The organism is Achromobacter sp. 10T422, assembly GCF_056394065.1.
Window position 1 is genome coordinate 223,072 of record NZ_JBFTHD010000007.1, and the last position, 55,635, is coordinate 278,706.

Annotated in this window: 55 protein-coding genes (2 of these 55 cut by a window edge); 26 read left to right on the plus strand and 29 right to left on the minus strand. The window is 64.1% G+C overall.

Annotated features, from left to right (window positions below; all coding sequences use genetic code 11):
• A protein-coding gene (locus AC1DB0_RS20215; protein ID WP_054420696.1) for a LysE/ArgO family amino acid transporter crosses the window boundary here: on the minus strand, positions 1-256 show its 5' end (the start). The gene continues 377 nt to the left of window position 1, outside the view; 256 of the gene's 633 nt are visible here — the first part of the coding sequence; it begins with the start codon at positions 254-256; the stop codon falls past the left edge of the window.
• Positions 257-404: 148 nt separating this feature from the next.
• Here AC1DB0_RS20215 and AC1DB0_RS20220 point away from each other — a divergent pair, with 148 nt between their 5' ends.
• On the plus strand, positions 405-1,304 hold the full coding sequence (locus tag AC1DB0_RS20220; protein ID WP_054420695.1) for a LysR family transcriptional regulator ArgP: 900 nt from the start codon (positions 405-407) through the stop codon (positions 1,302-1,304).
• 19 nt (positions 1,305-1,323) lie between these two features.
• On the plus strand, positions 1,324-1,815 hold the full coding sequence (locus AC1DB0_RS20225) for a copper chaperone PCu(A)C (RefSeq protein WP_054420694.1): 492 nt from the start codon (positions 1,324-1,326) through the stop codon (positions 1,813-1,815).
• A 165-nt stretch (positions 1,816-1,980) separates the two neighbouring features.
• Here AC1DB0_RS20225 and gdhA read toward each other — a convergent pair whose 3' ends face one another.
• Positions 1,981-3,327 (minus strand): NADP-specific glutamate dehydrogenase, encoded by a 1,347-nt coding sequence (gene gdhA / locus AC1DB0_RS20230; RefSeq protein ID WP_054420693.1) that lies wholly within the window; start codon positions 3,325-3,327, stop codon positions 1,981-1,983.
• A gap of 422 nt (positions 3,328-3,749) precedes the next feature.
• Entirely contained in the window at positions 3,750-4,361 is a 612-nt protein-coding gene (locus AC1DB0_RS20235; RefSeq protein ID WP_175170312.1) for a LysE family translocator, read from the minus strand.
• 111 nt (positions 4,362-4,472) lie between these two features.
• Here AC1DB0_RS20235 and AC1DB0_RS20240 point away from each other — a divergent pair, with 111 nt between their 5' ends.
• Positions 4,473-5,444 carry a LysR substrate-binding domain-containing protein gene (locus tag AC1DB0_RS20240; RefSeq protein WP_476757520.1) on the plus strand — a complete coding sequence of 324 codons (972 nt, stop codon included), beginning with the start codon at positions 4,473-4,475 and terminating at the stop codon, positions 5,442-5,444.
• On the opposite strand, the gene AC1DB0_RS20245 is transcribed toward AC1DB0_RS20240, so the two are convergent.
• Positions 5,441-6,229 (minus strand): exodeoxyribonuclease III, encoded by a 789-nt coding sequence (locus AC1DB0_RS20245; RefSeq protein ID WP_054420691.1) that lies wholly within the window; start codon positions 6,227-6,229, stop codon positions 5,441-5,443. The genes AC1DB0_RS20240 and AC1DB0_RS20245 overlap by 4 nt on opposite strands.
• 99 nt (positions 6,230-6,328) lie before the next feature.
• On the opposite strand from AC1DB0_RS20245, the gene pyrE reads away from it, so the two are divergent.
• Positions 6,329-7,051, plus strand: coding sequence for an orotate phosphoribosyltransferase (pyrE, locus tag AC1DB0_RS20250; RefSeq protein WP_156336313.1), 723 nt, complete (start codon positions 6,329-6,331; stop codon positions 7,049-7,051).
• Positions 7,052-7,197: 146 nt separating this feature from the next.
• On the opposite strand, the gene gatB is transcribed toward pyrE, so the two are convergent.
• From gatB to gatC, 3 genes are all read right to left on the minus strand, one after another.
• Positions 7,198-8,655, minus strand: a complete 1,458-nt coding sequence (gene gatB, locus AC1DB0_RS20255; RefSeq protein ID WP_476757521.1) for an Asp-tRNA(Asn)/Glu-tRNA(Gln) amidotransferase subunit GatB — start codon at positions 8,653-8,655, stop codon at positions 7,198-7,200.
• Between the two features lie 106 nt (positions 8,656-8,761).
• Entirely contained in the window at positions 8,762-10,288 is a 1,527-nt protein-coding gene (gene gatA, locus AC1DB0_RS20260; protein ID WP_054420687.1) for an Asp-tRNA(Asn)/Glu-tRNA(Gln) amidotransferase subunit GatA, read from the minus strand.
• Between the two features lie 3 nt (positions 10,289-10,291).
• On the minus strand, positions 10,292-10,600 hold the full coding sequence (gatC, locus tag AC1DB0_RS20265; protein WP_054420686.1) for an Asp-tRNA(Asn)/Glu-tRNA(Gln) amidotransferase subunit GatC: 309 nt from the start codon (positions 10,598-10,600) through the stop codon (positions 10,292-10,294).
• 227 nt (positions 10,601-10,827) lie between these two features.
• Here gatC and AC1DB0_RS20270 point away from each other — a divergent pair, with 227 nt between their 5' ends.
• The 5 genes from AC1DB0_RS20270 to rodA all read left to right on the plus strand — a co-directional run bounded on the left by AC1DB0_RS20270 (position 10,828) and on the right by rodA (position 16,464).
• Complete coding sequence (locus AC1DB0_RS20270; protein ID WP_476758726.1) at positions 10,828-11,871, plus strand: rod shape-determining protein; 1,044 nt, start codon at positions 10,828-10,830, stop codon at positions 11,869-11,871.
• An 84-nt stretch (positions 11,872-11,955) separates the two neighbouring features.
• Positions 11,956-12,840, plus strand: a complete 885-nt coding sequence (gene mreC / locus AC1DB0_RS20275) for a rod shape-determining protein MreC (RefSeq protein ID WP_054420685.1) — start codon at positions 11,956-11,958, stop codon at positions 12,838-12,840.
• A complete protein-coding gene (gene mreD, locus AC1DB0_RS20280) occupies positions 12,827-13,387 on the plus strand; it encodes a rod shape-determining protein MreD (protein ID WP_054420684.1) in 561 nt (186 codons plus the stop codon). Before mreC ends, mreD begins: the two co-directional genes overlap by 14 nt.
• 15 nt (positions 13,388-13,402) lie before the next feature.
• Entirely contained in the window at positions 13,403-15,328 is a 1,926-nt protein-coding gene (gene mrdA, locus AC1DB0_RS20285) for a penicillin-binding protein 2 (RefSeq protein WP_054420683.1), read from the plus strand.
• A complete protein-coding gene (rodA, locus tag AC1DB0_RS20290) occupies positions 15,328-16,464 on the plus strand; it encodes a rod shape-determining protein RodA (protein ID WP_054420682.1) in 1,137 nt (378 codons plus the stop codon). The genes mrdA and rodA overlap by 1 nt, the downstream gene beginning before the upstream one ends.
• Before the next feature lie 1,271 nt (positions 16,465-17,735).
• On the opposite strand, the gene AC1DB0_RS20295 is transcribed toward rodA, so the two are convergent.
• The 5 genes from AC1DB0_RS20295 to argB form a co-directional block, all read right to left on the minus strand.
• Positions 17,736-18,785, minus strand: coding sequence for an Ldh family oxidoreductase (locus AC1DB0_RS20295; protein WP_175171721.1), 1,050 nt, complete (start codon positions 18,783-18,785; stop codon positions 17,736-17,738).
• Between the two features lie 12 nt (positions 18,786-18,797).
• On the minus strand, positions 18,798-20,291 hold the full coding sequence (locus AC1DB0_RS20300; protein ID WP_054420680.1) for a DASS family sodium-coupled anion symporter: 1,494 nt from the start codon (positions 20,289-20,291) through the stop codon (positions 18,798-18,800).
• Between the two features lie 305 nt (positions 20,292-20,596).
• Complete coding sequence (slmA, locus tag AC1DB0_RS20305; protein ID WP_054420679.1) at positions 20,597-21,172, minus strand: nucleoid occlusion factor SlmA; 576 nt, start codon at positions 21,170-21,172, stop codon at positions 20,597-20,599.
• Between the two features lie 56 nt (positions 21,173-21,228).
• On the minus strand, positions 21,229-21,975 hold the full coding sequence (locus AC1DB0_RS20310; protein WP_054420678.1) for a pyrimidine 5'-nucleotidase: 747 nt from the start codon (positions 21,973-21,975) through the stop codon (positions 21,229-21,231).
• On the minus strand, positions 21,975-22,877 hold the full coding sequence (gene argB, locus AC1DB0_RS20315; RefSeq protein WP_006224740.1) for an acetylglutamate kinase: 903 nt from the start codon (positions 22,875-22,877) through the stop codon (positions 21,975-21,977). Before argB ends, AC1DB0_RS20310 begins: the two co-directional genes overlap by 1 nt.
• A 264-nt stretch (positions 22,878-23,141) precedes the next feature.
• On the opposite strand from argB, the gene AC1DB0_RS20320 reads away from it, so the two are divergent.
• The gene (locus AC1DB0_RS20320; protein ID WP_054420677.1) at positions 23,142-23,930 is read left to right on the plus strand and encodes a MetQ/NlpA family ABC transporter substrate-binding protein; all 789 of its coding nucleotides are present in this window, start codon (positions 23,142-23,144) and stop codon (positions 23,928-23,930) included.
• 156 nt (positions 23,931-24,086) lie between these two features.
• Here the strand turns inward: AC1DB0_RS20320 and AC1DB0_RS20325 are convergent, their stop codons facing one another.
• From AC1DB0_RS20325 to AC1DB0_RS20340, 4 genes are all read right to left on the minus strand, one after another.
• The gene (locus tag AC1DB0_RS20325; protein ID WP_054420676.1) at positions 24,087-24,581 is read right to left on the minus strand and encodes a peroxiredoxin family protein; all 495 of its coding nucleotides are present in this window, start codon (positions 24,579-24,581) and stop codon (positions 24,087-24,089) included.
• On the minus strand, positions 24,578-25,321 hold the full coding sequence (locus AC1DB0_RS20330) for a BON domain-containing protein (protein ID WP_054420675.1): 744 nt from the start codon (positions 25,319-25,321) through the stop codon (positions 24,578-24,580). Before AC1DB0_RS20330 ends, AC1DB0_RS20325 begins: the two co-directional genes overlap by 4 nt.
• Positions 25,318-25,911 carry a phosphoheptose isomerase gene (locus AC1DB0_RS20335; protein WP_013396736.1) on the minus strand — a complete coding sequence of 198 codons (594 nt, stop codon included), beginning with the start codon at positions 25,909-25,911 and terminating at the stop codon, positions 25,318-25,320. The genes AC1DB0_RS20330 and AC1DB0_RS20335 overlap by 4 nt, the downstream gene beginning before the upstream one ends.
• 192 nt (positions 25,912-26,103) lie before the next feature.
• Positions 26,104-26,598, minus strand: coding sequence for a YraN family protein (locus AC1DB0_RS20340; protein ID WP_054420674.1), 495 nt, complete (start codon positions 26,596-26,598; stop codon positions 26,104-26,106).
• A gap of 81 nt (positions 26,599-26,679) precedes the next feature.
• Between AC1DB0_RS20340 and rsmI the strand changes: the two genes are divergently transcribed.
• Entirely contained in the window at positions 26,680-27,621 is a 942-nt protein-coding gene (rsmI, locus tag AC1DB0_RS20345) for a 16S rRNA (cytidine(1402)-2'-O)-methyltransferase (protein WP_054420673.1), read from the plus strand.
• Between the two features lie 3 nt (positions 27,622-27,624).
• On the plus strand, positions 27,625-28,209 hold the full coding sequence (locus AC1DB0_RS20350; RefSeq protein ID WP_054420672.1) for a methylated-DNA--[protein]-cysteine S-methyltransferase: 585 nt from the start codon (positions 27,625-27,627) through the stop codon (positions 28,207-28,209).
• Positions 28,210-28,358: 149 nt separating this feature from the next.
• Here the strand turns inward: AC1DB0_RS20350 and AC1DB0_RS20355 are convergent, their stop codons facing one another.
• Positions 28,359-29,336, minus strand: coding sequence for a septal ring lytic transglycosylase RlpA family protein (locus tag AC1DB0_RS20355; protein WP_346553447.1), 978 nt, complete (start codon positions 29,334-29,336; stop codon positions 28,359-28,361).
• Positions 29,333-30,205, minus strand: coding sequence for an RNase adapter RapZ (rapZ, locus tag AC1DB0_RS20360; protein ID WP_054421348.1), 873 nt, complete (start codon positions 30,203-30,205; stop codon positions 29,333-29,335). Before rapZ ends, AC1DB0_RS20355 begins: the two co-directional genes overlap by 4 nt.
• A gap of 184 nt (positions 30,206-30,389) precedes the next feature.
• On the opposite strand from rapZ, the gene AC1DB0_RS20365 reads away from it, so the two are divergent.
• Positions 30,390-31,148 (plus strand): c-type cytochrome, encoded by a 759-nt coding sequence (locus AC1DB0_RS20365; protein ID WP_342067192.1) that lies wholly within the window; start codon positions 30,390-30,392, stop codon positions 31,146-31,148.
• A 12-nt stretch (positions 31,149-31,160) separates the two neighbouring features.
• Positions 31,161-32,444, plus strand: a complete 1,284-nt coding sequence (locus tag AC1DB0_RS20370; RefSeq protein ID WP_054420670.1) for a cytochrome c — start codon at positions 31,161-31,163, stop codon at positions 32,442-32,444.
• A 7-nt stretch (positions 32,445-32,451) separates the two neighbouring features.
• Here the strand turns inward: AC1DB0_RS20370 and AC1DB0_RS20375 are convergent, their stop codons facing one another.
• From AC1DB0_RS20375 to AC1DB0_RS20415, 9 genes are all read right to left on the minus strand, one after another.
• Complete coding sequence (locus AC1DB0_RS20375; protein WP_054420669.1) at positions 32,452-33,888, minus strand: aminotransferase-like domain-containing protein; 1,437 nt, start codon at positions 33,886-33,888, stop codon at positions 32,452-32,454.
• A 22-nt stretch (positions 33,889-33,910) separates the two neighbouring features.
• The gene (gene hprK / locus AC1DB0_RS20380; protein ID WP_006216298.1) at positions 33,911-34,837 is read right to left on the minus strand and encodes an HPr(Ser) kinase/phosphatase; all 927 of its coding nucleotides are present in this window, start codon (positions 34,835-34,837) and stop codon (positions 33,911-33,913) included.
• A gap of 18 nt (positions 34,838-34,855) precedes the next feature.
• The gene (locus AC1DB0_RS20385) at positions 34,856-35,311 is read right to left on the minus strand and encodes a PTS sugar transporter subunit IIA (RefSeq protein ID WP_054420668.1); all 456 of its coding nucleotides are present in this window, start codon (positions 35,309-35,311) and stop codon (positions 34,856-34,858) included.
• 391 nt (positions 35,312-35,702) lie between these two features.
• A complete protein-coding gene (gene hpf / locus AC1DB0_RS20390) occupies positions 35,703-36,041 on the minus strand; it encodes a ribosome hibernation-promoting factor, HPF/YfiA family (RefSeq protein ID WP_054420667.1) in 339 nt (112 codons plus the stop codon).
• A gap of 221 nt (positions 36,042-36,262) precedes the next feature.
• A complete protein-coding gene (lptB, locus tag AC1DB0_RS20395) occupies positions 36,263-37,057 on the minus strand; it encodes an LPS export ABC transporter ATP-binding protein (protein WP_054420666.1) in 795 nt (264 codons plus the stop codon).
• 33 nt (positions 37,058-37,090) lie between these two features.
• A complete protein-coding gene (lptA, locus tag AC1DB0_RS20400; protein ID WP_054420665.1) occupies positions 37,091-37,738 on the minus strand; it encodes a lipopolysaccharide transport periplasmic protein LptA in 648 nt (215 codons plus the stop codon).
• A complete protein-coding gene (gene lptC, locus AC1DB0_RS20405) occupies positions 37,735-38,367 on the minus strand; it encodes an LPS export ABC transporter periplasmic protein LptC (protein WP_476757522.1) in 633 nt (210 codons plus the stop codon). Before lptC ends, lptA begins: the two co-directional genes overlap by 4 nt.
• A 37-nt stretch (positions 38,368-38,404) precedes the next feature.
• Positions 38,405-39,013 (minus strand): KdsC family phosphatase, encoded by a 609-nt coding sequence (locus tag AC1DB0_RS20410; protein ID WP_082386887.1) that lies wholly within the window; start codon positions 39,011-39,013, stop codon positions 38,405-38,407.
• A complete protein-coding gene (locus tag AC1DB0_RS20415; RefSeq protein WP_054420662.1) occupies positions 39,010-39,999 on the minus strand; it encodes a KpsF/GutQ family sugar-phosphate isomerase in 990 nt (329 codons plus the stop codon). Before AC1DB0_RS20415 ends, AC1DB0_RS20410 begins: the two co-directional genes overlap by 4 nt.
• A 104-nt stretch (positions 40,000-40,103) precedes the next feature.
• Between AC1DB0_RS20415 and purT the strand changes: the two genes are divergently transcribed.
• The 8 genes from purT to AC1DB0_RS20455 all read left to right on the plus strand — a co-directional run bounded on the left by purT (position 40,104) and on the right by AC1DB0_RS20455 (position 49,366).
• On the plus strand, positions 40,104-41,321 hold the full coding sequence (gene purT, locus AC1DB0_RS20420) for a formate-dependent phosphoribosylglycinamide formyltransferase (RefSeq protein WP_476758727.1): 1,218 nt from the start codon (positions 40,104-40,106) through the stop codon (positions 41,319-41,321).
• A gap of 446 nt (positions 41,322-41,767) precedes the next feature.
• Positions 41,768-42,313, plus strand: a complete 546-nt coding sequence (locus AC1DB0_RS20425) for a GbsR/MarR family transcriptional regulator (RefSeq protein ID WP_054420660.1) — start codon at positions 41,768-41,770, stop codon at positions 42,311-42,313.
• 127 nt (positions 42,314-42,440) lie between these two features.
• Positions 42,441-44,012 (plus strand): cytochrome ubiquinol oxidase subunit I, encoded by a 1,572-nt coding sequence (locus AC1DB0_RS20430; RefSeq protein ID WP_054420659.1) that lies wholly within the window; start codon positions 42,441-42,443, stop codon positions 44,010-44,012.
• A 14-nt stretch (positions 44,013-44,026) separates the two neighbouring features.
• Positions 44,027-45,181: a cytochrome d ubiquinol oxidase subunit II gene (gene cydB / locus AC1DB0_RS20435; RefSeq protein WP_054420658.1), complete on the plus strand. Its 1,155-nt coding sequence runs from the start codon at positions 44,027-44,029 to the stop codon at positions 45,179-45,181.
• Positions 45,182-45,195: 14 nt separating this feature from the next.
• A complete protein-coding gene (gene cydX, locus AC1DB0_RS20440; RefSeq protein WP_006216286.1) occupies positions 45,196-45,321 on the plus strand; it encodes a cytochrome bd-I oxidase subunit CydX in 126 nt (41 codons plus the stop codon).
• A 77-nt stretch (positions 45,322-45,398) separates the two neighbouring features.
• Positions 45,399-47,066, plus strand: a complete 1,668-nt coding sequence (gene cydD, locus AC1DB0_RS20445; RefSeq protein WP_447578910.1) for a thiol reductant ABC exporter subunit CydD — start codon at positions 45,399-45,401, stop codon at positions 47,064-47,066.
• The gene (gene cydC, locus AC1DB0_RS20450; RefSeq protein ID WP_054420656.1) at positions 47,063-48,760 is read left to right on the plus strand and encodes a thiol reductant ABC exporter subunit CydC; all 1,698 of its coding nucleotides are present in this window, start codon (positions 47,063-47,065) and stop codon (positions 48,758-48,760) included. The genes cydD and cydC overlap by 4 nt, the downstream gene beginning before the upstream one ends.
• 54 nt (positions 48,761-48,814) lie before the next feature.
• Entirely contained in the window at positions 48,815-49,366 is a 552-nt protein-coding gene (locus AC1DB0_RS20455; protein WP_054420655.1) for an adenine phosphoribosyltransferase, read from the plus strand.
• 111 nt (positions 49,367-49,477) lie between these two features.
• Here the strand turns inward: AC1DB0_RS20455 and AC1DB0_RS20460 are convergent, their stop codons facing one another.
• On the minus strand, positions 49,478-50,368 hold the full coding sequence (locus AC1DB0_RS20460) for a LysR family transcriptional regulator (RefSeq protein WP_054420654.1): 891 nt from the start codon (positions 50,366-50,368) through the stop codon (positions 49,478-49,480).
• A 383-nt stretch (positions 50,369-50,751) separates the two neighbouring features.
• Here AC1DB0_RS20460 and AC1DB0_RS20465 point away from each other — a divergent pair, with 383 nt between their 5' ends.
• A complete protein-coding gene (locus AC1DB0_RS20465; RefSeq protein ID WP_476757523.1) occupies positions 50,752-51,135 on the plus strand; it encodes a DUF4148 domain-containing protein in 384 nt (127 codons plus the stop codon).
• Positions 51,136-51,589: 454 nt separating this feature from the next.
• Entirely contained in the window at positions 51,590-52,702 is a 1,113-nt protein-coding gene (locus AC1DB0_RS20470) for a porin (RefSeq protein ID WP_054420652.1), read from the plus strand.
• Between the two features lie 189 nt (positions 52,703-52,891).
• Here the strand turns inward: AC1DB0_RS20470 and ilvA are convergent, their stop codons facing one another.
• Positions 52,892-54,400 carry a threonine ammonia-lyase, biosynthetic gene (gene ilvA / locus AC1DB0_RS20475; RefSeq protein WP_054420651.1) on the minus strand — a complete coding sequence of 503 codons (1,509 nt, stop codon included), beginning with the start codon at positions 54,398-54,400 and terminating at the stop codon, positions 52,892-52,894.
• 158 nt (positions 54,401-54,558) lie between these two features.
• On the opposite strand from ilvA, the gene AC1DB0_RS20480 reads away from it, so the two are divergent.
• Both AC1DB0_RS20480 and AC1DB0_RS20485 read left to right on the plus strand, forming a co-directional pair.
• Entirely contained in the window at positions 54,559-55,095 is a 537-nt protein-coding gene (locus tag AC1DB0_RS20480) for a YqaA family protein (protein WP_441372513.1), read from the plus strand.
• A 132-nt stretch (positions 55,096-55,227) separates the two neighbouring features.
• Positions 55,228-55,635 carry the start of a DUF3683 domain-containing protein gene (locus AC1DB0_RS20485; RefSeq protein ID WP_054420649.1) on the plus strand. It continues 3,552 nt past the right edge of the window, so only the first 408 of its 3,960 coding nucleotides appear in the window; its start codon is at positions 55,228-55,230; its stop codon lies beyond the right edge, outside the window.

The window sequence follows — 55,635 nt, forward strand, 5'->3', positions numbered from 1 at the left end:
CGCCGAACCACAGCACGGCAGTCGTCAGCCACGGGAACCAGGCGGTCAGCGCTTGCAGGCCGGACACGCTGGCAAAGATGAAGACGGCGTCGATCAGCGCGCAGATGGCGACCACGCTGAGAAGATGCGCGCGCATCAGGCCCTGGCGCAGGATGAAGGCGCTTTGCGCGCCGACGACGGCGAACAAGCCCAGGCCCGTGGCGGTGCCGCTGGCCCAGGCGGTCAGGAAGAGGGGGGACGAAAGGGTGGCGAACATGATGCGAATACCTGTAACTGCAACGCCTGTGGCGGCGCTTTGATGTTGGTGCCGGACGCATTGCGCGCTCCGGTGATAACGAATTGTCCCTTGCGCACCCTATGAAATACAGCTAATTTTCCTTCACTATATTAAGCAAAACTAATTTATGAAAATCGATCATGGCAACCTGCGGGCGCTGGCCGCCGTGGTGCGGGAAGGCAGTTTCGAGCGGGCCGCTTTGTCGCTTAGCGTGACGCCGTCGGCCGTGTCGCAGCGGATCAAGGCGCTGGAAGACCGCATGGGCCGCTTGCTGGTGCAGCGCACGGTGCCGGCGGCGGCCACGGCGGATGGGCGGGTGCTGGTGCAACTGGCCGAGCAGACGGCGCTGCTGGAGCACGACGCGCTGAACCGCTTGGGCGTGACGGACGACGATGTGCCCCACGCCAGCATCCCCATCGCGGTCAATCACGACAGCCTGGAAACCTGGTTCGTCGATGCGGCCCTGGCGTTCTCGGCCCGCACCCGCGCCACGCTGGACATGCTGTCCGAAGACCAGGACCACACCGCCGCGCTGCTGCGCAACGGTTCGGTGCTGGGGGCGGTGACGACGCTGGCGGACCCGGTGCAGGGCTGCCGCATCCACGCGCTGGGCAGCATGCGCTACGTGGCGACCTGCACGCCCGATTTCCACAAGCGCTATTTCGCAAGCGGTGTGAACGCGCAAACTCTGGCGCAGGCCCCGGTGCTGGTGTTCAACCGCAAGGACGCCTTGCAGGCGCGCTTTGCACACAAGATCTCGGACCCCGCGCCGTGGCAGCCGCCGGTCTGGTGGGTGCCGTCCACGCGCGCGTTCGTGCAGGCGACGCTGGGCGGGCTGGGCTGGACGATGAATCCGCTGCCGCTGGTACAGGAACACCTTGATGCCGGTCATCTGATGCTGCTTCGGGGGCGCGCCTGGGAGGATGTGCCCCTTTATTGGCAGCATTGGCGGGTAAACTCCGAGGCGATGGAAGCCTTGACCGATTCGGTTCTGTCAGCCGCCCGCAGCTTGGTCCGGCGGCGTTAACCCACTAGGAGGACACCCCATGAACATCCGCAAGTTCGCAGTCATTGCCGCATTGGGCCTGTGTACGGCCGGCTCGGCTTGGGCGAAGGACTATAAGGTCGGCCAGATCGAAGTTGACGACCTGTGGGTACGGGCGTCGGCGCCGGGGCAGTCGAACGGGGCGGGTTATATGGATATCGACAACGACGCCAAGACCGAAGACCGCTTGCTGTCGGTGTCGTCCGACGCCGCCGAGCGTGTCGAGCTGCACACGGTGCAGACCGAGAACGGCGTGTCGAAGATGCGCCAGGTTGAAGGCGGCATCGTCTTGCCCGCAGACAAAGAGGTCAAGCTCAGCCCGGGCGGCTATCACGTCATGTTCATCAAGCTGAAGGCGCCGTTCACCGATGGCGCAACCGTGCCCGCCACGCTGAAGTTCGAAAAGGCGGGTGAAGTGGCGGTGCAGTTCAAGGTCAAGCCGGCCTCGCACAACCCCGGCATGAGCCACGACCACGGCGCGATGAAGCACTGAATCTGATTCCGCCGTTGGCGGAGGAATAAAAAATGGCGGCCCACTGTTTCAGGGGCCGCCATTTTTTTGTGACGCGTTAGGGTTTTGTGACGCGTCAGGGCTTTGTGACCTGCTTTGAATTTGCGGAGCGCGAAGGGGCGCAATGCCCCGCGCGCATCGGCAGAATCAATACAGGCCTTGCTGGCGCATGGCGTCGGCAACCTTGACGAAGCCGGCGATGTTGGCGCCGTCCAGGTAGTTGACGTATTCGCGTTCGCTGTGGCCGTGGCGCACGCAGTTCTCGTGGATGTCGCGCATGATGGCGTGCAGGCGCGCGTCGACTTCTTCGCGCGTCCAGGCCAGGCGGGCCGAGTTCTGGGCCATTTCCAGGCCCGACACGGCCACGCCGCCGGCGTTGGTGGCCTTGCCCGGGGCGTACAGCACGCGGGCGGCGATGAATGCCTTGGCGGCATCCAGCGTGGCTGGCATGTTGGCGCCTTCCGCCACGCACAGCACGCCGTTCTTGATCAGCGTCTGGGCGTCGGCCAATTCCAGTTCGTTCTGGGTTGCGCACGGCAGCGCCACGTCAACCGGCACGTGCCACGGACGCTTGCCCGCTTCGTACTTCAAACCGAATTGCTGGGCATACGTGTCCAGACGGCCGCGCAGGTCGTTCTTGATGTGCATCAGCGCAACCAGCTTTTCATGCGTGAAGCCGGCTTCGTCAACGACCGTGCCGTTCGAATCCGACACCGTCACCACCTTGGCGCCCAGCGACATGGCTTTTTCGATGGCGTATTGCGCCACGTTGCCCGACCCCGAGACCGAGACACGCAGGCCGTCAAACGACTTGCCCACGCGCTTGAGCATTTCTTCCGCGAAGTAGACGGTGCCGTAGCCGGTGGCTTCGGGGCGGATCAGGCTGCCGCCGAACGTCAGGCCCTTGCCGGTGAAGACGCTGGCCGTGGAGTTCGACAGCTTTTTCATCATGCCGGCCATGAAGCCGACTTCGCGCGCGCCCACGCCGATATCGCCGGCGGGGACGTCGGTGTCCGGACCCAGGTGGCGATACAGCTCGATCATCAGCGCCTGGCAGAAGCGCATGACTTCGGCGTCGGACTTGCCCTTGGGGTCAAAGTCCGAACCACCCTTGCCGCCGCCCATCGGCAGCGTCGTCAGCGAGTTCTTCAGCGTTTGTTCGAACGCCAGGAACTTCAGGATGGACAGGTTCACCGACGGGTGAAAGCGCATGCCGCCCTTGAACGGGCCAATGGCCGAGCTGTGCTGAATGCGGAAAGCGCGGTTGACCTGGGCGCGGCCCTGGTCATCGGTCCAGCACACGCGGAACTGGATCACGCGTTCCGGCTCCACCAGGCGCTCAAGCAGGGCGTGCTCGGCGTAGTGGGGGTGCTTTTCGATGAACGGCCACAAGCTCAGCATCACCTCCTGGACGGCTTGCATGAATTCAGGCTGCTGCGGGTCGCGCGCGGCGACGCCACGCAGGAAGTCGTCCAGACTCTGCACTTTCAACATGATCTCCTCGGGGGTGCTTCGAATAGGTGCGGATTGCGCCATTGTGGGGCGCGAAATATTTATTCTGGTGCATGAACTGCACCGGCTTGGTGCGCAAGTGTAGGGAAAATTGCTGCCCTGCGCAAAGCTGGAAAATGCCGCCAGGCGCTTGATATCAAAAGACTTTTTTCTGATTATTAATGGGGACGCATTGCTGTGTGGCGGAGTTGAAAACAAGCTGAAATTTGGCGTGAAAAACACGCAGCGCTTGAATTTGCAGGGAAATTTAATATGTCCCCATTTTAATGGGTCTGGGATGTCGAGCAGAACGGGGGCGTGTACCCCGTAAACAAAGGCTGGTGCAGGGGGTGGTCTTCTTGGTGGCTGTCCAAATTTCTTTCTATGCGTCCCCAATATTTATTTGATCTAGGGCAGCTCGGGCATCACACCTGAACGACCGCCAATGCGGCGCCCAGCAGCATCAAGACGACGCCCACCACGCGGTCGACCCCCCGCTGGTGCCCCAGCAACAGGCGGCGCAAGCCGTCTGATGAGATCGACCACGCCACCACGCTGAACCACAGCCAATGTGCGAACGACATGAACAGCCCATAGCCGAACTGCTGCGCCAGCGGCGTGCCGGGCGACACCACCTGGGTATAGGTGCTGATCACGAATAGCGTGGTCTTGGGGTTGAGGGCATTCGTCAGAAAACCGCTGGCCACCGCTTGCCAGGCCGTGATCGCGGGCGGCGCAGACAGGTCCTGGCTGACCGGGGTGCGGTTGAAGAAGGTCTTCCACCCCATGTAGACGAGATAGCAGGCGCCAGCCAGTTTGATGCCCTGCAGCACCGGCTGCGCGTAATGGGCCAAGAGGCTGACCCCGAACATCGTATAGAACACATGGACCTGCACGCCCAGCCCGATGCCCAGCGCGCAGACCAGCCCGGTGCGCCGGCCGAACTGATAGCTGTAACGCGTCACCATGGCAAAGTCCGGACCCGGGCTGATGACCGCGAGCAGGGTGATGAGGGCGACGGCAATGAGTTCGGTCATGGCGGGCAGAGGCAGGGATATCGGGAAAGGGCGCCCATTGTGTGACCCTGGCGTGGCGGTGAAAAACGATTTTTAATGCCGGATATCCGTCAGAAAAACTCAACAATTGCCATGAAACTGCCCCCGCTCAATTCGCTGCGCGTCTTCGATGCCGCCGCCCGCCATGAAGCGTTTGGCCGTGCCGCTGAAGAGCTGCATGTCACCCATGGCGCAGTCAGCCGTCAAATCAAGCTGCTGGAAGAGGCGCTGGGATTGACGCTGTTCGAACGCCGGAATCGAGCTGTTTTTCTAACCGATGCAGGGCACCAGCTGCTTGCCGTGACGCAAGGTCTGTTCGAGCAGTTGAGGGCGGGGTTGGCGCAGTTGCAGCAGCCGGACACGGCCGCGCCTCTCGTTGTGTCCTGTGAACCCACGATCGCCATGATGTGGCTGATTCCCCGCCTGCCCGATTTTCAGCGCACCCATCCTGGCGTGCAGGTGCATCTTTACGCGGCGGGTGGCGCGGTCGATTTCGCGGCGCAGGGGGTGGATGTGGCGTTCAGACGCAATGATTTTGAATGGGACGCGGCGCTGCATGCGGAGCGGGTGTGCGATGAATGGACGGGGCCGGTGTGCCGGCCGGGCCGGGAGCGGGCAGCGGATTGGAACGACGGCGTGGCGTTGGGCAGCGCCACGCGCCCGCGCGCGTGGCGGCAATGGGCGCAGGCGGCAGGACGCAAGCCGCCGCGCCGCGCCGGCCTGGTCTATGAGCATTTCTATCTGAGCCTGCAAGCGGCTGCGGCGGGCCTGGGCGTCGCCATCGGTTCGGCGCTGATGGCGCGGGATGCGCTGCGGGATCACCGGTTGGAAGCGCCGTACGGCTTTGTCCGCGATGGGTCCGCGTACTTCCTGCTGTCGCCCCGGCCGTTCGTCAATGATCCACGCGCGGCGGCGTTTCTGGCATGGCTGCGGCAAGAGGCCGAACGGTCGCTGCGTGAGGCGGTGGGCGATACGTCGGCCGGTGCTGCGTCGGGCGTTGCTACGTCGAGCGTCGCTATGTCGGGCGTTGCCACGCCGGACGCAACCCCGCCCGGCGTGGCTTAGAGCGTGGTGTCGTAGTCGATCGTCAACGGCGCGTGGTCCGAGAAGCGCTCGTCCTTGTAGATGGCGACGTTGCGGGCGCGCGCGGCGATGCCGGGCGTGGCGATCTGGTAATCGATACGCCACCCCACGTTCTTCGCCCAGGCCTGGCCGCGGTTGCTCCACCACGTGTACTGGTCGGGCCGGTCGTCGATGGTGCGGAAAACGTCCACAAAGCCGCGCTTGTCGAACACGTCGGTCAGCCACGCGCGTTCTTCGGGCAAGAAGCCCGAATTCTTCAGGTTGCCCTTCCAGTTCTTCAGGTCGATTTCCTTGTGCGCGATGTTCCAATCGCCACAGATAACGAACTCGCGGCCGGTGGTTTTGTGTTCGTGCATCAAGGCGTCGATCCACGGGCCGAAGCGGTCCAGGAAGCGGTACTTGGCTTGCTGGCGTTCGTCGCCGCTGGAGCCCGAGGGCAGGTAGGCGCTGATCACCGAGAGGTTCTTCCAGTCGGCACGGATGATGCGGCCTTCGGGGTCGAATTCATCGCAGCCCAGGCCGATGTTCACGCGTTCGGCCGCGTCGCGCAGGTAGATGCCCACGCCGCTGTAGCCCTTCTTCACCGCGTGATGGAAGTGGCCGGTGTAGCCAGGCGGGTGACGCAGATCGTCAGTCAGATCGGCGTCGGCGATCTTGATTTCCTGAAGGCAAAGGACGTCTGCGGCATGCTTTTCCATCCAGGGTTGCAGGCCCTTGCGAAAGGCGGACCGGATGCCGTTGAGATTGATCGACGTGATGCGCAGCAAAGCGAAACTCCTGTAGAGCGGCCGCCAGGGGCCGGAACAATGCCAGGAATTTAACCGACTCGGCGCGACCGCTCGGGAATAGCCCTGACAACGGATAAAATGCGGGCGTTTGCCATCTTCTACCGGACCTCTCGCATGCCCGCCGCCACCTCTACTGCCACTTCCCTGGATTTTGTCCGCTTTGCCCTGAACGAAGGCGTGCTGCGCTTTGGCAGCTTCAAGGTCAAGTCGGGCCGGATCAGCCCCTATTTCTTCAACGCTGGCCTGTTCAACAGCGGCCGCTCGGTCGGCAAGCTGGCGCAGTTCTACGCCCAGGCGCTGCTGGATTCGGGTGTGGAATTCGACATGTTGTTCGGCCCGGCGTACAAGGGCATCCCGCTGGCCACCGCCACGGCTGTGGCACTGGCCGCGCACCCCGGTATGGACGGCCGTGGCGACGTGCCCTTTGCCTACAACCGCAAGGAAGCCAAGGACCACGGCGAAGGCGGCACGCTGGTCGGCGCACCGCTCAAGGGCAAGGTTGTCATCATTGACGACGTGATCACGGCAGGCACGTCGGTGCGTGAATCGGTGGAAATCATCCGCAACGCGGGTGCAGAACCGGCCGCCGTGCTGATCGCCATGGACCGCATGGAACGCGCCGGCCCCGACGACGCTCTGTCAGCGCACTCGGCCGTGCAGGACGTGGCCAAGACCTACGGCATTCCCGTGGTGGCCATTGCATCGCTGTCGGACATCATGGCGCTGCTGCAAGACGACACGTCGTTCGCGGAAAACCGCGATGCGGTGCAGGCGTACCGCACGAAGTACGGGGTGAAGTAAGGCCGTGAACGACCTGTAGCGGGAGCTTCGAGTAGTCAGACATCGGGGGGGCTCCGATCAAAAATTGGCCATCCCCATTCTTCGCAAAAGAAAAAGCCGCGGCAATGTGCCGCGGCCTTTTATCAGACTGATCCCCGTTGGGGCTGTCAGTTGTCGAGCTTCTGCTTGAGCAGGTCGTTCACTTGCTGCGGGTTGGCCTTGCCGCGAGCGGCCTTCATGATCTGGCCTACCAGCGAATTGAACGCCTTTTGCTTGCCGGCCCGGTACTCTTCCACGATCGCCGGGTTGGCGGCTAGCACCTCATCGATCATGGCGCCGATGGCGCCCGTGTCGCTGATCTGCTTCAAGCCGCGCGCGTCGATGATGGCGTCGGCATCCCCGCCGTTTTCACCCGCCCACATCGCACCGAAAACTTCGCGGGCGATCTTGTTGGAGATCGTGCCGTCGATGATGCGGCTGATCAGGGCAGCCAATGCCGGTGCTTGCACGGGCGAATCGGCGATGCTCTTTTCGTCCTTGTTTAAGGCGGCGGCGACTTCACCCATGACCCAGTTCGCGGCCAGCTTGGCTTGGCCCGCCGGCAGCGCGTGCGCCACGGCTTCGAAGTAAGCGGCCAGATCGCGGCTGACGGTCAGTTGCGCGGCGTCGTAGGCGGGCAGGCCGTATTGCGTTTCGAAGCGGGCGCGCTGGGCGGCCGGCAGTTCGGGCATCGCGGCGCGGACTTCGTCCACCCACGCGCTGGAAATCACCAGCGTGGGCAGGTCGGGGTCCGGGAAGTAGCGGTAGTCGTGCGCGTCTTCCTTGCTGCGCATGCTGCGCGTTTCGTCGCGGTCGGCGTCGTACAGGCGCGTTTCCTGCACAACCGTGCCGCCGTCTTCGATCAGCTCGATCTGGCGGCGCGCTTCGTAAACGATGGCGCGTTCCAGGAAGCGGAACGAGTTGACGTTCTTGATCTCGGTGCGGGTGCCGAATTCCTTCTGGCCCACCGGGCGCACGGAGACGTTGGCGTCACAGCGGAACGAGCCTTCCTGCATGTTGCCGTCGCAGATGCCCAGCCAGACCACCAGGCTGTGCAGCGCGCGGGCGTAGGACACGGCTTCGGCGGCCGAGCGCATTTCGGGCTCGGTCACGATTTCCAGCAGCGGGGTGCCGGCGCGGTTCAGGTCGATGCCGCTGGCAGGCGACCCGTTGGCCAGCGTGAAGTCGTCGTGCAGCGATTTGCCGGCGTCTTCTTCAAGGTGGGCGCGCGTCAGGTTGATGGTCTTTTCTTCTTCGCCGACGAAGAACGACAGCGTGCCGCCGACAACCACCGGCAGCTCGTATTGGCTGATCTGGTAGCCCTTGGGCAGGTCGGGGTAGAAGTAGTTCTTGCGCGCAAAGACCGAGCGCGGCGCGATGGTCGCGCCCACGGCCAGACCGAAGCGGATGGCGCGTTCCGCCGCACCGCGGTTCATGACCGGCAGGCTGCCCGGCAAGGCCAGGTCAACCACGTTGGCATGCGTGTTGGGCGCGGCGCCGAATTGCGTGCTGCTACCCGAAAAAATCTTGGAGTCGGTGGAAAGCTGGGTGTGCGTTTCCAGGCCGATGACGATTTCCCAGTTCATTATCTGTAGTTCCAATCAGTAGTGCCGCAGCGCTGCGGCGCCGGGCCGCCCCAAACGCAGGCAGCCCCCTTTGGGGGCAGCGAGCGAAGTGAGCGTGGGGGCATCATCAGAGCGGAGACCGCTTGTGCCAGTCGGTGACTTGTTGGTAGCGGTCGGCGATGGCCAACAGGCGGCCTTCGTCGAAGTAGTTGCCAATGATCTGCAAACCGACCGGGCGCTTGCCGTTGTCGCCGCCGAAGCCGCACGGGATCGACATCGCGGGCAGGCCGGCCAGGCTCACGCCCAGCGTGTAGATGTCGGCCAGCCAGTCGGCCGTGGGGTCGTCGCGGTTGTCGCCGATGTTCTTGGCGACCGTCGGCGTGACCGGGCCCATGATCACGTCGCACTGGCCGGCGTAGGCGCGCTGGAAGTCTTGCGCGATCAGGCGGCGCAGGCGTTGCGCTTGCAAATAGTAGGCGTCGTAGTAGCCGTGCGACAGCACGTAGGTGCCGATCAGGATGCGGCGCTTGACCTCGTCGCCGAAGCCTTCGGCGCGCGAGCGGCTGATCATCTCGTTCAGGTCGCCGTACTGCTCGGTGCGGTGGCCGTAGCGCACGCCGTCGTAGCGGGCCAGATTGCTGGACGCTTCGGCCGGGGCGATGACGTAGTAGGCCGGGATGGCGAGTTCCGTGCGCGGCAGCGACACGGGCACGCGCACGGCGCCCAGCGCTTCGAATTGGGCCAGCGCGGCTTCCACCGCGGCGGCCACATCGGCGGCCAGACCGGCGCCGAAATATTCTTCCGGCACGCCGATGCGCAGGCCCTTCAGGGGCTGGCTGCCAGCGGCGTCAAACGAGGCCTGAACCGAGTCGAAATCGCGGCGGACGCGGCCCGGTTCATTCACGGCGGCGTCGCACTTTTCCAGGCTGGTGGCATCACGCGGATCGAAGCCGCTGACGACGTCCAGCAGTTCGAGCAGGTCGCGGCTGCTTTGCGCCAGGGGGCCGGCCTGATCCAGGCTGGAACCGAAGGCGACCATGCCAAAGCGCGACACCGTGCCGTAAGTCGGTTTGATGCCACTGACGCCGCACAGGGCGGCGGGCTGGCGCACCGAGCCGCCGGTGTCGGTGCCGGTGGCGGCGGCGACCAGGCGGGCGGCCACGGCTGCTGCCGAACCACCCGACGATCCGCCCGGAACCGCGGCGTGATCCCAGGGGTTCTTCACGACGCCGTAGGCCGAATTCTCGTTGCCGGAACCCATGGCGAATTCGTCGCAGTTCAGCTTGCCGATGGACACGGCGCCGGCCGCGCTCAGGCGCTCGACGACGGTGGCGTCAAACGGGCTGACGTAGCCGTCCAGCATCTTGCTGCCAGCGGTGGTGCGCCAGCCGCGCGTCACGAACGCGTCTTTGTGGGCGATGGGCACACCGGCCAACGGGCCGGCCGAGCCATCGGCCAGCGCGGCGTCGGCGGCGCGGGCCTGGGCCAGCGTCAATTCAGCGTCAATATGTAAAAAGCAATTCAGGCCGCTGGCCGCATCGGCGGCCGCGAGCGCGCTTTGCGCAAGCTCGACGGCGCTGACCTGGCGTTGGGCGAGGGCCGCGCGCAAGGCGGCGATCCCCTCGAATTGGGTATGCAAGGCGGGTTTGGTCATGGCTTAATCCAGCACTTTCGGGACCAGGAACAAGCCTTCCTGGGCGTCGGGGGCGTTGGCCAGAAGTTCCTGGCGGCGGGCTTCCGAGCTGGTCTCGGTCACGGCGTCTTCACGCAGGCGCAGCACAATGTCCTCATGGGCGGACAGGGGGTGAGCCAGGGGTTCGACGCCTTGGGTGTCGACGGACTGAAGCCGTTCGATCAGGTGGAGGATGCCGTTAAGTTCGGCCTGCGCAAGCGTGCGCTGGTCGGGGGTCAGTTCGATTCTGGCCAGCCGGGCAATGCGGGCCACATCTGTGTCATTGAGCGCCATAGGGATTGCAAAATCGATAAGCGAAGGCCGAAGGGCGGGACTGGGCAGTATGTACGCACCAATACCGTTACAAAGCTTGAATAGCCTGCATTTATGCGCTATTTCCGGTGAAATTATAAGTTATGATTCACGGTTTAATCGCCGTGATGACAGGCGGACCCGACCTTTTTCGGGCCAAACGCCCCGCGGCATGAACCCAATTCCCCCCAGAATTTAGCTGAGCTCCCATGTTCGGATTCCTGCGCAGTTATTTTTCCAGCGATATGGCGATTGACCTCGGTACCGCCAATACGCTGATTTACGTCCGCGGCAAGGGCATCGTGCTCGATGAGCCCTCCGTGGTCGCAATCCGTCATGAAGGCGGGCCTCACGGCAAAAAGATCATCCAGGCCGTCGGCCACGAAGCCAAGCAAATGCTTGGCCGAGTTCCCGGCAATATCGAGGCCATTCGGCCCATGAAGGATGGCGTTATCGCCGACTTCACGGTCACCGAACAGATGCTCAAACAGTTCATTCGCATGGTGCACCCCCGCAACATGCTGGCACCCAGTCCGCGCATTATCGTCTGCGTGCCTTGCGGCTCGACCCAGGTCGAACGCCGCGCCATTCGCGAATCCGCGTTGGGCGCGGGCGCGTCCCACGTCTTCCTGATCGAAGAACCCATGGCCGCGGCCATCGGCGCCGGCCTGGCCGTGTCCGATGCCAGCGGCTCCATGGTCGTCGACATCGGCGGCGGCACCACGGAAGTGGCCGTCATCTCGCTGGGCGGCATGGTCTACAAGGGCTCGGTGCGCGTGGGCGGTGACAAGTTCRACGAGGCCATCGTCAACTACATCCGCCGCAACTACGGCATGCTGATCGGCGAACCCACCGCCGAACTGATCAAGAAGGAAATCGGTTCCGCATTCCCGGGTTCCGAAGTCMGCGAAATCGAAGTCAAGGGCCGCAATCTGGCCGAAGGCGTGCCGCGCAGCTTCACGGTCTCTTCCAATGAGATCCTGGAATCGCTGACCGATCCGCTGAACCAGATCGTATCCGCTGTGAAGATCGCCCTTGAGCAAACTCCGCCCGAACTCGGCGCCGACATCACCGACAAGGGCATCGCCCTGACCGGTGGCGGCGCGCTGCTGCGCGATCTCGATCGCCTGCTTCAGGAAGAAACCGGTCTGCCCGTCGTGGTGGCCGATGATCCCCTGACCTGCGTCGTGCGCGGTTGCGGCGAGGCGCTGGAACACCTTGAGAAACTGGGCGCCATCTTCATCAACGACTAATACCGCCCGCCAGCCCGGAGCCCCGCTTTTTTCCGGCTCCGGCCGCTGCGGTGGCTACGGACGCGGGCGTCCGGGCTGAGATTCATGCAACGACAAGGGACTCCTCCCCTATTCAGGCGCGGCCCACCTGCGGAGGTGCGGCTGGTCGTTCTGGTCGTCCTTGCTTTGGCCCTGATCATCATTGATTCGCAATTTCGCATGCTGGAACCAGCACGCCGTGCGATGTCCGTGGCGATTTACCCCTTCCAGCGCGCCGTCATGGCGCCGCGTGACCTTGTGCAACAGGTCAACGAATGGGTCAACGCGGCCAACCTTATCCGCAGTGAAAACGAAGCCTTGCAGCGCCAGCGTATCGAGCTGGCCCAGGTGGCGTCGCATGCTGCCCAATTGGCCGCCGAAAACGCGCAATTGCGCCGTCTGCTGGGTGTGACCGATACCGTGGCGCAATCGGCGGTGGTGGTCGAAGTGATGTACGAACCCACCAACGCGTTCACGCAGCGGCTGGTGTTCAACAAGGGCAGCAAAGCTGGCCTGGCGCCGGGCATGCCCGTCATCGACGAAGGCGGGGTGGTCGGCCAGATCGTTCGCGTGACGCCGATGACGGCCGAAGCCGCGCTGGTCACCGATGAGCAAGTGTCCATCCCTGTGCAACTGCTGCGCAACGGCCTGCGCCTGATTGCCTTTGGCGGCAACTCGCCCGGCAAGATGGAAGTCCGTTACCTTGCCGCCAATGCGGACATCAAGGAAGGGGATACTATCGTTACCAGCGGCGTCGGCGGTTTGTTCCCTGCCGGCCTGCCCGTGGCCAAAGTGACCTCGGTCGAACGCGATACCGCTTCTGGTTTCGCCCGCGCCGTGTGTGAACCGCTGGCCCATCCCGAACGCTATCGCCACTTCCTGGTGCTCCAGGTAGATGTGGCCCGCGCCGAGTCCAACCGTCAGGAGGTCGATTCCGGTGGATCGGACTAATCAATCGCAACCCAGGCGCCGCCTGGGTACGCCCAGCAATGTGCACCCCGACCGCCTGTCTGGTCCGGCGCACGGCGTGTTCGTCTGGGGCACGCTGCTGCTGGTGTGGCTGGTGTCGTTGCTGCCGTGGCGCTTGTGGCAAGGCGCGCCCGATGTGCTGCTGCTGATCATCGCCTTCTGGTGCGTGCACGAGCCGCGCCGCGTCGGCTTGTTCACTGCCTTCTTCTTCGGCTTGCTGATGGATGTGCACGATGCGGGCTTGCTCGGCGAGCACGCGTTGTCCTACACCCTGGTCGCCTATGGCGCCGTGGTGCTGCACCGCCGGCTGCAACGGTTCGACCTCTGGAGCCAGGCGATGCACATGTTGCCTGTCTTCTTCATCGCCCGTTTCCTGACCCAGATCATTCACGCCTGGCTGGCCGGCAAATGGCCGGGCTGGGACTGGACGATCAGCGTGGCCATCACCGCCGCCCTGTGGCCGTTGGCGGGTTGGGTCCTGCACTTGCCGCAGCGCGGTGCCGACGACGCCGAATCTTCCTCCGCCTGATGGCGGCGTCGCCTCATGTTTGAATTCAAGAAAACCGGCCAGCAGCAAAAGCAGCGCTTCCGCCTGCGTGCCTGGGTGGGCGGCGTGTTCGCCCTGGCGTGTTTCGGCGTGCTGGTGGGCCGGTTCTGGTACTTGCAGGTGGACCGCTACGAAGGCCTGTCTGAACGCGCCGACCGCAACCGCATCGCGGTGGTGCCAATTCCGCCGCGCCGCGGCGAGATCCTGGACCGCAATGGCGAAGTGCTGGCGCGCAACTACCGCACCTATACGCTGGAAGTGGTGCCCGCCCACGCCGGCAACATGAACGAGTTGTTCGAACGCCTGACCGAAGTGGTCTATATCAGCCCGTCCGATCAGCGGCGCTTCAAGCGGCGCGCGGCGGAGTCCAGCCGCTACGCCAGCCTGCAACTGCGCAACAACCTGAACGAGACCGAAGCCGCCTGGTTCGCCGCGCACGCGTTCCAGTTTCCGGGCGTTGAGCTGCGCGCGCGCTGGGTGCGCGAATATCCGCAGGGCGTATCTGCCGCGCACGTGGTGGGCTATATCGGCCGCATCGCCGAAGGCGACAACGAAGAGCTGGAACGCGCCGGCCAGCTGGGCAACTATCGCGGCACCGATGTCATCGGCAAGAAGGGCATCGAGAAAACCTGGGAAGAACAACTGCACGGCCGCACCGGCTTGGAAGAAGTCGAAGTCACCGCAGGCGGCCGCCCCATGCGCACGTTGCGCCGCATCGACCCGGTGCCCGGGTCGGACATCATGCTGTCCATCGACCTGGGCTTGCAGAAGGTGGCGGAAGAAGCCTTCGAAGGCCAGCGTGGCGCGCTTGTCGCCATCGACCCGGACACGGGTGAAGTGCTGGCCTTTGTGTCGCAACCGTCGTTTGACCCCAATCTGTTCGTGGACGGCATCGACGTGGACAACTGGCGCATGCTGAATGAATCGCCAGACCACCCGCTGATCAACCGTCCCCTGTACGGCACGTACCCCATCGGCTCCACTTACAAGCCCTTCGTCGGCCTGGCCGCCCTGGAACTGGGCAAGCGCCGCGCGACGGATCGCATTTCGGACCCGGGCTACTACGAATTTGGCGGACAGAAATTCCGCAACGCGGGTGGCGCGGCCTACGGCATGACCGACATGCACAAGGCCATCGTGGTGTCGTCCGACACGTATTTCTATTCGCTCGGCCCCGAGATCGGCGTGAACGCGCTGCACGATTTCACCAAGCAATTCGGCTTTGGCCAGATCACCGGCATCGACCTGGAAGGCGAGAAGCGTGGCGTGCTGCCGTCCACCGACTGGAAGCGTTCGGCCTACAAGGACAAGGACCGCCAGCGCTGGTATGCCGGCGAAACCATTTCGGTTGCCGTGGGCCAGGGCTACAACGCGTTCACGCTGTTGCAGCTGGCGCAAGGCACGTCGACGCTGGCCAACAACGGCCTGTTTCGCCGTCCGCATCTGGTGCACGCGGTGCGCGACCCGCGCTCCGGCGTGGCCAAGCCCACCGAGTCCACCCCTGATTACCGTATTCCGTTGAAGCAGGCGAACGTGGACGTCATCAAGAACGCGATGGCGGACGTGGTGCGTGCGGGCACGGCGCGCCGCGCCTTCGCCAACGCACCATACCAAGCCGCCGGCAAGACCGGCACCGCGCAGGTGTTCAGCCTGCGCGGCGGCCATTACCGCGCCAGCGCCATCGACGAACGCCTGCGCGACCACGCCTTGTTCATGGGCTTCGCACCGCTTGAGCACCCGCGCATCGCGGTGTCGTTGATTGTCGAAAACGCGGGCTGGGGCGCCAGCGTGGCGGCGCCTGTGGCGCGCAAGGTATTCGACTATTGGCTGGCCAAAGACCGGCAGGACAAGATCGTGCGCCCCGACCGCAGTGACCCCCTGGCGTCGGTCGAAACCATTACTTCCGACGTGGTGCGCCAATAATGAAGCGCTTGGGCCTTATCCTGTTACGCGTGTTCACGGCATTTGATTGGCCGCTGCTGGCCATCTTGCTGATGTTCGCCGCGCTGGGCCTGACCGTGATGCATTCCGCCGTGGGCGGCACGGACTGGCGTTTCGCCGAGCAGTCGCGCAATTTCATCATCGCGTTTTTCGCGATGTGGACGATGGCGCTGATCCCGCCAAAGTGGCTGATGAAGCTGGCCTTGCCGTTTTACGTGGTGGGCGTGGTGCTGCTGCTGGGCGTGGAGTTCTTTGGCGAAACCAGCAAGGGCGCGACCCGCTGGCTGAACCTGGGCGTAACGCGCATCCAGCCATCCGAGATGATGAAGATCGCCGTGCCGATGATGCTGGCCTGGTACTTCCAGCGCCACGAGGGCGCGGTGCGCATCCGCGACTTCCTGGCCGCCGCCGCGATGCTTGCCGCCCCATTCGGCCTGATCGTGCTTCAACCCGACCTGGGCACGGCGTTGCTGGTGTTCGGCGCCGGTTTCTTCGTGATCTACTTCGCCGGCCTGTCGTTCAAGCTGCTGGTGCCGGTGATGCTGGCCGGCATCATCGCGATTGGCACGCTGGTTTACTACGAAGACCAGTTGTGCGAACCGGACGTGAATTGGGTGGTGCTGCACGACTACCAAAAACACCGGGTCTGCACGCTGCTGAATCCTAGTTCTGACCCACTGGGTAAGGGCTTCCATACGATCCAATCAATGATCGCGGTGGGTTCGGGCGGCGTGTACGGCAAGGGCTACATGAAGGGCACGCAGACACACCTGGACTTCATCCCCGAGCGCACGACAGACTTCATTTTCGCGGTGTACGCCGAGGAATTCGGCCTGTACGGCGGCATTGCCATCCTGGTGCTGTACGGTCTGATGATGGCCCGCGGCCTGACCATCGCATCGCGCGCAGCGTCGCAGTTCGGACGGCTGTTGTCGGGGGCGCTGACGATGATGCTATTCATCTACGTCTTCGTAAACGTCGGCATGGTGACGGGGATTTTGCCTGTCGTCGGGGTGCCGTTGCCGTTCATGAGTTATGGGGGGACGGCGTTGTTTACGATGGGGATCGCGTTCGGAATCATGATGAGTATTAGCCGGCATCGGTCAGTTAAGGCTTGATTGTTTGGCGGCGGTCGTTGATCTTCGTGGGTCGGTTGTAGGCCTTTCGTAGATTGGCTGGAGAGCTTCGTGGGTCAGTCGTCGAGCTTCGTAGGTCAGTCGTAGAGCTTCGTAGGTCGCCCGTCGTCGCGGTGGCCCTGCCTGCGCGCCCACGATTGCGGTCCGGAGCCTTCGCTCCGGACGTCCCCCTCGTCATCTTCGTCCAGGCCTTTGGCCTTCCCTTCAGATTCCCTCGGGCGCATCGAGGTTGCGCGCAGTCAGGGCCACCGCGCCGACGGGCTGCCGCCGTCTTGGTTCGGGGCGCTGCTACGGTGTGCCTCAGTGACGAGTGCTGCGGGGCCCGCCGAGTGGCGGCCGCGCGGGCGGCCTTACTCGGCATACGCGGTGTTGGGCGTTTGCGCGGTGTTCGCTTTCGCGAATGCGGGGAGTCGTTTTCTAATGGTCCCGCCGCAGATTTTTGGGGGGTAAAGGGTGGCGCGCAGCGCACACCGTCTTGCGCGTGTTGACCCATTGCGCGCCACGCACCGGGGTTCAAGTGGGGGGCATCATTCTTAGGATGGGTGAAGCGCTGCATGTCGCGAATGCGGATTCAATCGCGCGTAACCCATCGGGCATCCGTTAGTAATCCGATACGCGTTACATGCGCTCGCATACACGCTATCCATCCCACGAAGACAATTAACATCGTCACGCCGTAGCACACCGCGATAGCGTCAAAAGGCCGCCTGCGCGGCCGGGTTGACGCAAGCCCCGCAAGGCCAGTGTCTGCAGGCGCGCAGCGGCATCATCAATTGCAAGACGCCGCCAAGTCCCCGAGGCCGCCTGCGCGGCCGACAAGGGACGACCCCGCAAAATCTTCCGAGCGACCAGCATCGCCAAAAAAGATCCCGAACAAAGCAGCCACACGCGAAGCGCAAAGAGCGGCGACGCCCCACCGCGCGTAAGCTCCAAAAGGCCGCCCGCGCGGCCTGGAGCGGGCCCCGCAAGATCTTCCACCACCCAAAACCCGTGGTGAGAACCCTAAGAAAACGACTCGCCCCAGCTGACGTCAGATTGCAACTACCCGAGCCCGTGGCGGCGGTGGCCTGCGGGGCGCGGGGCGTCGATAAGCCCGAGGGAATCTGAAGGGAGCCGAAGGCGGACGAAGATGACGAGGGGGAAGTCCGGAGCGAAGGCTCCGGACCGCAATCGTTGCCCCGCGCCCCGCAGGCCACCGCCGTCACGGGCGTCTTAAGAACCCAACCGACAGCCCATAAAAAAACCCCGATCCATCAAGGCAACGCCTCAGGCACCCCCAGTTCGACAGCCAACTTACTCAACCCATCCCAGATGCGGCTGTCGAACTCTACCGAGTCCGCATTCACCGCCCGGTTCCGAGCTTCGTACTCCCCCGGATACTGCACCGCTTCCACGCCGGGTTGCGGTTTGCACGCGTGCAGGTAGTCAATGAACGCACCCACTTCCATCGACCGCCAATCCGTATTGAAGTCCACTTGCGGGTCCAGCAGCAGCGCGAACATATTGTTCGTCGCCACGCCGATGCGCGGGTGCTCGGGTTGGATCGTGCCGCCGCCAGACAGCACGCCGGCCAGCAGTTCGGCCACCAAACCCAGTGCATAACCCTTGTGGCCACCGAACGGCAGCAACGCGCCGGGCGGGTCCGCGAACAGCGCGCCTGGGTCCGTCGTCGGATTGCCTTCGGCATCGATCAGCGATCCCGGCGGTGCTTGTTCGCCCTTGGCGGCCAACACGCGCGCCTTGTTCACGGCGATCGAACTCGTTGCCATGTCCACAATAAAGGGCGGACGGCCGCCGGGCAGGGGGCCGGCAAAGCACAGCGGGTTCGTGGTCAGGCACGCTTGCGCGCCGCCGAACGGCGCCACGGTGGGCGCGCGGTTGATCACGTTGGTGAAGGCCAGCAGGATCAGGCCCTTGGCCGCCACCATTTCGCCAAAGTGGCCCATGCGGCCCAGGTGATGGCTGTGGCGCAAAGTCAGGATGCACTGGCCATGTTCCTGCGTGCGCTCGATCGCTTTTTCGATCACGACCTTGCCCACGTATTGACCCAGACCGTGGTGGCCGTCATAGGCCAGCATCGCGCCACGGTCGTTCACCAGTTCGGGGCGGCCGTCGGGCTTGGCCAGCCCTTCGGACAGCACACGCCGATAGTTCGTCAGGATCGACAGCCCGTGGCTGGTGTAGCCCACCCGGTCGGACTCGACCAGGTGTTCAGCCACGTCGCGGGCGATGTCTTCTGGCACGCCTTGCGCCATCAGCACCAGGCGGCCGTATTCATTGGCTTGAGCTAAAGAGAGTTTCATGATGCGTGCTCCTTAGATCCAGCCGAGCCAGCGCCAGTAGGTCGCGCCCATCACCAGCATCAGCAGGTAGCCCACGATGGTGACGATGATGCCGACCTTTGCGAACTGCTTGGCGTTAAACGTTTCCGTACCCAGGCACACCATGTTCTGCGGCGCGTTGATCGGCAGGATGAAGCCGTAGCTGACCACGAAGCCCAGCAACATCGTCATGCCCAGGCGGCTGAAGTCGCCCGGCAGCGTGGCCAGCACCGAAATCAGAATGGGCAGCATGGCCGACGTCAGTGCCGTCGCGCTGGCGAAACCCAGGTGGATGACGATCAGGAAGGCGGCAAGAATGGCGAAGATGGCGAGCGGCCCCAGGTGATCCAGCCCGGTGTGCGCCACGACCTGGTTGCCCAGCCATTGGCCCGCTTGCGTCGTCAACAGGGCGGTGCCCAGGCTGATACCCACGCCGAACACAATCACCGTGCCCCATGGGATACGCGATTGCACGTCTTTCCACGTCATCACGCCAAAGCGCGGCAGCATCAGCAGGACCAGACCGAAGTAGGTGGTCGAGGTGGTGTCGAACTTGTGCAGCTTGCCTTCGGTCGACCAGAACAGCAGCAGCATGATCGACACGGCCATCAGGCGCTTTTGCGCGCCCGTCATCGGGCCCAGTTCAAGCAGCGACTTTTCGACCGCTTCCTTGCCCCCGGCGATGCTGTCGCTTTCCGGCGGCAGCAGCTTCAGAACGACGACAATCAGCACGGCCGACATGATCAGCGACCAGGGGGCGCCGGCAATCAGCCAGTCCGACCACGCCACGCGTTCGCCCAACATCTTTTCCATGAAGCCGACCGTCAGCAGGTTCTGCGCGGCGGCGGTTTGGATGCCCACGTTCCAGATGCTGGTGGCTTGCGCCACGATGATCATGATGCCGGCGGCGATATTCGAACGCTTGTCCACGCCGAAGGCCGCGATAACGCCCATCATGATTGGCACGACGGCGGCGCTGCGCGCAGTGGCGCTGGGCACAACCAGGCTCAGCACGATCGTCACGGCGATACATCCGATCAGGATGCGGCGCGTGCTGGTGCCCACCCGGGACAGCGTGACCAGCGCGATGCGACGGTCCAGCCCGGTGAAGGTCATGGCGGCCGCAATGAACAAGGCGCCGGTCACCAGCGCCAGCGCCGAGTTCGCAAAGCCTGTCAGCGCCATGCTGATGGCGGCCGACGTGCCGTACAGCACGTTGGGGTCTTTGATTGTCGGAGCCGTGCCCAACAGGAAAGCCATCAGCGTCGTGATCATGATCGCGCTGGCTTCGTAAGACACGGCTTCGGTAATCCAGACCACCACCGCAAAGGCCAGGATCGCCAACATGCGGTGTCCCGCGACCGGCAGGTCGGCGGGCAAGGGCATCATCAGCACCCCGATCATCACCACGATGCCGGCGACGAGTCCGATTGGAATTTTTGCTTTCTGGGGTGCCTGTGAGGCAGGGACAGCGGCTGGCGCGGTCATATCCATCTCCGGTTGAGGTCAAACTGACGACACACGCCCCGCGAGCACGGGTTTATCTAATTCGATGTGTCGACGCTACAGGACGATCGTGACGGCATTGAGGAAAACCCGCATTGATGTGGATCAAGCTGATGAAAATCTGGGCTTGAGCAAACCCATCCGGGGCATTATGCTCGTCCGCCCTTGATGGTCGCAAGCCGGGACTGTTGCATGAATGCACACGAATTGTGCCAGCGCCCTACGCAGTTGGCACCTGATTTCTACTTGAATTCGTTCGTGTTATGCCGCTAATGCGTGGGGCGTACTTAACCCAGCGCCAGGCGCAGTTGCTCATCCAGATGCAGCGTCGGCGCCACGCGCCAGCCGCTTTGCGCATAACGCAGCCAGCGGCCCAGCACCAGATGCGTCAGCAGGCTGGCGTGCGCGGCCACATTGGCGTCCGAGGGCAAGCCGCCATCCGTGATGGCGATGCGCAGCGATTGCTTCAACGACGTTTCGATGCGGTCGTTGATATGGTTGATGCGTTCTTGCAGCCGGTTGTCTTCCGTGACCAGCGCGTCGCCGGTCAGCACGCGCGTCATGCCCTTGTTGCGTTCGGAAAACGTCAACAGCATGGCCACGGTCTTGTGGGCTTGCGGCACGCCGTAGGGTTCGGCGGCGGCGATCTGGTTCACCAATGTGAAGATGCTGGTTTCGATGAATTCGATCAGCCCTTCGAACATCTGCGCCTTGCTGGCAAAGTGCCGGTACAGCGCGGCTTCGGACACTTCAAGGCGCGCGGCCAGCGCGGCCGTGGTGATGCGAGCCGCATGCGGCTGCTCCAGCATCTCGGCCAGGGTTTGCAGAATTTGGGTCTTGCGCTCGCCGGGTTTGCTCGCCATGGAAGGAACTGCTCTCGCGCAGGCTTGACGGTGTAGGGGGAGGGAGACGCGCGCCGTTATCCCCGCAGGGGACGCCGGCGTAACAACAAATCACTGACGGAGTTTACTCGCAAGTCGACGTAGCCCGGACGGTGGGATTGGCCGCGCGAAAAGGGGGTGCCAGGGTGATAAACGTGCACCGTGCGCACGCCGACGCGCCGCGCGCCGCGCAGGTTGGCCAGCGTGTCTTCCACCAGCACCGCGCGATGAGCCGGCACGCCTTCGCGGGCCAGCACGTAGCGCAGCAGCGCGGGCGACGGCTTGGGGCGGAACTCGCCGTGCAGGCGCATGTGTTCAATGGCCCACAGGCTGTCGAACTGGCGCAGGATGCCCAGCCGCGCCAGCACGGATCGCGCATAGTGCAGCGGCGCATTCGTCAGCAGTACCTTGCGGCCCGGCAGTTGCCGCAGCTTGTAGGCCAGCGCCTTTTCGGCGCGCACCAGCGGGTTGACGTCGAAGTCGTGGCTGCGATGCAGGAACTCGTGCGGGTTCACGCCGTGATGCCGCACCATGCCGATCATCGTGGCCCCGTAGCGCTGCCAGTATTGGCGGCGCAAGTCGTTGGCGGTATCGATATCGACATTCAACGCCTCGGCGACGGCCATGGTCATGCCGTGGTCGATCTTCGGAAAGATGGCGTGAGAGGTGTCGTGGAGCGTGTTGTCCAGGTCAAACAGCCACAGGCGTTCGGAAACGCCCGTGGCTTCGCGGCGCGAGCGGCGCATGCGCACCGCCGGCCGCAACAGCAGACGCTGTGCTCGCATCAATGCGAGCTGATCATCGTGCCAACGCCTTGATCGGTCAGGATTTCAAGCAGCAGGCAGTGCGGCACGCGGCCGTCGACGATGTGGACAGAGTTCACGCCGTTCTTGGCGGCGTCCAGCGCCGACGAGATCTTGGGCAGCATGCCGCCCGAGATGGTGCCATCAGCGAACAGTTCGTCGATGGTCTGCGCCGACAGGCTGCGCAGCAACTTGCCGGCCTTGTCCAGCACGCCCGGGGTGTTGGTCAGCATCAGCAGCTTTTCAGCGCCCAGCACTTCAGCCATCTTGCCGGCGACAACGTCGGCGTTGATGTTGTAGGCCGTGCCGTCTTCGCCGTAACCAATAGGCGAGATGACCGGGATGAACTGGTCGTCTTGCAAGGCCTTCACCACGGCCGGCTCAACCAGCGTGATGTCGCCCACGAAGCCGATGTCGATCGGTTCATTGGGGTTGTCCTTGTTGGCCATCAGCTTTTTCTGGGCCTGGATCAGACCACCGTCTTTGCCGGTCAGGCCAACGGCCTTGCCGCCGACTTCGTTGATCATCATGACGATGTCTTGCTGGACTTGGCCGCCCAGCACCCATTCGACCACTTCCATGGTCTCGGCATCGGTCACGCGCATGCCCTGGATGAAGGTGCCTTGCTTGCCGATGCGGCGCAGCGCGTCGTCGATCTGCGGACCGCCGCCGTGCACCACCACCGGGTTCAGACCCACCAGCTTGAGCAGCACGACATCGTGCGCGAAGCTACGCTGCAAGCGCTCTTCCGTCATGGCGTTGCCGCCGTACTTGACCACGATGGTCTTGCCGTGGAATCGTCGGATATACGGCAGTGCTTCAGACAGCACAGCGGCTTTGACAGCGGGGGACGAAACGGCAGCAGGGTCGGGGGTGTCGGTCATGGCAGCTAAGTCGGCAATATATGTGTAAGTGGTTAGAAAAAATGCCTGCACAAAAACGCGTTTGGCACGCGGTAGCGCAAGCATACGACGGATTGTAGTACCACACGTTTCATATACCCAAAACCCATGTTCATATGCCCGACAAATAACCGTCATTCAGGTAAATTGGGGGCGTTTTCGAGGACGCGGGGCCCCGCAAAAGGGGGCTGATCCGCACTGGTTGGGCATCGGCCCCCAATTTTTATCCTATAAAAGAGGCGACACATGCGTTTGAACTTCGTCCGCTCTGCCCTGATGGCATCGGCCTTCCTGGTGGCAGCCAATGCCGCTCATGCTGAAAAAGTCGTGGTGGGCGCAACCCAGGTGCCGCATGCCGAAATTCTGGAAGTGGTGAAGCCGCAGCTGGCCAAGCAAGGCGTCGAGCTCGACATCAAGGTGTTCAGCGATTACGTGCAGCCCAACCTGCAACTGGTCGACAAGCAGCTGGACGCCAACTTCTTCCAGCACAAGCCCTATCTGGATTCGTTCAACAAAGACCGCAAGGCCACGCTGGTGCCGGTGGCGCTGGTTCACGTCGAGCCGTTTGGCGGTTATTCCAAGAAGATCAAGAGCTTGTCCGAGCTCAAGGACGGCGCCACGGTCGCCATCCCGAACGACCCGTCCAACGGCGGCCGCGCGCTGGCGCTGCTGCAAAAGCAGGGCGTGATCAAGCTGAAGGACCCGTCCAACATCCTGGCTACCGCCGCTGATGTGGTCGAGAACCCCAAGAAGCTGAAGTTCCGCGAACTTGAAGCCGCGATGTTGCCGCGTTCGCTGGACGACGTGGACCTGGCGCTGATCAACACCAACTACGCGCTGGAAGCCGGCCTGGTGCCGACGAAAGACGCACTGTTCATCGAAGGCGCCGATTCGCCCTACGCCAACATCCTGGTCACCCGCACGGACAACAAAGACGCGCCGGGCATCAAGAAGCTGGTCGACGCGCTGCACTCGCCGGACGTGAAGAAATTCATCCAGGAAAAGTACAAGGGCGCCGTAGTTCCGGCGTTCTAAGTTTCAGCCCGCTGTGGTCTCCTGCATGAACCGCCCGCTTGCCGGGCGGTTTTACTTTGGGCGAAACAAAAGGCGGAAAAAGGGCGGAAAAAGGGCGGAAAAACAAAAAACCGCCCAAGCGGGCGGTCTTTGGAGGCGGTGGCGATGACCCGGGCATCAGCCCGCCGCCAGCGCCTTTTCCACGGTGGCGTGGAATTCGGCCACATCGTATTCGCCCAGATAGCGCTTGATGATGTGCCCCTGCTTGTCGATCAAAAAGGCCGTGGGCGTGAGCCGGATGTCGCCAAAGGCGCGGGCGATGTCGCCCTTGGTATCCAGCGCCACGGGGAACGGCAGCTTGCGCTGGTCGGCGAAGTTCAAGACGAAGTTGGGCGGATCGTAATTCATGGCGACCGCCACGGCCTCGTAACCCTTGCCGGCGTATTCCTTATAGGCGGCGATGGTTTCCGGCATCTGCTTCACGCACGTCACGCAGCTGGTTGCCCAGAATTTGACCAGCACGACCTTGCCGCGCAGATCCTGCATTGAGAAGGTTTTGCCTTCCAGGGTGGTGAAGGTGACGTCGGGTGCGGTCTGGGCGGGGCGCCAGACGAACCAGGCGCCGATACCAACCGCCACCAGGACGGCCAGGGCTACGATGGCTTTTTTCATTTGATGGGCATCGCTTCAACGCCATTGCTCGTGCCGGCCGCGTTGTTGTCGCTGGGTGCTGTGCCGGTGCCGCTTTGAATGGGCGCTTTGGTTTCGGTGGAGGCGTCTCGGGTGCTGCTGTTGGACAGCCGGATCGCTTCTTCGCGGCTGATGGTCTCGAACAGTTTAACCACCTTGGCCACGCCGCCCACGTCCGCGGTGGCGTTGGCGGCATACTCGCCTTCAGCCTGCGTGACCTTGCCCATCAGGTAGACGACGCTGTGATCGGTCGTCAGGGCGATGGTGCCGGACGGCACGTACTTGGTGTTGATCAGCGCGGTCTTGACCTTGGACGTGAGCCAGGTGTCGTTCGAACGCGTGCCGAACGAGGCGATGGGGCCCACGTTCAACTGGTTGATGACCTGTTTGACGTTCTCGATGCTTTGCGCGATGGCGGTCGCCTGGGACTTGGCTTCCTCGGTGGGCACGTCGCCCGTCAGCAGCAGGTGGCCGCCGTAAGCCATGGCGTTGACCCGGGCGGTGTCGCCCAGCTTTTGCGAAATCTGGCTTTGCGCCTTGAAGGCCATGTTCTGGTCTTCAAGCTGGATACCGGAGGTGCGGCGGTCGGTGACGACAACCGCCGTGGTGGCGGCGGCGCCGCCTACGATCAGCGGCGCGCAGGCCGACAGCGACAACGCGGCCGTGGACAAGGCCGCGGCAAGCATCAGCGGGCGGACGGCGGTTCTGACGTCAGACATCATTCGGTATCTCCAAGCAGAAGAGCGTCGATGCCGTCGCACAGTGCGTGCAGCAGCAGAATATGGACTTCCTGGATACGCATCGTGCGATCGCTGGGAACACATAGATGGACGTCCATGGGCGTAATGAGTTCCCCCATGACGCCGCCGCCTTTGCCCGTGAGGGCCAGTACGTGCATTTCGCGCGCGCTGGCGGCTTCCATGGCGCGGACCACGTTGGGCGAATTGCCGCTGGTGGAAATGGCCACCAGCACGTCGCCCGCCTGGCCAAATGCATTGACCTGGCGTTCGTAGATCTCGTCAAAGCCATAGTCGTTGCCGACGGCGGTGAGGATCGAGGTATCGGTATTGAGCGCGATGCCCGCCAGCGGTAGGCGCTCGCGTTCGAAGCGGCCCACCAGTTCGGCGATGAAATGCTGCGCATCGGCGGCCGAGCCACCGTTGCCGCAAGCCAGAATCTTGCCGTTGTTCGCCAGGGCGCCGAATAGCACGTCCACCGCCACTGCCAGCGGTTCGGCCAGGACGTTCATACTTTGTTCGCACGCAGCCATGGCGTCGCGAAAGTGCGACGTCATACGAGAGGTCATATCCATGGGCGCGATTATCTCACGGGGCCGCCTCGCTGTTCTGTCCATGCGTAACGACTGTGCGGATGGTCGTTACGGAGGGGCCGCGTGAGAGGCAACGGCGAGCCGGGCCGGCGCGTCGGGGCAGAGAGAGGTGGGCAGCGAGCTGGGCCGGCGCGTCGGGGCAGAGGGAGGCGGGCGGCGAGCCGGGCCGAAGCGTCATGGCAGCGAGAAGGCGTCGCGCAGCCATTGTGGCTGGCCGGCCTCGAAGACGACGGCGTCGAACCGGGCGGCGGGCTGGGAGCCCGCCCAGTGCCGCCGGGCCAGCTCCGGCAGCCATTGCGCCGCAGCGCGGGCCAGCCGGGCCTGCTTGTCGTGGCCGATGCTGGCCGCGGCACCCCCGAAGCGCGTGCGCGCGCGGGCGCGAACTTCGATGAAGACCAAGGTCTCGCCATCACGCATGACAAGGTCGATCTCGCCCATCCGGGTCCATAGATTGCGCGCCAGCAGCACCAGGCCCTGCGCTTCTAGCAGACGCAGCGCGGCGTCTTCGTGGCCATCGCCCCGGCGCTGCATGGGCGAGCGGTGCACTGGCGTGTCGTCGGGTATGGCGTCCGGCGCGATGCGCGGCCGGGCGCGCCGGCGGCGTTTGTTTGCGCGCACGCGTGCGGCCAGCGCCAGTTCGCAGGCCAGTCGCAAAGCGTCATCCGTCATGAAGGCTCCAAGGGGTTGCGGCCGGAAGGCGGCGGGCATTGGCGGCTACACTGACATGGTTTTCCGTGTCAGTAGGCTGCAATGAATCAAAATGTCTCACCCCCGCCTGCCGGCGATGCCTGGAGCCGCGTCGCTGAACGCGTTGCAGGGCAGCATTGGCCCGCGTCGACCTTGTACGTCGTGGCCACGCCGATCGGCAACCTGGGCGACTTGGGGCTGCGTGCCTGGCATGCCCTGCAACGCGCCGACGTGATCGCGGCTGAAGACACGCGCGCCAGCCGCACCTTGCTGGACGCCTGGGGGGTCAATACGCCGTTGATGGCGGCCCACCGCCATAACGAAGCGGCCGCCGCCCAAGCCATCTGTGAACGCCTGGCCCAAGGCCAGCGCGTGGCGCTGGTGTCAGACGCGGGCGCACCCGCCGTCAGCGACCCCGGCGCCCGTGTCGTGCGCGCGGTGCGCGACGCCGGTTTTGCGGTGGTGCCCATCCCCGGCCCCAGCGCCGTTATCGCCGCGTTGATGGGCAGCGGCGTCACCACCGACGAAAATCCCGCCTATGCGTTTGCCGGTTTCCCGCCGCCCAAGGCCGTGGCCCGCCAGCGTTGGCTGCGGTCGTGGTGCGCCTTGCCCGCGCCCGTGGTGATGTTCGAATCGCCGCATCGGCTGGCGGCAACGCTTGCCGATTTGCTGGAAGTCTGTGGCCCTGACCGCCAATTGACCGTGGCCCGCGAACTCACCAAGCGCTTCGAGGAAATCGCAACCATCACGATGGGCGAAGCTGCCGCGTGGCTGGCCGCGGACTCGCACCGCGAGCAGGGCGAATTTGTGCTGATCGCGCACGCCAAGGCCGAACAAGAGATTGACGAAGACGCCGACCCGCGCACAGACGTGCTGCTGGACGCGTTGCTGGAATCCATGTCCGTGCGCGACGCCGCGCGCGTCGCCGCCAAGGTCACGGGGCAGCCGCGTGACGTGTTGTACAACCGCGCGCTATCGCGCAAGAAGTCGGCGGAGTCGGAGTAAAGCATGGCGTACGCAACCCTCGTATCGAACAAGCCTGCCGATCCGCTGGAACCCATTACCTATCGCGACATGGCCACGCCCTTGGGCGAATTGCGCCTGGTCGCCAGCCCCAAGGGCCTGCGCGGCGCCTGGTTCACCGACCAGGAAGGGCTGCCGTCCACCGAGGGCTGGACGCTGTCGCAAACCGATCCCATCCTGGAGCAGGCGCGCCGCGAGCTCGACGATTGGTTCGCGGGCAAGCGCCGGCATTTCGACGTGGCGCTGGACCCTGTCGGCACCACGTTCCAGCACAAGGTCTGGCATGCGTTGTGCGATCTGGGTTTCGGCAAGCTGGCCAGTTATGGCGATCTGGCGCGCACCGTCGGGCGGCCCAAGGGCGCGCAGGCGGTAGGCGGCGCGGTGGGCCGCAATCCGATCATCATCATCATTCCGTGCCACCGCGTGATCGGCGCCGATACATCGTTGACGGGGTTTGGCGGCGGCTTGCCGCGCAAGCAGGCATTGCTGGCGCACGAAGGCAACCGCTACCTGAGCCGCAACGCCCGCGCGCGTCGGGTTTGTGACGGTCAGGCGGAATTGCCCTGGTAAAGGGGGGCGGCCCCGGGAAGACAGACCCGGGAAGACGGACCCGGGAAGACGGCCCCCGCGAAGTCGGGCTGAGCGAAAGCTGGCCGGGTTTGCGGAATCGCACTGATCAGGGCGCTGACCCGACAGGGTTTCCGAGGTGACTGCCGCGCTTATTGCGTGGCGATGCTTGGCAGAATGCCGATCTTGTCGGACACCAGCGGCACGGCGTTCAAGGCGCTTTGCCGGTCGGGGTAGGGCCCGATCTTCACGCGGTACAGGTTGTTCGACTGCTCAACCTGCGCGGGCGGCGCGCCCGCCGTACTCAATTGCGAGTTGATGCGGGCAACCAATGATTGCGCGTTGCCCGGCTGGCTGAACGCGCCCACCTGCAAATAGACATTGCCGATGCCACCCGCAGCAGGCGCCTGACGGACCGGTGCCGAGCCGGAAGCGGGCCCAGCGGCCGCACCCGAAAGCGGTTCGGCCGCCAATGCCACCGGCACGGCCGCAACCGGCGCCATGACTGGCAAGGAACCCGTGGCCGATGCGGGCTCGGGGGAGGGCGCGGCGGGGGCGCCTTGCGAAGCCAGCCGGCGGATCTCGTCTTGCGGAATGCTTTCCACCACGACTTGCCCGCTACCCGGCCCGATGATGCCAAGCTTGTACGCGGCCACGTAGGACAAGTCCATGATGCGGTCGCTATGGAACGGCCCGCGGTCGTTCACCCGCACGACGATCGTCTTGCCGTTGACCAGGCTGGTGACGCGCGCATAGCTGGGAATCGGCAAGGTCGTATGGGCGGCCGTCATGGCGTACATGTCGTAGGACTCGCCGATGGACGTGGAATTGCCATGGAATTTCTTGCCGTACCAGGACGCCGTGCCGCGCTGCTTGTACGGCTGGCCGGTCGTGTCGGGCACATAGCGCTGGCCGAACACCACGTAGGGCCGGTTGGCGCCGCTGGCGTAGGGCTCGATACGCGGCACCGCATCCGGCACTTGGTCCAGGTTTGATGGCGGGTTCGCGTCCGGGCCGTCGTCCTTGTAATACCCGCCGCCCTTCTTGCGACCCCCGGTGGAAGAACAGCCGGCCACGGCAATGGCCAGCAACAGCATCAGGATCAGGTGGAGCGGGCGGGACAGGGTCATGCGGATTCGGCGGGCAGTTGGTTTCGGTGGCGCACCAGCAAGGGGTCGTGGTCAGCGAAGCGCAGCGCCAGCTGTTCGACGACATAGACGGAACGGTGCTGGCCGCCCGTGCAGCCGATCGCCACGGTCAGGTAGTTGCGGGTGTCTTGCGTGTATTGCGGCAGCCAGCGGTTCAGGAAGCCGGCGATGTCGTCGATCATCTGGCCGACCTGTTCGTATCCGGCCAGCCAGGTTGCGACGGGCTCGTCGCGCCCGGTCAGCGGCCGCAGGTTGCGGTCGTAGTGCGGGTTGGGCAGGCAGCGCACATCGAACACCAAGTCGGCGTCGCCCGGTACGCCACGCTTGTAGGCGAAGGATTCGAAGGTCAGCACGAGCGGGGCACGGTCGGCTTTGATCAGGTCGCGAATCCAGGCGCGCAATTGACCCGGCGTCAGGTCAGAGGTGTCGATCACATGTTCTTGCTCGCGCAGCGGAGCCAGCAGTTCGCGCTCAAGCGCGATGCAGTCCGTGAGCGACGGCGTGGACCCGCCATGTTGCAGGCGGTCGGTCAGCGGATGACGGCGGCGGGATTCCGAATAGCGCTGCACCAGCGTGGCGGTGCTGGCGTCCAGGAAGACCACGCGCAGGCTTGTGCCCATGGCGCGCAACGCCGTGACGACATCCGGCAGCTCGGCCAGTTCGCCAGGGGAGCGGACGTCGATGGCCACCGCAACGCGCTCCATGCCGTCGTCGCGCGCGTTGGCGATGAACTCGGTCAGGAAGCGCACGGGCAGGTTGTCGACGCAGGTGTAGCTGGAATCTTCGAGCATGCGCAGGGCAACGGATTTGCCTGAGCCTGAGATGCCGGTGACAAGGACGACTTTCAACATGGTCATGATTGTGGCACGCTTTTCCAGGACGATGCCGGCGGGATAGCATCTGATATGGCCGTAAACTCAGAATCTGCGCCTGTACCCTGGTTCGTCCCGTGGCGTAAGCTGTGGGCCGGATACTCGATCGATTCACTTACGCGCCCCGCCGTCATGCGATTCGGGGGATTGGAATTCGACCTAGATGTTAGCCCTCATTTCCATTAGTAGTGTTTCACTGCCGCGGTTTGGGGCGATTTCTCGCGTGTTGGCGACGGCTGCTGTTGTCTTTATGACAAGTGCCGCGCACGCGCAACAGCCCTCCCAAGACACGCTGCGCCCAGACACCATGGCAGCGCGCGTTGCGGCCTGTACGGCCTGTCATGGCGCGCAGGGCCGGGCCGGCGCCGACGGCTACTACCCGCGCCTGGCCGGCAAGCCGCAGGAATACCTGTATCACCAACTGCTGAACTTCCGCGACGACCGCCGCCAGTACCGGCCCATGTCGCATCTGCTGGCTGGCCTGCCCGACGATTACCTGCGTGACATGGCGGCGTACTTTTCCGAGCAGCATGTGCCGTATCCGCCTCCGTTGCGCGCCGACGTGTCCAGCGCCACGCTGCAAGCCGGCCGCACGCTGGCCCTGCAGGGCGACGCGGCGCGCGGCTTGCCCGCCTGTGCGTCCTGTCATGGCGCCGCGCTTAGCGGCGTAATGCCGGCCATTCCCGGCTTGCTTGGCTTGCCGCGCGACTACATCGGTTCGCAGATCGGCAGCTGGAAAAACGGCCTGCGCCGCGCCGCCGAGCCTGACTGCATGGCGGACATCGCCAACAAACTCACCCCCACCGACATCGGCGCCCTGGCGGCGTGGCTGTCGTCTCAACCTGTCGTCGAGCCTTACGCGCCCGAAGCGGCGGGTTCGCTGAAACTGCCCGCAGAATGCGGCAGCCAGGCGCAACGCTGACCGGGGGCCACGATGACACTGCTCAAACGAATTCTGTCTGTGGTGCTGTTGGCCTTGGTCATTGCCGTGGGCGGCCTGTATTGGCTGGGCACGCGTGATGACGCCAGCACGGGGCCTGCCGCGGTGGCGGCCGACGCGTCCACGCTTGTCGAGCGCGGCCGCTACCTGGCGCTGGCCGGCAACTGCATGGCTTGCCACACCAGCCGGGGCGGCAAGGCCTTGGCGGGGGGCACGCCGATTCCCACGCCGTTCGGCACCGTGTACGGCCCGAACATCACGCCTGACGACAAGACCGGCATCGGCACCTGGAGCGCCGACGATTTCTGGCAGGCGCTGCACAACGGCAAATCCAAAGACGGTTCGCTGCTGTATCCGGCGTTCCCGTACACGGAGTACACGCGGGTTACGCGTGCCGACGCCGATGCCTTGTACGCCTACCTGCGCAGCGTGGCGCCGGTCAGCCAGCCCAACCGGCCGCCTGAGCTGGACTTCCCTTACGATCAGCGCCCCTTGCTGGCCGCGTGGCGCGCGCTGCATTTCAAGCCGGGCGTGCAAGAGGCTGACGCGAGTCAGTCCGTGCAATGGAACCGGGGGCGTTACCTGGTGGAAGGGCTGGGGCATTGCGCCGCTTGCCACACACCGCGCAACCGCCTGGGCGCGACGCGTTCGTCCGAGCCGCTGACAGGCGGCGTCATCCCGGTGCTGGACTGGTACGCGCCGCCGCTCACCAACGACATGCAGACGGGCATGGGCCGCTGGACGGCGGCCGACATCGCCGCGCTGCTCAAGACCGGCATCTCGGCGCATTCAAGCGCCAGCGGCCCAATGGCCGAAGTGGTGCTGGGCAGCACGCAGCACCTGACCGATGACGACGCGCTGGCGATTGGCGTCTACATCAAGTCGCTGCCCGCGACGCCGGCCTCGCTGCCTCGGCAGAGCGTGGCGGTGGCGCCCGCCGCAATGGAGTTGGGCAGCAAGATCTACAGCCAGCAATGCGCGCAATGCCATCAACCGAAGGGCGAGGGCAGCGGCACCGCGTGGCCTGCGTTGGCGGGCAACCCCACGGTGACGGCGCCGTCGCCGGTCAACGCGATCCGCATGGTGCTTGATGGCGGCTACGCGCCCGCCACGGCAGCGAACCCGCGGCCGCACGGCATGCCGCCGTTTGGGCAGATACTGAACGACAGCGATATCGCCATGCTGGTGTCCTACATCCGGAACAGCTGGGGCAACGAGGCCGGTGGCGTGACGGCGCTTGAGGTCAAACGTGCGCGGGCGGCGTCTACGTTGAATTGATGCGCCGCTAGCGCGCGGGCCTTACCGCGCGCGCGCATGCCTCGCGGGCCAGTTCGCCCAGCACGCGGATGGCGGCGTCGTGCGATGCGTCCCAGGGGTGGCCGTAGTTCAGGCGCAGCGCGCTTGCGAACTGGCCGCTGGCCGAGAAGATCGGGCCGGGCGCCACACTGATGCCGCGCGTCAGCGCCTCGCGATGCAAGGCCAACGCGTCCACGGCAGCGGGCAATTCCACCCACAGGAAGAAACCGCCTTGCGGACGCGTCACGCGTGTGCCGGCGGGAAATTCATGCGCAATCGCATCGGCCATGCGCTCTTGCTGCGTTTGCAGCGTGTCACGCAAACGGCGCAAATGACGGTCGTAGCCGCCTTGCTCCAGGTATTCCGCGATTGCGCCTTGCGCGGGGCCCGATGCCGACAGCGTGGACGACAGCTTCAGCCGTTGCACGCGCTGCGTGTACCGGCCGGCAGACGCCCAGCCGATGCGATAACCCGGCGCCAGACATTTCGAAAACGACGAGCAATGCAGCACCAGCCCCTGCTTGTCGTAGGCCTTGGCAGGCACCGGCCGCGCCGCGCCGAAATACAGTTCGCCGTAGACGTCGTCCTCGATCAGCGGGATGTCATGGCGGGCCAGCAATTCCACCAATTGCCGCTTTCTGTCGTCCGGCATCAGGCTGCCCAACGGGTTCTGGAATTGCGTCATCAGCCAGCACGCTTTGGGGGCATGCCGTTTGATGGCCGCTTCCATCGCCGCAAGGTCCATGCCGGTGCGCGGATGCGTCGGCACTTCCAGCGCTTTCAGCCCTTGTCGCTCCAACGCCTGCAATGCGCCGTAGAACGTGGGCGCTTCGACGATGACGGTGTCGCCCGGTTGGGTCACGGCTTGCAGGCACAGGTTCAGCGCTTCCAGCGCGCCATTCGTGATGACGATATCGTTCGCGGGCACGTTCATGCCGCCGATCAGATAGCGCAGCGCGATCTGCCGCCGCAAGTTCGGATTGCCGGGGCTCAGGTCTTCGACGGTGTCCAGCGGGTCCTGGCGTTTCAGATGCGCGGCCATGGCTTGCGCCAGACGGGGCAACGGAAACAGCAAGGGTGAAGGGAAGGCGGACCCCAACGGCGTCACGTCGCGATTGCGCACGGAGCCCAGGATGTCGAAGATGCGTTCGCTGATGGCGAGTTCGGTGGATTCGCCGTCAGGACAAGACGCGCCCGGTTCAGGCGGCAGGGATTCGGCGGGGGCGTGGACGTAATAGCCCGAGCGTGGCTGGGCGCGGATCAGGCCGCGCGCTTCAAGCAGGTAATAGGCCTGGAATACCGTCGACGGGCTGACCCCGCGCGCGGCGCAGGCGTCGCGCACCGAGGGCAGTTTGTCGCCCACGCGCATCACGCCGTCGCGGATCGACTTGGCGATCTCGTCGGCCAGGGTTTCGTAAAGGCTCACGGTGCCGCAAAGCGACGCGCGTTCATTTGCTGCTTTGCAGGATCGCCATGGCCTGGCGTTCCATGAACTCGCCCAGCGTATCGATGCCGCGCAACTTCAGTATCGTGTTGCGCACGGCGGCTTCCACCAGCACGGCCAAGTTGCGGCCAGCGGCTACTTGCAGCATCACCTTGCGCACGGGCAGGCCCAGCATGTCTTGCGTGATGTCTTGCAGCGGCAGGCGTTCGAACTTGTCCTGCGCGGTGGCGCGTACCAGATGCACGATGAGCTTCAAGCGCATCTTCCGGCGCACCGAGGTTTCGCCGAAGATGGTGCGGATGTCGAGCAAACCCAGGCCACGCACTTCCAGCAGATTTTGCAGCAGCTGGGGGCAGTGGCCTTCGATCATGTTGGGCGCGGTGCGCGAGAATTCCACGGCGTCATCGGCCACCAGACCGTGTCCGCGCGAAATCAGTTCGAGTGCCAGTTCGCTTTTGCCCAGGCCCGATTCACCGGTGATCAGCACGCCCAAACCCAGCACGTCCAGAAACACGCCGTGCACGGTGGTGGTGGGTGCGAGCTTCTTGCCCAGATAGATGCGCAGCAGATCAATCAGCTGCGCCGCAGCCACCGGGGTGGACAACAGCGGCACCTGATGCTGATCGCATTGATCCACCAGATCTTGCGGGGGCGTCAGGCCGTCGGCCAGCAAAATGGCGGGTACGCCGCCAATCAGCAGCTCGTCCATGTGGTGCATGCGGCGGCGCAGGTCGAAGCGCGTGTAATACGCCAGCTCTTCCTGCCCGAACACCTGGATGCGCGAGGGGTGGATCAGGTTCAAGTGGCCGACCAGGTCGGCGGCCGCCATGCCGTCATCGGGAATGGCGCGGTCTGCCGCGCCTTGGCCCGAAATCCAGTTAAAGGGGATTTTGTCGGCGTTGTCGTCGACGAGTTCCTGCACCGTGAGCATGGCAGCGTTTCCGCGTGGTCAGAGTTGGCCGGTCGTGAGCATCTTGTGGACGATGGCCGGATCGGCCTCCGTGGCCAGGGCTTCACGCAATGCCTTGTTCGACATGAGCTGCGCGAGTTCGGCCAGGATGTCCAAGTGCTGCTGCGTGGCCGTTTCCGGCACCAGCAGACAGAGCAGCATCGACACGGGTTGCCCGTCGGGCGCGTCAAAGGAAATGGGCTGCGCCAGGCGGATGAACGCCGCCAGCGCCTGCTCAAGTCCCTTTACTCGGCCGTGAGGAACGGCCACGCCCTGCCCAAGAGCAGTGGAGCCAAGACGTTCCCGGGCAAACAGGCTGTCGAACACGAGCGCTCGTGCCAAGCCATGGTTGTTTTCAAAAAGAAGGCCAGCTTGTTCGAACGCCCGTTTCTTGCTCGTTGCGAGCATATCGAGCACGACGTTGCCGGCGGGTAGGATGCGCGACAAATGATTCATCGGATCATTATATGGTTATATGACGCAGTGCAATAAATTGGCCTCGTGCGGCGCCCATTGCGTAGGCGGCCGACGGCATGGCAAGAGCGACAGCATAGACTGATCGCGATGGATTGTGGGCATTCCGGTGCGCGGATACCCCTCAAAACGCGGGATTTGGCCGGAATCAGCGCATAAGTGGGAAAACGAGGACGCAACGCGAATTCGCCGGCAAGACCGGGAATGGAGGGACACAGCTGGGGGGATGGGGTAATACAGGACGGGTAGTGCAGGAGGGGAGTCTTGCCGATGCCCCGGCTGGACTGACGTCTAGCGGGACACCGGGACTTAGGCAGGATTTTTCAATCGCTGTTTAACTCAATCGCTCAGGGCGAGTGATCATGAAGCGCGGTTACTGCTGGGGTGGCGAAAGAATCGCCGCTTGCCGCTTCACGGACTCCGCTGAGTGACTACGTACCTTGTCCTTGTGCTTGATGACCTGACGGTCGACTTTGTCAGCAAGAAGGTCTATGGCTGCATAGAGGTTTTCATCGGTTGCTTCACAATGAATGTCCTTACCGCTTAGACGCATGGTGATTTCGGCTCTATGCCGCAGGGGCTCTACTGAGAGCATGACCTGGGTATCGATGACGTGATCGAAATGCCGCAGCACTCGCGCCAATTTGTTCATGACATATTCCCGGATTGCCGGGGTGACGTCGAGGTGACGACCGCAGATGCTCAGGTTCATAGTGTGCTCTCCTTCTAAAAGAGAAAAAATGGTTGCGCAAAATGCGCGGTGATGTCTTTAGGCGTTCTCCTTGATTGGGTGGGTGCGTTTAGTACTAGTGTATAGACTCGGGCCGATAAAACAAGCTGACCTAGCGCAAGAACATGGCATTTTTATGGCGCAAGCCCTAGGGAGTATTCGCCTTGGCCCGAGAGGGGCCTAGGGGTCTTCCCCAGGGCCTGTTACATGCGGAAGTGCTCGCCCAGATAGACGCGGCGAACGGCCGGATCGCCCACGATTTCGTCGGGGTGGCCATCAGTCAGCACCTTGCCTTCGCTAATGATGTAGGCGCGGTCGCAGATGCCCAGCGTTTCGCGCACGTTGTGGTCGGTGATCAGCACGCCGATGCCGCGGCCCTTCAGGAACCGCACGATGCGCTGGATTTCAATCACGGCGATAGGGTCCACGCCGGCAAACGGTTCATCCAACAGAATGAAGCGCGGGCTGGTGGCCAACGCCCGCGCGATTTCCACGCGGCGGCGTTCACCGCCCGACAGCGAAATAGCGGCGTTGCTGCGGATGTGACCAATCTGAAGCTCTTCCAGCAGCGATTCCATCTGCTCGTTGATCTTCGGCGTGGACAGCGGCCGGCCATCAGGACCCAGCTGCAATTCGAGCACGGCGCGGATGTTCTGTTCGACCGTCAGGCGGCGGAACACGGACGCGTCCTGCGGCAGGTACGACAGGCCCATGCGCGCGCGCTTGTGAATCGGCATCGCGGTGATGACGGAACCGTCGATCTCGATGCGGCCGGCGTCTGCCGGCACCAGGCCCACGATCATGTAGAAGCTGGTGGTCTTGCCGGCGCCGTTGGGGCCCAACAGGCCGACGACTTCGCCGCTGACCACGGACAGGGACACATCCTGCACCACGGTCCGGCCGTTATAGGTCTTGCGCAAACCGGTTGCGCGCAGGCTGCCCTGCTTGACCCCCGAGGGGGAGGAGGTCACGGGTGTCGGCACAGAAGGTTGATTCATCGTGGGTGCGTATGGTGTTGCATGGGGGGCGCTTTAGCGCCCTTTCTTTGCGGCTTGCTGCTTGCGGCATTCAGCCACGGCGGCATCCGACTTGGCGCGCGGTTCGGCCACCGAGCGCACCCGGCCACCCGCCGCAGCGGAGTTGGGGCCGCCCTGAGCTTCGTAGGTGCCGGTTTTTTCGTTGTAGCGTACCCGTTCGCCGCGAATCGTGTCGAACGGTTTGCCACAGACGTAACGGATGACAACGGCCTGGCCGATCAGGTCGAACGTGCTCTTCGTGCCGTCGTATTCGGCGCGCAGGCCCTTGCCTTCGATGAGCTCGAAGGTGTCGGGGCGTTCCTGGCGGATCGTCACGACTTTGCCCTTGTTGGCGGTGGCGGTGCCGTACTGGCCGCCTTGCGCGTCTTCGTGCATTTCCAGCGTGTCGGACGTCAGCGTCATCAAGCCGCGCGTCATGTTCACGTTGCCAGTGAACACGCTTTGTTTCTTCACGTCGTCGTAGTGCAGCGTGTCCGACAGGATCAGCGTGCTGGGCTCTTCAGCGGGGGCCGCCTTGCTGGAGCCGGCGGCGGGCTTCGCAGCCGCGTCCTGCGCGTGCGCCGGCGCAAACACCGAAGCCGTCAGCAGAACGGCGCCAAGCAGGCGAGTCGTCGGGGCAAGGAGAGTCCGAAGGTCGGTCATGGTTTCTTCTGGTCAGAGTTGTTGGCGGGTATCTCGGTCCGGCGTTGTTGCTTGCCTTCGGAACCGGCAATTTCAACATCCGTCGACGCCGACACCTGCAATTGGCGTGTTTTGTTGTTGTAGTGCATGCCCTTGCCGTTCATCCGCGAACGGCCCTTGATCACCTCGGCGGGCAGGTCGGTAAAGACCACATCGTCGTCGGGCAGGATGACCAGTTGCTGGCTGCGCACGTCCAGCACATCATTGTTGGCGTCGGGCTGGCGGTGCACGTGGGCGTCGCCGTTCATGACGATGCGCTTGCCGCCTTGCTCCATCACCGCAGTCTTCGAAACACCTACCGTGATCGGGTTGGCTTCGCGTTGGCCCACCGCGCGCGGCGCGGTGATGTGATACGAGTCATCGTCCGGGAAATGTTCCGCGTAGTCGCCTTCCAGCCGGTTGATGGGGCGTCCGGTGGGGTCGGTGCGCAACATCACGAAGTTGCGCGACCAGGCGTCCATTTCATGCGTGATGCGGCGGGGCGGGTCCACCTGGATGGCGCGCTGCGCGTAATCGGCCGCCCACCACGAGCTGGTGACCAGCACCAGCAGCAGGAACAGCGCGATCAGGGAAGGAAAACGTTCTTTCATCGGGTTCGCCACAAGGGCGGTTGGGGGGTCAGAGCGGTCATTGGATGGCGCCAGGGCCGAGCAGGCCCGGCGCCGCCAGGAACGCGCCCAGGCGTCCCTGCGAAGCCAGCAGCAGATCGCAGCATTCGCGCACCGCGCCGCTGCCGCCCGGTTGCGTGGAAACCCAGTGCGCAGCCTGGCTGACATAGCCCGGCGCGTTTGGCACGCTGGCGGCAAAGCCCGCGCGCTGCATGGCCGGCAGGTCGATGATGTCATCGCCCATATAGCCGGTTTGGTTCAGTTGGACACCCGAGCGCTGCGCAAGTTCGGCCAGCGCCGCACCCTTGTCGCGCACACCCTGCATGACTTCCGCAATGCCCAGTTCGGCGGCGCGGCGCGCCACGATGGGGCCGGATCGGCCTGTCATCAGCGCCACCGTCAGCCCGCCTTCCATCAGCAGGCGCAGGCCGTGGCCGTCCAGGGCGTTGAAGCGCTTTTGCAGTTCGCCGTTTTCGCCGTAGTACAGGCTGCCGTCGGTCAGCACGCCGTCGACATCGAACACCATCAAGCGAACCGTCGCGGCGCGGTCGCGCACGGTGGCGGGAATACGGGCAAGCACCAGCGCTTCGGCCGGGTGAGTCACGGAAGCAGGAAGAGTCATTGTCATACCACTTTAGCGGCCATCAGATCATGCATATGCAAGGCGCCCAGCAGCGCGCCGTCGGAGTCCAGCACCAGCATCTGGTTGAGCCGCAGCTCGTCCATCTGTTGGGCGGCCTCGACGGCCAGCGCGTCGGGGTTGATGCTGCGTGGCGAACGGGTCATGCCCGCCTCCACGGTCAGACTGCGGATATCGCCGTGCCGGGCGATCAGACGGCGCAAGTCGCCGTCGGTGAAGATGCCCAGCGGGCGGTGCTGCGCGTCGGTCACCACCGTCATGCCCATGCCCTTGGCGGACATGACTTCCAGCGCTTGCGACACGGGGGTGCCGGCCAGCACGATCGGCAAGGCGTTGCCCTGGCGCATGACGTCGCGCACGTGCGTCAGCAGGCGGCGGCCGAGCGCGCCACCCGGATGCGACCGGGCGAAGTCCTGCGGGCCGAAGCCGCGCGCTTCCAGGCAGGCCACGGCCAGGGCGTCGCCCAAGGCCAGCGCGGCGGTGGTGCTGGCCGTGGGCGCCAGATTCAGCGGGCAGGCTTCCTGCGCCACGCTGCCGTCCAGGTGCACGTCGGCCAGCAGGGCCAGTTCGGATTGCGGGTTGCCGGTGATCGCCACCAGCTTGGCGCCCATGCGGCGGGCTACGGGCAGGATGGTCAGCAGCTCTTGCCCCGCGCCCGAGTACGACACGGCGATCACCACGTCGTCCTGCGTGATCATGCCCAGGTCGCCATGCACGGCTTCGGCGGCGTGCACGAAGAAGGCGGGCGTGCCGGTCGAGGCGAACGTCGCCGCGATCTTGCGGGCAATATGGCCGGTCTTGCCGATGCCCGTGACCACCACGCGGCCACGGCACGCGAGCAACAGCGCGACCACTTGGGTAAAGGAGTCGTCCAGTCGTGCGGACAGGTCCAACAGGCCCTGGCTTTCGATTTGCAGCGTGCGGCGAGCAGATGCCAGCGCGGTATCGGACGATGTAGAGGGATGATCAGTCATTCAGGGATTTTAATATCAGTGGGCGCGTTTGCCCCCGGCAGGGGGGTATGGCATTCTGGCGGCTCATTTCAACGGCTTTCAATCCTTCACTCCAGGCCCGCTCCATGTCCAGCATTTCCAGCCCCGTCCTTGGCACGCCCTTGTCCCCCTTGGCCACCCGAGTCATGTTGCTCGGATCGGGCGAATTGGGCAAAGAGGTCATCATTGCCCTGCAAAGGCTGGGCGTGGAAGTCATTGCCGTGGATCGGTATGCCGACGCCCCGGGCCATCAGGTGGCGCACCGGGCGCATGTGGTCTCCATGACCGACGCGGACGCCCTGAAGAAGATCATCGAGCAAGAGCGGCCGCACGTTATTGTCCCCGAAATCGAAGCCATTGCCACCAGTTTGCTGGTAGAGCTGGAAGCCGCCGGCGTGGCGCGCGTGACGCCGACCGCCCGCGCAGCCCAGCTGACCATGAACCGCGAGGGCATCCGCCGCCTGGCCGCCGAGACGCTTGGCCTGCCGACGTCCCCGTACCGCTTTGTCGACACCGAAGAAGAATTGYGCGCCGCCATCGACGGCGGCATCGGCTACCCCTGCGTCATCAAGCCCGTCATGTCCTCGTCGGGCAAGGGCCAATCGGTCATCAAGAGCGCCGACGACGTCGCGGCCTCCTGGCGCTATGCCCAGGAAGGCGGCCGGGTGGGCGGCGGCCGCGCCATTGTTGAAGGCTTTATCCGCTTCGACTACGAAATTACCTTGCTGACCGTGCGCGCCCGTGGCGCCGACGGCAAGGTCGAAACCCAGTACTGCGAGCCCATTGGCCACAAGCAGGTCGACGGCGATTACGTCGAAAGCTGGCAGCCGCACCCGATGTCGCCCGCCGCGCTTGAACGCGCACGGGAAATCGCACTGGCCGTCACGTCCGACCTGGGCGGGCTGGGCATCTTCGGCGTGGAACTCTTTGTGGCGGGCGACCAGGTGTGGTTTTCGGAAGTCAGCCCGCGTCCCCACGACACCGGCATGGTCACCATGATCACCCAGGCCCAGAACGAGTTCGAGCTGCACGCCCGCGCGCTGTTGGGCTTGCCGGTGGACACCAGCCTGCGCCAGCCGGGCGCCAGCAGCGTCATCTACGGCGGGGTGGATGCCGCCGCCGTGTCGTTCCACAACGTCGCCGAGGCCCTGACCGAGTCCGGCACCGACATCCGCCTGTTCGGCAAGCCTGAGTCCTTCGTCAAGCGCCGCATGGGCGTGGGCCTGGCCGTGGCCGACGACGTCGCCGCCGCCCGCGCCAAGGCCAAGCGCGTGTCCGCCGCCGTGTCCGTCAAGGCGGGCTGATTCCCCGGGGCAATCGCTGCCCCGTTTGTGGACCCCGCATTAGCCCCTGGCCCTGCTTAGCCACCGGCCCCCCATAGCCCCCGGGCCCTCACAGCCGTCGGCCCTGCATAGCCACCGGCCCCGCATAGCCACCGGCCCCGCATAGCCACCGGCCCCGCATAGCCCCTTGGCCCTCACAGCCACCGGCCCCTCGCAGCCACCCGCCTCACGGCCGGTGGCTGTTTACATGGCGCGCCCGCCACATCGTCCCCATTTGCGATGGCCTGTCACATTCTCAGGCTACGTTGACGCATTCCCATTCGCCCGCCAAGGCTTGCGGCAATACCCCTGCCGGCGATGTGGTTTGCGCTTTCGCACAGTTTGTTCGATAATTTCAGGAATTACTGAAAGCGGTGTAACGGTATCTAACAGCCAAACCGCACTCTTGACCCTGGCGCTGAACACTCATGGAACTCACCCCTCAAAACGAACGTTTCGTCCTGCACTTTGGCGAAATGGGCAGCCGCTGGGGGGTCAACCGCACCGTCGGGCAAATCTACGCCCTGCTGTTTCTTCACCCCGAACCCCTGAACGCTGACGACATCGCCGAGACCCTCGGCTTTTCCCGTTCGAACGTCAGCCTGGGGTTGAAAGAGCTGCAATCGTGGCGCCTGGTCAAGCTGATCCACCAAGTGGGCGACCGCCGCGACTATTTCGAGACGCCCAAAGACGTCTGGGAAATCTTCCGCATCCTGATGGAAGAAAAGCGCAAGCGCGAAATCGAACCCACGCTCACCCTGCTGCGCGACACGCTTCTTGAAGGGCCGTCAGGTCCCGAAGACGCCTACGCCCAGCAGCGCATGACCGAAATGCTGGAGCTCATCGAACTGTCCACGGGATGGTTCGATGAGGTTCAACGCCTGCCGCCAGAGACCCTTCAAACCCTGATGAAAATGGGTTCGAAAGTGCAAAAAGTACTGGGCTTCGCCGGCAAATTGCGGGGCAAGGGCTGAGTCCCATCCGCCCCAATTTTTCAGGAAACCTCTATGAAGTTGTATCCAACGCTCGTAACATGGCGCGAGAGACGGCCTGGGAACCATGCCGGTTGCCGCGGCACCTCAACAGCTTGGGAGCGCCCCAATGATTGATCTCGACGTCGTAAATCTGTCGCGATTCCAGTTTGCCGCGACCGCGCTTTACCACTTCCTGTTTGTCCCCCTCACGCTTGGCCTGTCGTTCATCCTGGCCATTATGGAAAGCGTGTACGTCATGACCGGCCGCCCCATCTGGAAGCGGATGACCATGTTCTGGGGCACGCTCTTCGGCATCAACTTTGCACTCGGCGTCGCCACCGGCGTGGTGATGGAATTCCAGTTCGGGATGAACTGGTCCTACTACAGCCACTATGTAGGCGACATCTTCGGCGCCCCGCTCGCGCTTGAAGGGCTGATGGCCTTCTTCCTGGAAGCCACCTTCGTCGGCCTGTTCTTCTTCGGCTGGAACCGCATGTCGAAGGTCAGTCACCTGATCGTGACCTGGCTGGTGGCGTTCGGCACGAACTTCTCGGCGCTGTGGATTCTGATCGCCAACGGCTGGATGCAGAACCCGGTGGGCGCGATCTTCAACCCCGACACCATGCGCATGGAGATGACCGACTTTGCCGCGGTGATCTTCAACCCTGTCGCGCAAGCCAAGTTCGTGCACACGGTCAGCGCCGGTTATGTGGCGGGCGCGATGTTCGTGATGTCGATCAGCGCCTGGTATCTGCTGAAGGGCCGGCACACCGATCTGGCCAAGCGTTCGATGGCGGTGGCCGCAAGCTTCGGCTTGGCGGGCGCCTTGTCCGTCGTGGTGCTGGGCGATGAAAGCGGCTACCTGACCACCGAACATCAGAAGATGAAGATCGCGGCCATGGAATCCATGTGGCACACGGAACCCGCGCCCGCGTCCTTCAACCTGATCGCGATTCCCAACCAGGCCGAACGCAAGAACGACTTCGCCATCGAGATTCCCTACGTCATGGGCATCATCGGCACGCGTTCGTTGACCACGCCGCTGCTGGGTATCGATGACCTGATCCTGCGCGCCGAAAACCGCATCCGCGATGGCATGGTGGCGTACGACGCCTTGCAGAAGATCCGCGCCAATCCCAAGGATGTGGATGCGCGCATGGTCTTCGACAAGACCTGGCCGGACCTGGGCTACGCCTTGCTGGTCAAGCGCTATCAGGAAGACATGACCAAGGTCACCGAGGCCGACATCAAGCAGGCCGCGATCGACACCGTGCCCAACGTGGCGCCGCTGTTCTGGGCGTTCCGCATCATGGTGGCGGTGGGCATGTACCTGATCCTGTTCTTCGGCGTGGCCTTCTGGCTGGCGTCGCGCGGCCGTCTGGACAGCCGCCGTGGCCTGCTCAAGGTGGCGCTGTGGAGCTTGCCGCTGCCGTGGGTCGCCATTGAAAGCGGCTGGTTCGTGGCCGAATACGGCCGCCAGCCCTGGGTGATTGAAGGCGTGCTGCCGACGTACTACGCCGCATCCGGCCTGACGATCGCCGACCTGGCCATCAGTCTTGCCATCTTCCTGGTGCTGTACACGGTTCTGCTGATCATCGGCGTGAAGGTCATGCTGCACGCGATCAAGGCGGGTCCGAAATCCGATGGGCCGGTGGCGGGCGCCGCCGCCGATCCTGTGCGCGCCGCCGTGCGCGCCTAAGGGGAGAGAAGCAGATGGATACCCTTATTCCTTTTGACTATGGCACCTTGCGCGTGATCTGGTGGGTGCTGCTGGGCGCCTTGCTGATCGGCTTTGCCGTCATGGACGGCTTTGACCTGGGCGTGGCGGCGCTGCTGCCCGTGGTGGCCAAGACCGACGCCGAACGCCGCGTGGTGATCAACGTGGTGGGTCCCGTGTGGGAAGGCAACCAGGTCTGGCTGATCACGGCGGGCGGCGCCATCTTTGCCGCCTGGCCGCTGTTGTATGCCGCGTCGTTCTCCGGCTTCTACCTGGCGATGATGCTGGTGCTGATCGCGCTGATCCTGCGTCCCGTGGGCTTCAAATACCGCAGCAAGATGGAAGGCACGCGCTGGCGCAACAGCTGGGACGGCGTGCTGTGCTTCTCGGGCGTGGTGGCTTCCCTGGTGTTTGGCGTGGCGATGGGCAACATCGTCCTGGGCGTGCCGTTCACGTTCGACGCCGTGACGCTGCGGCCCATCTACGAAGGCCACTTCTATCAGCTGTTTGCGCCCTTCGCCTTGCTGGCCGGCGTGCTCAGCGTGGTGATGCTGGCCATGCACGGCGCGGTGTTGCTGGCGTGGCGCACGGAAGATCCGATTGCTTCGCGGGCTCGCAACTGGGGCCGGCTCGCCGCCTTGCTGACGGCGGCGCTGTTTGCGGCCGGCGGCTTCTGGGTGGCAGGCGGCATCGGCGGCCACACCATCACCAGCGCGGTCAACATGGCGGGTCCATCCGATCCGATGCTGAAGACCGTTTCCGTACAGACCGGCGCGTGGATGGCCAACTATGCCAAGTGGCCGTTGATGTGGATCGCGCCCGTGCTGGGTGTGGCTGGGGCCTTGTTGGTGGTGCTGCTGCTGACCGTACGCGCCAACGTGCTGGCGTTCCTGGCGTCTGCGGTGTCGATCGCCGGTGTGATCCTGACGGTGGGCTTTTCGCTCTTCCCGTTCATCATGCCGTCCTCGACCAAGCCGCAGGCCGGCCTGACCATCTGGGACGGCTCGTCCAGCCATCTGACGCTGTGGATCATGGTGATCGCCGTGGCCGTATTCCTGCCCATCGTCACGCTCTACACCGCCTGGGTGTATCGCGTAATGCGCGGCAAGGTCACCCATGAATCTGTGGGCGACACGCCCAACTCATACTAAAAGGAGCCTCCACCATGTGGTATTTCTCGTGGATACTCGGTCTGGGTTTGGCGTGCGCGTTCGCCATTCTCAATGCAATGTGGTTCGAGCTGCGCGAAGGTCATTCGCATGACCCGCGCGCCAGCCGCGACGACGAGTGAGCGGCGGCGCTAGCAGCCTCGAGCACGACCCTTCGGCCAGTTTGCAGAAACCGCCGCGCGAGCAGTCGCGGTGGTTGATGGCGCTTGCCAAGGCGGCCAGGCTTCCGTTGATGTTGGCAGGCGCCGCACCGCTCGTAAGCGGCGCCTTGCTGGTGGTGCAGGCCTGGCTGTTGGCCAGCGTGCTGGACGCGGCCATCATGCGCGATGTGCCGCGCCAGGAATTGCTGGCCCCCATTCTGGGCATTGCCGCGCTGATGCTGGTGCGTGCCTGTATTACATGGGCCGGCGAGCGTGCGGGCGCGGATGCCGCCGAACGCATCAAGCGTCACGTGCGCCAAGCGCTGTTTTCGCGGATGGTTGCCAAGGGGCCGTACTGGAGCCGTGGCAAGGCGTCCGGCGAATTGGCCAGCGCGGTGGTGGACCAGGTCGAGGCGCTGGATGGTTTCTTCGCCAAGTACCTGCCCGCCATGGCGGCGGCCGCGATGTTGCCGGTGGCGTTTTCGGTCTTGCTGTTGCCGGTGGATGTGGTCGCCGGCCTGGTGCTGCTGATCACCGCGCCGCTCATTCCCTTGTTCATGGCCTTGGTGGGGTGGGGCGCACAAGGCGCCAGCCGCCGCCATCTGCGCGCGTTTGCCCGCTTGTCTGGCTTCTTCGCCGACCGGTTGCGCGGCTTGTCGACGCTGAAACTGTATGGCCGCGCGGACGCCGAAGCGGCGTCGGTTGTGGCCGCCAGCGATGCCCTGCGCCAGCGCACGATGTCGGTGTTGCGCATTGCATTCCTGTCGTCAGCCGTGCTGGAATTTTTTGCCGCTCTTGGCGTGGCGGGCGTGGCCGTTTACATCGGCCTGACGTATCTGGGCTTTCTGGATGTGCGCTGGTCGCCGCTGACGTTGCAGGCGGGCTTGTTCTGCCTGCTGATGGCGCCGGAGGTCTATGCGCCGCTGCGCCAGTTCGCCGCGCATTATCACGACCGCGCCACGGCACTTGCCGCCGTGACGCAAATTGCCGTGTTGTTCGATGGCCTGCCGCAAGATGAAGCCGTGGCGCAAACGCGTATCGGCCGCGCGGCGGCATCGGCATCATCGGGCGCCGCGTTGGCGCTTACCGGGCTGACGGTAACGGCGCCCGGCCGGGGGCTGGCGGTGCTGTCAGACGCCGCGCTGACCCTTGCGCCCGGTGAACATGCGGCGTTGATGGGGCCCAGCGGCATCGGAAAATCTACCCTGATCGAAGCCATTGCGCGGCTGCGCCCCAGCCAGGGTGATATCCGCATCGATGGCATACCGCTGGCCGATTGGGATGAAGCCGACCTGCGCGGCCGCGTGGCGCTGATCGGACAGAAGCCGCAATTGCTGGCCGGTTCCATCGCCGACAACATCCGCCTGGGTTGCCCGGACGCCGCCGATAGCGATGTGCACGAAGCTGCCCGCCGCGCCTGCGTGCTGGAGTTTGCACAAGCGTTGCCGGAAGGGCTGAACACGCCGTTGGGTAGCCGAGGCCACGGCCTGTCGGGCGGGCAGGCGCAGCGCGTGGCGCTGGCCCGTTTGTTCCTGCGCGACCCCGGGCTGATCCTGCTGGACGAACCCACCGCGCATCTGGACGACGCCACGCAGTCGCGCGTGCTGGATGAAATTCTTGCGTTCGCAGCCGGGCGCACCTTGCTGCTGGCAACGCACTCGCCCGCCGTGGCGGCCCGCTTTGGCCGGGTGCTGCGGGTGGCGGACGGAAACGTGGAAGACGCATGAAGAATCTGTTGTTGCTGTTGCCGTTATATGCGCGTCGAAAAGGCGGGCTTTTACTCGCATTGTTCTGTGCGCTGGCCACCGTTGCGGCGGGCGTGGGCTTGCTGGGCGTCTCTGGCTGGTTTTTGACGGGTGCTGCGCTGGCGGGCGCAGGCGGCATGTTCAACCTGTTTGCGCCGTCGGCGCTGGTGCGCGGTTTGTCTTTCCTGCGCATCGTGTCGCGTTACGCCGACCGGGTGGTGGGGCATTCCGCCACCTTGCGCCTGCTGGCCGATTTGCGCGCCACCGTGTTCGGCGCCTTGATCCGGCTGACGCCGCGCCAGTTGGCGCGCTATCGCAGCGGCGATCTGGTGGCGCGCATGACGGGCGACGTCGATGCGCTGGATACCGTCTTTCTATTTGTGCTGGCGCCGTTGGCCACGGCCATCCTGGGTGGCGCCGTGCTCACCGCAGTGCTGGGCATGTGGGTGCCGGCCGCCGCACTGGCGTTTGCGCTGGCGCTCATGACCGCCTGCGTGCTGGTGCCGTGGTGGTTGCTGCGAGCAGCGCGCAAGCCGGGTGTGGCTGCGCAGGAAAGCGCCGCCGGCTTGCGTGCGGCCGCGTTGGATGCGGTGGACGGCCATGCGGACATGGTGGCGCTGCACGCGCAGGCGCAGACCGCGGCGCATTTTGAACGCCTGTGCGAAGCCAGTGCGCAAGCGCGCCGTACCCAGGCGCGCGTAGCGGCGCGCGGGCAGTGGTTTCTGCAAGCCGCAGCGGGCATTTCGGTATTGGCGCTGCTGTGGTTCGGGCTGGCCACGCACGAAGCGGGCGGCATTGAAGGGCCGGTGCTGGTGGGCCTGTTGCTGGCAGTCATCGGTATTTTTGAAGTCGCGGGCCCAATCATGCGCGGGGCGTCCCGCATGGGCTCGGCGATGTCGGCGGCGGCGCGTATCCGCGATGTGACGCAAAGCCAACCCGACATGCAAGACCCCGTCGCGCCGCTCGCCTTGCCGCTCCATGGCGCACTGGAACTGAACGATGTCAGTTTTCGCTACCCGGCGCGTGGGGCGGAACGGGCTGCGGCGGTATTGGATGGCATCGGCTTGCGCGTGGAACCCGGCGAGCGCATCGCGATTGTTGGCGCCAGCGGCGCGGGCAAGTCCACGCTGCTGCACCTGATCCTGCGCCTGGAAGACCCGCTAGCCGGGCAAGTGCGATTCGGCGGTTGCGATGCGCGCGACGCGGCGCAAGCCGATTGGCACCGGCGCATCGCGTTGCTATCGCAAGATGCGCCGGTATTCCTGGGCACCTTGCGCACGAATCTGCTGATCGGCGACCCCGATGCCGACGACGCCACCTTGTGGCGCGCGCTGGACGCCGCCCGGCTGGGGGATTTTGTGCGCGGTTTGCCAGACGGGCTGGACACCTGGGCGGGAGAAACCGGCTCGCAATTGTCGGCAGGGCAGGCGCGGCGCTTGTGTCTGGCGCGGGCATTGTTGTCGCCTGCGGCGGTCATCGTGCTGGACGAGCCCACCGCCGGGCTGGATGCAGCAGCCCAAGCCGACTTCTTCAACGACCTGGAAGGTGCGGTGCGGGGACGCACCGTCATCTTGGCCACGCACGCCGATTTGCCCCCGGGCGCCGTCCACCGTTGCCTGGAACTGCGCAACGGACAATTACATGACTTGTCACAGCAGGCGGCAATCCTGGCTTAAGCGCGGTGGCAAGGTTATAGTTCGCCTTGCTTCAATTCTTCAGGGCCGCCTTCCATGCAGACCGACAACGCCGAGTACATCCGGCGCACCATCCGAAGCGTTCCGGACTGGCCCCAACCCGGCGTCATCTTCCGCGATATCACGCCGGTATTGCAGGACCCGCGTGCCTTCCGGGTGCTGATCGATCTCTTCGTCTACCGCTATATGCGCCAGCGCCTGGATTTGGTGGCGGGCGTGGATGCGCGCGGCTTCATCGTGGGCAGCGTATTGGCCTATGAACTCAACCTTGGGTTCGTGCCCGTGCGCAAGAAGGGCAAGCTGCCGTTTCGCACGGTGGCCGAGGAATATTCGCTGGAATACGGCAATGCCGCGGTCGAGATGCACACGGATTCCGTGCGCACCGGTCAACGCGTACTGCTAGTGGATGACCTGATCGCAACCGGCGGCACCATGCTGGCCGCCATCAAGCTGCTGCAACGCCTGGGCGCCAATGTGGTCGAGGCCGCGGCGATTATCGATCTGCCCGATCTGGGCGGGTCGGCCAAGGTGGCCGAGACGGGCACGCCGCTCTACACGGTCTGTCAGTACGACGCGGGCACGCCGTAATTCACGCCGTTGTTCACGCCGTCGTACACACGTTAGGTCGCGCCTGAATTCACGCCTTAAGTCACGCGGTCGGGCGGGCCGTAAATTCCGACCCGCCTCGCGCTTCGCTGTTCAAGAATCCGACAGCCTGGGCTGAATGAAGTCCAGGAAAGCCTTGGTTTTTGCGGGCAGCATGCGCGAGGGCAGCAGGGCAAAGAGGGGCAGGGGCGTCAAGCTCCAGTCCGGCAGCACGCGCACCAGGCCCGATTGCTCGATGGCGCGTTCCATCGCATCGAACACCAGCAAGGGCGTAATGCCCAGGCCCTGGCTCGCCAGCCGGCCCAGCATGCCCACGTTGTTCGCTGACAGGCGCCCCGACACCTGCACGCGTTCCACCTTATCGCCCGAATGCAGCATCCAGAACGAGGACTCCTCACGCATCGTGGGGCGCAGGCATTCGTGGTGCGTCAGGTCGGCAGGCACGCGCGGTTCGCCATGGCGCGCCAGATAATCGGGTGACGCGTACAACTGATGCGCCATCAGCACGATCTTGCGCGAGATCAGGCTGGAATCCGGCTGCTGGCCGAAGCGCAGAATCAGGTCGAACGGGTTGCTGATGGGGTCGATCGGACGCATGCTCAGATCGAAATCGCATTCGATATCGGGATGCTGTTCGCGGAATTCGCTGATGACGGCGGGCAGAAACAGCTGCGCCAGACTGGTGGGCAGCGAGATGCGCAGGCGGCCTTTAGGCTGCACCGCCATGTCCAGCAACTGGTCGTGCGCAATGCGCGCTTCTTCCACAATGTGCCGGCAACGTTCGAAGTAGATGGCGCCGGCTTCGGTCAGGTCGATCTTGCGCGTGCTGCGGTTCAAGAGCCGCATGCCAACGCTGCGTTCCAATTCACTGACGCGGCGCGAGAGCGTGGATGTTGGAATATTCAAGGCTTCCGCAGCGTGGCTGAAGTTCTTGCGCTTGGCGACTTCGACAAAGAGCGCGATGTCGTTAAGCTGGATATCCATGGGGCCCTCGAGACTCAAAATTCCATTTCTGGCAGGTTTGTATGATAAATGGATTTATTGTCCCGCCAGCAGAAATGTCTATTTCCTTGCCGGGGATAACGCGTTGCGCGAATGGTGAGCTCACGTTCCGTTACTCAACTGGCGGGCAGCTGAACGCTGGCAAGGCTTGTGCTGCCTGCGTCTGCGAGGGGATTGCGCAATAAACGCGCAGATTGCACCGGATACAACGTGCAATTGTCCCATCCGTGCAAATATGTTCACCAAAATAAGGGTTTTTACTAGGCGCGATTCCCCAGATACTTCGTCCCAGCAATCAAACAGTCACATCGCACCTGCCAGCCTGGCAGAAGACGCTGTGCAAGGTTTAGGATGGAGTCATCACAATGAAAGCCCTAGCAACCGCACTCATGGTTACCGCAACCCTAGTGGGTATGTCCGCCGCTCACGCCGATGGCAAGACGCGTGAACAGGTCCAACAAGAACTGCAAGCCGCCAAGGCCGCAGGCCAGGTCACGTTTGGTGAACTGGACTACCCGCCCGCCACCGTGCAACAAACCGGCCTGACGCGCGACCAGGTTCAGCAAGAGCTGCAAAGCGCCAAGGCCGCTGGCCAGGTCACCACTGCTGAACTGGATTACCCGCCCCGCGCCGCCGTGTCGCAATCCGTCGGCAAGACCCGCGAACAAGTCCGCCAGGAATTGGCTGAAGCCAAGGCTCGCGGCGAATACACCTTCGGTGAACTGGACTATCCGCCCAAGGGCAAGTAAGTGCCGGGGCGCACGCCCTGACCCGAGGTCACGAGAAACCCCTTGAGACGCCGAGGGGTTTTTTATTGCCGGCGCATTGTGCCGCGTGGTGAGCAGTGTGGCGTTTTTGCTGCATCACTGTTCGCGCCGGGCAACAAGTTCTGTCGGTGAAAGGGGGGTGGTGATCAGGCTTTCGCCTGCTTGGCGCCTAATTGCGAGCAAAGATTCATATTTGTTTTCAACGCGTTAACGGCGCATTCCCATTGGTTTTCAGACCGGTGCGCGTGTCAGCAGTTCGTCATTATCCCAACCATGGAAAGTAGTTCGTCGAAATCCGTGTTACTTCGGATCGCCGCGCGCCGGACACTAGATTTAGTGCAGACGCCGCTTGCTTGTTCGCAGCGGCACGCCAAGGCGCCGTCAACAGGACGGCGCTTTGGCGGATGCCTTTCATCTCGCCATTTTGGGGACTTATATGAAGAAGACGCTATTGGCCGTCGCGTTGCTGGCAGGCTTTGCCGGCGCCGCGCAAGCCGCCGACTCCGTGACGCTGTACGGCTTGATCGACGCCGGTGTCGGCTACGAGCAAGTGAAGTTCAACGGCGTGTCGCAAAGCCGCGTGGGCGGCGTTCAGGGCGTGAGCAGCGGCTCGCGCTTTGGCCTGCGTGGCACGGAAGATCTGGGCGACGGCCTGCGTGCCGTGTTCACCTTGGAAGGCGGCTTCGGCCCCATGAACGGCAAGTCGGCCCAGAACGGCCGCCTGTTTGGCCGTCAAGCCACCGTGGGCCTGGATAGCGATTCCTGGGGCCGTCTGGAATTCGGCCGTCAAACGAACCTGGCGTCGAAGTACTTCGGTTCGATCGACCCGTTCTCGATCAGCTACAACACCGCCAACATGGGTACGACGTTCGGCAGCGCCAACACGATGCGCCTGGACAACATGGTGCTGTATCAAACCCCGAGCCTGGGCGGCTTCAAGGTGGGCGTGGGCTACTCGTTCAGCGCGGATGACACCGTCAGCGACACCACGCAAACCGGCTTCGCCACGGGCAACAACAACCGTGTGCTGACCGCCGGCGTGCAATACGTCAACGGCCCGCTGAACCTGGCCGCCGCTTACGACCGCTTCGACCCGACGAACAATCGTGTCGGCGGCAAGGATTCGGCGCGCATCCAGGAATACATCATCGGTGGTTCGTACGACTTTGAAGTCGTGAAACTGGCGGCCGCTTTCGGCCAGACGCGTGACGGCTGGTTCGTTGGCCAGAACATGGGCACGACGCCGGAAGGCATGAACAACCTGGGTTCGTTCAAGCTGGCTGATGGCTTTCGCGCCAACTCGTACATGATCGGCGCGACCGTGCCGCTGGGCCGCCACGCCATCTTCGGTTCGTGGCAGCGCGCCACCCCGGGCAACGACAAGCTGACGGGCGACGACGCCACGTTCAACGTGTACAGCCTGGGCTACACCTACGACTTCACCAAGCGCACCAACCTGTACGCGTACGCCTCCTATGGCGACAACTACGCGTTCCAGCACGACGCCCGCGACACCGCGGTTGCCGTGGGTGTGCGTCACCGGTTCTAAGCGACGGCGCGCCTGACTGGACCTTGCTGAATGCGCGGTTTATCTCCGTAAGCCGCCGAGTGACAGCGAACCCCCCCCTACTTGGGTCCAGGCAGGCGCCGCTGATAGTTAGAAGGGAAGGGCCTCCGCAAGGAGGCCCTCTCGCATTGGGGCGGCGCCTGCGCGGTGGGCGGCGCTAATGGAAAAGAACTACAGAAACAGCTTGTAGGCCGGGTTCTCGGTCTCGTTCCAATGCGGATAACCCAGCTCGGCCACAAACGTGCGGAACTGCTTCTTGTCCGCCGGCGGCACCTGAATGCCGATCAGGATGCGCCCATAGTCCGCGCCCTGGTTGCGGTAATGAAACAGGCTGATGTTCCAGTCCGGATTCATCGCATTCAAAAAGCGCATCAGCGCGCCCGGACGCTCGGGGAATTCAAAGCGGTACAGCAGTTCATTTCGCGCTAGCGCCGAATGCCCGCCGACCATGTGGCGCAAGTGCGTCTTGGCCATTTCATCGTGAGTCAGGTCCAGCGTGTCAAAGCCATGACGCCGGAAATTCGCGGCGATCTTGTCGGGCTCAGCGGCGGACGATACCTGGATGCCGACGAACACATGCGCGCGGTCCGCGTCCGAAATGCGGTAGTTGAATTCCGTCACGCTACGTTCCCCGACCAATTCGCAGAAGCGGCGGAAGCTGCCGCGTTGCTCGGGCATGGTGACGGCGAAGACGGCTTCGCGCATTTCGCCGACCTCGGCGCGTTCGGCCACGAAGCGCAGGCGGTCAAAATTCATGTTGGCGCCGCAGGCAATCGCAACCAGTGTCTTGCCTTTCAGATGGTGTTCGGCCGCGTATTGCTTGGCGCCGGCCACCGCCATGGCGCCCGCGGGCTCCAGCACGCTGCGCGTGTCCTGGAACACATCCTTGATGGCGGCGCAGATGGAATCGGTGTTGACGACAACGAAGTCATCCACGTACTGGCGCGTGAGCTTGAAGGTTTCCGCGCCCACCATCTTGACGGCGGTGCCGTCTGAAAACAGCCCGACATCATTCAACTGCACGCGGCGGCCCGCGCGCACGCTGCGCAGCATGGCGTCGGAATCTTCGGTCTGCACGCCAATGATCTTGATATCGGGGCGCAATTGCTTGATATAGACGGCCACGCCCGAGATCAGGCCGCCGCCGCCAATCGCCACGAAGATGGCGTCGATGGGACCCGGGTGCTGGCGCAAGATCTCCATGCCCACGGTGCCTTGGCCGGCGATCACGTCGGGGTCATCGAACGGGTGGACGAAGGTCAGCTTCTCTTTCTTTTCCAGCACTTGCGCGTGCGCAAAGGCGTCGGTGAAGCTCTCGCCCGCCAGCACCACTTCGCCGCCCAGCCGGCGCACGGCGTCAACCTTCACCTGCGGGCTGGTCGTGGGCATAACGATCACGGCGCGGCAGCCCAAGCGGCTGGCCGCCAGCGCCACGCCTTGCGCGTGGTTGCCAGCGGATGCCGCGATCACGCCGCGGTTGAGCGCGGCTTGCGGCAGGTTGGCCATCTTGTTGTACGCCCCGCGCAGCTTGAAGCTGAACACCGCCTGCGTATCTTCGCGCTTAAGCAGGACCGTGTTCCCGATGCGCGCGGATAGCTGGGGCGCCGCTTCCAGCGGCGATTCAACCGCGACGTCGTAAACCTTCGAGGTCAGGATGCGTTTCAGATAATCAGTGGACATGGACCGCGCAGAGAGCAAGAGTGAGGACGTGGGCACGATTATTGCAGGGAAAGCCGCAACGCCTGACAGGTTTATGCCCGCGATGACGCGGCATGGACGCGAACGGCCGGATCAATTCCTGATCGTCATTCTCTTTCGCGCGGCTACACTCGCTCATCATGGAAGAAAGCCTCTTATCCGCTGTTCACTGGCTCCTGGGGATGCTGGCGCTGCCCTCGGTGGGCTTGTCGGCCATCTTTACGGTGTCGCTCGTATCCGCCACTTTGCTGCCGCTGGGCTCAGAACCCGCGGTGTTCGGCTACATCAAGCTGTCGCCCGATATGTTCTGGCCGGCTGTGCTGGTGGCGACGGCCGGGAACACGATCGGTGGCGCAATCAGCTACTGGATGGGCCTGGGCGCCGAAAAGGCCTTTCAGCGCTGGAAAGAAAAACACCCGCACCCCCATCCGGGCGCCACCGAGGGCGGCCGCATGCGCGGCCGCTGGAACGAACGCGCCCACGACTGGCTGCACCGCATGGGCCCGCCGGCTTTGCTGCTGTCCTGGTTGCCCGCCGTGGGCGACCCGCTGTGCGCCGTGGCCGGCTGGCTGCGCCTGTCGTTCTGGCCTTGCGTGCTCTATATGGCCATCGGCAAATTCCTGCGCTACCTGGTGATGACCGCCGGCCTGCTTTGGGCCTTTCCCGGGCAAATCTAGCGCTGACTTCGAACTTAAAACGGGGACGGTTCGTGCCGGTTTCCCGCCGCTTTTGGCCGGCTTCCTAAGGGTATTAGGGGTCAAGTCCGGCCAATGGCATAAAATAATTTTTTATGGGCCCCTCTTGCCGCCATGAACGCCCCACTCGCTAGCCACATTTTGAACGGGGCGATGCCGCCCGCCGCTCCCGCGCGATTGCGCGAAATCCCCTACAACTACACGTCGTTTTCCGACCGCGAAATTGTCGGCCGGCTGTTGGGCGATGACGCCTGGAGCCTGCTCACCGATTTGCGCGGCGAACGCCGTACGGGCCGCTCCGCGCGGATGCTGTACGAAGTGCTGGGTGATATCTGGGTGGTGCGCCGCAACCCGTACCTGCAGGACGACCTGCTTGACAACCCCAAGCGCCGCAAGCAGCTCATCGACGCTTTGCACCATCGCCTGGGCGAGATCGACCGCCGCCGCGAACCGGGTTCGCCCACGGAAGAGGGCCATGATCCGCATCGCGACGAAAAGGTCGTCGGCCTGCTGGCCCGCGCA

Coding starts and splice junctions, on each gene's coding strand:
- mrdA (WP_054420683.1), top strand. CDS start 13,403: ATGTTTGAATTCAAGAAAACCGGCCAGCAGCAAAAGCAGCGCTTCCGC.
- rapZ (WP_054421348.1), bottom strand. CDS start 30,205: ATGTTGAAAGTCGTCCTTGTCACCGGCATCTCAGGCTCAGGCAAATCC.
- argB (WP_006224740.1), bottom strand. CDS start 22,877: ATGACCGACACCCCCGACCCTGCTGCCGTTTCGTCCCCCGCTGTCAAA.
- gatA (WP_054420687.1), bottom strand. CDS start 10,288: ATGACCAAACCCGCCTTGCATACCCAATTCGAGGGGATCGCCGCCTTG.
- AC1DB0_RS20295 (WP_175171721.1), bottom strand. CDS start 18,785: ATGAAACTCTCTTTAGCTCAAGCCAATGAATACGGCCGCCTGGTGCTG.
- ilvA (WP_054420651.1), bottom strand. CDS start 54,400: ATGTCCACTGATTATCTGAAACGCATCCTGACCTCGAAGGTTTACGAC.
- AC1DB0_RS20355 (WP_346553447.1), bottom strand. CDS start 29,336: ATGACCCTGTCCCGCCCGCTCCACCTGATCCTGATGCTGTTGCTGGCC.
- mreC (WP_054420685.1), top strand. CDS start 11,956: ATGCAACGACAAGGGACTCCTCCCCTATTCAGGCGCGGCCCACCTGCG.
- AC1DB0_RS20430 (WP_054420659.1), top strand. CDS start 42,441: ATGATTGATCTCGACGTCGTAAATCTGTCGCGATTCCAGTTTGCCGCG.
- AC1DB0_RS20470 (WP_054420652.1), top strand. CDS start 51,590: ATGAAGAAGACGCTATTGGCCGTCGCGTTGCTGGCAGGCTTTGCCGGC.
- gatC (WP_054420686.1), bottom strand. CDS start 10,600: ATGGCGCTCAATGACACAGATGTGGCCCGCATTGCCCGGCTGGCCAGA.
- AC1DB0_RS20220 (WP_054420695.1), top strand. CDS start 405: ATGAAAATCGATCATGGCAACCTGCGGGCGCTGGCCGCCGTGGTGCGG.
- AC1DB0_RS20235 (WP_175170312.1), bottom strand. CDS start 4,361: ATGACCGAACTCATTGCCGTCGCCCTCATCACCCTGCTCGCGGTCATC.
- AC1DB0_RS20410 (WP_082386887.1), bottom strand. CDS start 39,013: ATGACAATGACTCTTCCTGCTTCCGTGACTCACCCGGCCGAAGCGCTG.
- cydC (WP_054420656.1), top strand. CDS start 47,063: ATGAAGAATCTGTTGTTGCTGTTGCCGTTATATGCGCGTCGAAAAGGC.
- rodA (WP_054420682.1), top strand. CDS start 15,328: ATGAAGCGCTTGGGCCTTATCCTGTTACGCGTGTTCACGGCATTTGAT.
- gatB (WP_476757521.1), bottom strand. CDS start 8,655: ATGAACTGGGAAATCGTCATCGGCCTGGAAACGCACACCCAGCTTTCC.
- lptA (WP_054420665.1), bottom strand. CDS start 37,738: ATGACCGACCTTCGGACTCTCCTTGCCCCGACGACTCGCCTGCTTGGC.
- slmA (WP_054420679.1), bottom strand. CDS start 21,172: ATGGCGAGCAAACCCGGCGAGCGCAAGACCCAAATTCTGCAAACCCTG.
- cydX (WP_006216286.1), top strand. CDS start 45,196: ATGTGGTATTTCTCGTGGATACTCGGTCTGGGTTTGGCGTGCGCGTTC.
- AC1DB0_RS20385 (WP_054420668.1), bottom strand. CDS start 35,311: ATGAATCATTTGTCGCGCATCCTACCCGCCGGCAACGTCGTGCTCGAT.
- AC1DB0_RS20320 (WP_054420677.1), top strand. CDS start 23,142: ATGCGTTTGAACTTCGTCCGCTCTGCCCTGATGGCATCGGCCTTCCTG.
- AC1DB0_RS20370 (WP_054420670.1), top strand. CDS start 31,161: ATGACACTGCTCAAACGAATTCTGTCTGTGGTGCTGTTGGCCTTGGTC.
- AC1DB0_RS20340 (WP_054420674.1), bottom strand. CDS start 26,598: ATGACGGATGACGCTTTGCGACTGGCCTGCGAACTGGCGCTGGCCGCA.
- pyrE (WP_156336313.1), top strand. CDS start 6,329: ATGCGGGCGTTTGCCATCTTCTACCGGACCTCTCGCATGCCCGCCGCC.
- AC1DB0_RS20460 (WP_054420654.1), bottom strand. CDS start 50,368: ATGGATATCCAGCTTAACGACATCGCGCTCTTTGTCGAAGTCGCCAAG.
- AC1DB0_RS20300 (WP_054420680.1), bottom strand. CDS start 20,291: ATGACCGCGCCAGCCGCTGTCCCTGCCTCACAGGCACCCCAGAAAGCA.
- AC1DB0_RS20310 (WP_054420678.1), bottom strand. CDS start 21,975: ATGCGAGCACAGCGTCTGCTGTTGCGGCCGGCGGTGCGCATGCGCCGC.
- AC1DB0_RS20455 (WP_054420655.1), top strand. CDS start 48,815: ATGCAGACCGACAACGCCGAGTACATCCGGCGCACCATCCGAAGCGTT.
- AC1DB0_RS20425 (WP_054420660.1), top strand. CDS start 41,768: ATGGAACTCACCCCTCAAAACGAACGTTTCGTCCTGCACTTTGGCGAA.
- hpf (WP_054420667.1), bottom strand. CDS start 36,041: ATGAACCTGAGCATCTGCGGTCGTCACCTCGACGTCACCCCGGCAATC.
- cydD (WP_447578910.1), top strand. CDS start 45,399: ATGGCGCTTGCCAAGGCGGCCAGGCTTCCGTTGATGTTGGCAGGCGCC.
- AC1DB0_RS20365 (WP_342067192.1), top strand. CDS start 30,390: ATGTTAGCCCTCATTTCCATTAGTAGTGTTTCACTGCCGCGGTTTGGG.
- AC1DB0_RS20240 (WP_476757520.1), top strand. CDS start 4,473: ATGAAACTGCCCCCGCTCAATTCGCTGCGCGTCTTCGATGCCGCCGCC.
- AC1DB0_RS20330 (WP_054420675.1), bottom strand. CDS start 25,321: ATGATGTCTGACGTCAGAACCGCCGTCCGCCCGCTGATGCTTGCCGCG.
- rsmI (WP_054420673.1), top strand. CDS start 26,680: ATGAATCAAAATGTCTCACCCCCGCCTGCCGGCGATGCCTGGAGCCGC.
- AC1DB0_RS20225 (WP_054420694.1), top strand. CDS start 1,324: ATGAACATCCGCAAGTTCGCAGTCATTGCCGCATTGGGCCTGTGTACG.
- cydB (WP_054420658.1), top strand. CDS start 44,027: ATGGATACCCTTATTCCTTTTGACTATGGCACCTTGCGCGTGATCTGG.
- AC1DB0_RS20415 (WP_054420662.1), bottom strand. CDS start 39,999: ATGACTGATCATCCCTCTACATCGTCCGATACCGCGCTGGCATCTGCT.
- gdhA (WP_054420693.1), bottom strand. CDS start 3,327: ATGTTGAAAGTGCAGAGTCTGGACGACTTCCTGCGTGGCGTCGCCGCG.
- AC1DB0_RS20325 (WP_054420676.1), bottom strand. CDS start 24,581: ATGAAAAAAGCCATCGTAGCCCTGGCCGTCCTGGTGGCGGTTGGTATC.
- hprK (WP_006216298.1), bottom strand. CDS start 34,837: ATGCTCACGGTGCAGGAACTCGTCGACGACAACGCCGACAAAATCCCC.
- AC1DB0_RS20335 (WP_013396736.1), bottom strand. CDS start 25,911: ATGGATATGACCTCTCGTATGACGTCGCACTTTCGCGACGCCATGGCT.
- AC1DB0_RS20480 (WP_441372513.1), top strand. CDS start 54,559: ATGGAAGAAAGCCTCTTATCCGCTGTTCACTGGCTCCTGGGGATGCTG.
- lptC (WP_476757522.1), bottom strand. CDS start 38,367: ATGAAAGAACGTTTTCCTTCCCTGATCGCGCTGTTCCTGCTGCTGGTG.
- AC1DB0_RS20465 (WP_476757523.1), top strand. CDS start 50,752: ATGAAAGCCCTAGCAACCGCACTCATGGTTACCGCAACCCTAGTGGGT.
- AC1DB0_RS20350 (WP_054420672.1), top strand. CDS start 27,625: ATGGCGTACGCAACCCTCGTATCGAACAAGCCTGCCGATCCGCTGGAA.
- lptB (WP_054420666.1), bottom strand. CDS start 37,057: ATGAATCAACCTTCTGTGCCGACACCCGTGACCTCCTCCCCCTCGGGG.